This is a genomic window from Rhodococcus sp. T2V, assembly GCF_029269925.1.
Lineage (GTDB): Bacteria > Actinomycetota > Actinomycetes > Mycobacteriales > Mycobacteriaceae > Rhodococcus_F > Rhodococcus_F koreensis.
In genome coordinates this window covers 1-57,671 of record NZ_JARJBD010000048.1, presented here as the reverse complement: position 1 = coordinate 57,671, position 57,671 = coordinate 1, and the positions used below count along the sequence as shown (strand labels likewise).

The 57,671-nt window shown below is 66.2% G+C and carries 50 protein-coding genes and 2 pseudogenes; 24 read left to right on the top strand and 28 right to left on the bottom strand.

Annotated features, from left to right (window positions below; translation table 11 throughout):
- The first annotated feature begins 25 nt into the window (after positions 1-25).
- Positions 26-1,234: a dipeptidase gene (locus P3H15_RS32050; protein ID WP_276140899.1), complete on the top strand. Its 1,209-nt coding sequence runs from the start codon at positions 26-28 to the stop codon at positions 1,232-1,234.
- Positions 1,235-1,480: 246 nt separating this feature from the next.
- Here P3H15_RS32050 and P3H15_RS32045 read toward each other — a convergent pair whose 3' ends face one another.
- The 5 genes from P3H15_RS32045 to P3H15_RS32025 all read right to left on the bottom strand — a co-directional run bounded on the left by P3H15_RS32045 (position 1,481) and on the right by P3H15_RS32025 (position 8,887).
- Complete coding sequence (locus P3H15_RS32045) at positions 1,481-1,852, bottom strand: hypothetical protein (RefSeq protein ID WP_276140898.1); 372 nt, start codon at positions 1,850-1,852, stop codon at positions 1,481-1,483.
- Entirely contained in the window at positions 1,849-2,019 is a 171-nt protein-coding gene (locus P3H15_RS32040) for a hypothetical protein (RefSeq protein WP_276140897.1), read from the bottom strand. The genes P3H15_RS32045 and P3H15_RS32040 overlap by 4 nt, the downstream gene beginning before the upstream one ends.
- 1,874 nt (positions 2,020-3,893) lie before the next feature.
- A complete protein-coding gene (locus tag P3H15_RS32035; RefSeq protein WP_276140896.1) occupies positions 3,894-5,273 on the bottom strand; it encodes an MFS transporter in 1,380 nt (459 codons plus the stop codon).
- A 1,045-nt stretch (positions 5,274-6,318) separates the two neighbouring features.
- Complete coding sequence (locus tag P3H15_RS32030; RefSeq protein WP_276140895.1) at positions 6,319-8,223, bottom strand: acetolactate synthase large subunit; 1,905 nt, start codon at positions 8,221-8,223, stop codon at positions 6,319-6,321.
- A 181-nt stretch (positions 8,224-8,404) separates the two neighbouring features.
- A complete protein-coding gene (locus P3H15_RS32025; protein ID WP_276140894.1) occupies positions 8,405-8,887 on the bottom strand; it encodes an Lrp/AsnC family transcriptional regulator in 483 nt (160 codons plus the stop codon).
- A 268-nt stretch (positions 8,888-9,155) separates the two neighbouring features.
- Between P3H15_RS32025 and P3H15_RS32020 the strand changes: the two genes are divergently transcribed.
- The 3 genes from P3H15_RS32020 to P3H15_RS32010 all read left to right on the top strand — a co-directional run bounded on the left by P3H15_RS32020 (position 9,156) and on the right by P3H15_RS32010 (position 13,753).
- Positions 9,156-11,492 (top strand): pyruvate dehydrogenase, encoded by a 2,337-nt coding sequence (locus tag P3H15_RS32020; protein WP_276140893.1) that lies wholly within the window; start codon positions 9,156-9,158, stop codon positions 11,490-11,492.
- An 18-nt stretch (positions 11,493-11,510) separates the two neighbouring features.
- A complete protein-coding gene (locus P3H15_RS32015; RefSeq protein WP_276140892.1) occupies positions 11,511-12,551 on the top strand; it encodes a 2-oxo acid dehydrogenase subunit E2 in 1,041 nt (346 codons plus the stop codon).
- A 422-nt stretch (positions 12,552-12,973) separates the two neighbouring features.
- A complete protein-coding gene (locus P3H15_RS32010; protein ID WP_276140891.1) occupies positions 12,974-13,753 on the top strand; it encodes a siderophore-interacting protein in 780 nt (259 codons plus the stop codon).
- 348 nt (positions 13,754-14,101) lie between these two features.
- Here P3H15_RS32010 and P3H15_RS32005 read toward each other — a convergent pair whose 3' ends face one another.
- The 8 genes from P3H15_RS32005 to P3H15_RS31965 form a co-directional block, all read right to left on the bottom strand.
- Entirely contained in the window at positions 14,102-15,130 is a 1,029-nt protein-coding gene (locus tag P3H15_RS32005; RefSeq protein WP_276140890.1) for a histone-like nucleoid-structuring protein Lsr2, read from the bottom strand.
- A gap of 451 nt (positions 15,131-15,581) precedes the next feature.
- Positions 15,582-16,976, bottom strand: coding sequence for an IS1380 family transposase (locus P3H15_RS32000; protein WP_276140889.1), 1,395 nt, complete (start codon positions 16,974-16,976; stop codon positions 15,582-15,584).
- A 292-nt stretch (positions 16,977-17,268) separates the two neighbouring features.
- The gene (locus P3H15_RS31995; RefSeq protein ID WP_276140888.1) at positions 17,269-17,934 is read right to left on the bottom strand and encodes an RES family NAD+ phosphorylase; all 666 of its coding nucleotides are present in this window, start codon (positions 17,932-17,934) and stop codon (positions 17,269-17,271) included.
- Positions 17,935-17,939: 5 nt separating this feature from the next.
- Positions 17,940-18,977, bottom strand: coding sequence for a hypothetical protein (locus P3H15_RS31990; RefSeq protein WP_276140887.1), 1,038 nt, complete (start codon positions 18,975-18,977; stop codon positions 17,940-17,942).
- 583 nt (positions 18,978-19,560) lie between these two features.
- On the bottom strand, positions 19,561-20,085 hold the full coding sequence (locus P3H15_RS31985) for a DUF2441 domain-containing protein (protein WP_276140886.1): 525 nt from the start codon (positions 20,083-20,085) through the stop codon (positions 19,561-19,563).
- Between the two features lie 108 nt (positions 20,086-20,193).
- Positions 20,194-20,334: a hypothetical protein gene (locus P3H15_RS31980; RefSeq protein WP_276140914.1), complete on the bottom strand. Its 141-nt coding sequence runs from the start codon at positions 20,332-20,334 to the stop codon at positions 20,194-20,196.
- Between the two features lie 1,454 nt (positions 20,335-21,788).
- Positions 21,789-22,157: a hypothetical protein gene (locus P3H15_RS31970; protein WP_276140885.1), complete on the bottom strand. Its 369-nt coding sequence runs from the start codon at positions 22,155-22,157 to the stop codon at positions 21,789-21,791.
- A 708-nt stretch (positions 22,158-22,865) separates the two neighbouring features.
- The gene (locus tag P3H15_RS31965) at positions 22,866-23,090 is read right to left on the bottom strand and encodes a hypothetical protein (protein WP_276140884.1); all 225 of its coding nucleotides are present in this window, start codon (positions 23,088-23,090) and stop codon (positions 22,866-22,868) included.
- A 626-nt stretch (positions 23,091-23,716) separates the two neighbouring features.
- On the opposite strand from P3H15_RS31965, the gene P3H15_RS31960 reads away from it, so the two are divergent.
- Both P3H15_RS31960 and P3H15_RS31955 read left to right on the top strand, forming a co-directional pair.
- Complete coding sequence (locus P3H15_RS31960) at positions 23,717-24,028, top strand: WhiB family transcriptional regulator (protein ID WP_276140883.1); 312 nt, start codon at positions 23,717-23,719, stop codon at positions 24,026-24,028.
- A gap of 42 nt (positions 24,029-24,070) precedes the next feature.
- The gene (locus P3H15_RS31955; RefSeq protein ID WP_276140882.1) at positions 24,071-24,364 is read left to right on the top strand and encodes a DUF4193 domain-containing protein; all 294 of its coding nucleotides are present in this window, start codon (positions 24,071-24,073) and stop codon (positions 24,362-24,364) included.
- A gap of 121 nt (positions 24,365-24,485) precedes the next feature.
- On the opposite strand, the gene P3H15_RS31950 is transcribed toward P3H15_RS31955, so the two are convergent.
- Positions 24,486-24,815 (bottom strand): hypothetical protein, encoded by a 330-nt coding sequence (locus P3H15_RS31950; RefSeq protein ID WP_276140881.1) that lies wholly within the window; start codon positions 24,813-24,815, stop codon positions 24,486-24,488.
- 488 nt (positions 24,816-25,303) lie between these two features.
- Here P3H15_RS31950 and P3H15_RS31945 point away from each other — a divergent pair, with 488 nt between their 5' ends.
- Together P3H15_RS31945 and P3H15_RS31940 are read left to right on the top strand one after the other, a co-directional pair.
- Positions 25,304-26,368: a helix-turn-helix domain-containing protein gene (locus P3H15_RS31945; RefSeq protein WP_276140880.1), complete on the top strand. Its 1,065-nt coding sequence runs from the start codon at positions 25,304-25,306 to the stop codon at positions 26,366-26,368.
- 10 nt (positions 26,369-26,378) lie between these two features.
- Positions 26,379-27,113, top strand: a complete 735-nt coding sequence (locus P3H15_RS31940; RefSeq protein ID WP_276140879.1) for a nucleotidyl transferase AbiEii/AbiGii toxin family protein — start codon at positions 26,379-26,381, stop codon at positions 27,111-27,113.
- 268 nt (positions 27,114-27,381) lie between these two features.
- Here the strand turns inward: P3H15_RS31940 and P3H15_RS31935 are convergent.
- The 4 genes and pseudogenes from P3H15_RS31935 to P3H15_RS31920 form a co-directional block, all read right to left on the bottom strand.
- A pseudogene (locus P3H15_RS31935) lies at positions 27,382-28,049 on the bottom strand (NADPH-dependent F420 reductase).
- A 546-nt stretch (positions 28,050-28,595) separates the two neighbouring features.
- Positions 28,596-29,060: a helix-turn-helix domain-containing protein gene (locus P3H15_RS31930; RefSeq protein ID WP_276140878.1), complete on the bottom strand. Its 465-nt coding sequence runs from the start codon at positions 29,058-29,060 to the stop codon at positions 28,596-28,598.
- 877 nt (positions 29,061-29,937) lie between these two features.
- A complete protein-coding gene (locus P3H15_RS31925; RefSeq protein ID WP_276140877.1) occupies positions 29,938-30,438 on the bottom strand; it encodes a MarR family winged helix-turn-helix transcriptional regulator in 501 nt (166 codons plus the stop codon).
- A gap of 5 nt (positions 30,439-30,443) precedes the next feature.
- Positions 30,444-31,619 carry a CaiB/BaiF CoA-transferase family protein gene (locus P3H15_RS31920; protein WP_276140876.1) on the bottom strand — a complete coding sequence of 392 codons (1,176 nt, stop codon included), beginning with the start codon at positions 31,617-31,619 and terminating at the stop codon, positions 30,444-30,446.
- A gap of 88 nt (positions 31,620-31,707) precedes the next feature.
- Between P3H15_RS31920 and P3H15_RS31915 the strand changes: the two genes are divergently transcribed.
- The 7 genes from P3H15_RS31915 (at position 31,708) to P3H15_RS31885 (ending at position 40,614) form a co-directional block, all read left to right on the top strand.
- The gene (locus P3H15_RS31915) at positions 31,708-32,451 is read left to right on the top strand and encodes an IclR family transcriptional regulator (RefSeq protein WP_276140875.1); all 744 of its coding nucleotides are present in this window, start codon (positions 31,708-31,710) and stop codon (positions 32,449-32,451) included.
- Positions 32,452-33,386: 935 nt separating this feature from the next.
- Positions 33,387-34,490, top strand: a complete 1,104-nt coding sequence (locus P3H15_RS31910) for an LLM class flavin-dependent oxidoreductase (protein WP_276140874.1) — start codon at positions 33,387-33,389, stop codon at positions 34,488-34,490.
- On the top strand, positions 34,490-35,167 hold the full coding sequence (locus tag P3H15_RS31905; RefSeq protein WP_276140873.1) for a cysteine hydrolase family protein: 678 nt from the start codon (positions 34,490-34,492) through the stop codon (positions 35,165-35,167). Before P3H15_RS31910 ends, P3H15_RS31905 begins: the two co-directional genes overlap by 1 nt.
- A 102-nt stretch (positions 35,168-35,269) precedes the next feature.
- On the top strand, positions 35,270-35,560 hold the full coding sequence (locus P3H15_RS31900) for a Dabb family protein (RefSeq protein WP_276140872.1): 291 nt from the start codon (positions 35,270-35,272) through the stop codon (positions 35,558-35,560).
- A 104-nt stretch (positions 35,561-35,664) separates the two neighbouring features.
- Complete coding sequence (locus P3H15_RS31895) at positions 35,665-36,048, top strand: cupin domain-containing protein (RefSeq protein WP_276140871.1); 384 nt, start codon at positions 35,665-35,667, stop codon at positions 36,046-36,048.
- 190 nt (positions 36,049-36,238) lie between these two features.
- Complete coding sequence (locus tag P3H15_RS31890) at positions 36,239-37,726, top strand: aldehyde dehydrogenase family protein (protein ID WP_276140870.1); 1,488 nt, start codon at positions 36,239-36,241, stop codon at positions 37,724-37,726.
- A gap of 143 nt (positions 37,727-37,869) precedes the next feature.
- Entirely contained in the window at positions 37,870-40,614 is a 2,745-nt protein-coding gene (locus tag P3H15_RS31885) for a LuxR C-terminal-related transcriptional regulator (RefSeq protein ID WP_276140869.1), read from the top strand.
- A 421-nt stretch (positions 40,615-41,035) separates the two neighbouring features.
- Here P3H15_RS31885 and P3H15_RS31880 read toward each other — a convergent pair whose 3' ends face one another.
- From P3H15_RS31880 to P3H15_RS31855, 6 genes are all read right to left on the bottom strand, one after another.
- Entirely contained in the window at positions 41,036-41,221 is a 186-nt protein-coding gene (locus P3H15_RS31880) for a WhiB family transcriptional regulator (RefSeq protein WP_276140912.1), read from the bottom strand.
- A 176-nt stretch (positions 41,222-41,397) separates the two neighbouring features.
- On the bottom strand, positions 41,398-42,591 hold the full coding sequence (locus P3H15_RS31875; protein ID WP_276140868.1) for an NADP-dependent malic enzyme: 1,194 nt from the start codon (positions 42,589-42,591) through the stop codon (positions 41,398-41,400).
- 66 nt (positions 42,592-42,657) lie between these two features.
- Complete coding sequence (locus tag P3H15_RS31870; RefSeq protein WP_276140867.1) at positions 42,658-43,938, bottom strand: bifunctional 3,4-dihydroxy-2-butanone-4-phosphate synthase/GTP cyclohydrolase II; 1,281 nt, start codon at positions 43,936-43,938, stop codon at positions 42,658-42,660.
- A 66-nt stretch (positions 43,939-44,004) separates the two neighbouring features.
- On the bottom strand, positions 44,005-44,448 hold the full coding sequence (locus P3H15_RS31865; protein ID WP_276140866.1) for a hypothetical protein: 444 nt from the start codon (positions 44,446-44,448) through the stop codon (positions 44,005-44,007).
- A gap of 253 nt (positions 44,449-44,701) precedes the next feature.
- On the bottom strand, positions 44,702-45,268 hold the full coding sequence (locus tag P3H15_RS31860; protein ID WP_276140865.1) for a flavin reductase family protein: 567 nt from the start codon (positions 45,266-45,268) through the stop codon (positions 44,702-44,704).
- Entirely contained in the window at positions 45,265-45,843 is a 579-nt protein-coding gene (locus tag P3H15_RS31855) for an NADPH-dependent FMN reductase (RefSeq protein ID WP_276140864.1), read from the bottom strand. The genes P3H15_RS31860 and P3H15_RS31855 overlap by 4 nt, the downstream gene beginning before the upstream one ends.
- A 564-nt stretch (positions 45,844-46,407) precedes the next feature.
- On the opposite strand from P3H15_RS31855, the pseudogene P3H15_RS55820 reads away from it, so the two are divergent.
- A pseudogene (locus P3H15_RS55820) lies at positions 46,408-46,899 on the top strand (Clp protease N-terminal domain-containing protein); the annotation flags it as partial.
- Between the two features lie 45 nt (positions 46,900-46,944).
- On the opposite strand, the gene P3H15_RS31845 reads toward P3H15_RS55820, so the two are convergent.
- Positions 46,945-47,424 (bottom strand): hypothetical protein, encoded by a 480-nt coding sequence (locus P3H15_RS31845; protein ID WP_276140913.1) that lies wholly within the window; start codon positions 47,422-47,424, stop codon positions 46,945-46,947.
- 233 nt (positions 47,425-47,657) lie between these two features.
- Between P3H15_RS31845 and P3H15_RS31840 the strand changes: the two genes are divergently transcribed.
- Entirely contained in the window at positions 47,658-48,164 is a 507-nt protein-coding gene (locus tag P3H15_RS31840; protein WP_276140863.1) for a hypothetical protein, read from the top strand.
- Between the two features lie 392 nt (positions 48,165-48,556).
- A complete protein-coding gene (locus tag P3H15_RS31835; RefSeq protein WP_276140862.1) occupies positions 48,557-48,736 on the top strand; it encodes a YegP family protein in 180 nt (59 codons plus the stop codon).
- 271 nt (positions 48,737-49,007) lie between these two features.
- Here P3H15_RS31835 and P3H15_RS31830 read toward each other — a convergent pair whose 3' ends face one another.
- The 3 genes from P3H15_RS31830 to P3H15_RS31820 form a co-directional block, all read right to left on the bottom strand.
- Positions 49,008-49,289, bottom strand: coding sequence for a hypothetical protein (locus P3H15_RS31830; RefSeq protein ID WP_276140861.1), 282 nt, complete (start codon positions 49,287-49,289; stop codon positions 49,008-49,010).
- A gap of 621 nt (positions 49,290-49,910) precedes the next feature.
- Positions 49,911-50,303, bottom strand: a complete 393-nt coding sequence (locus tag P3H15_RS31825; protein ID WP_276140860.1) for a DUF3099 domain-containing protein — start codon at positions 50,301-50,303, stop codon at positions 49,911-49,913.
- Positions 50,304-50,767: 464 nt separating this feature from the next.
- On the bottom strand, positions 50,768-51,751 hold the full coding sequence (locus P3H15_RS31820) for a DUF3024 domain-containing protein (protein WP_276140859.1): 984 nt from the start codon (positions 51,749-51,751) through the stop codon (positions 50,768-50,770).
- Between the two features lie 150 nt (positions 51,752-51,901).
- Here P3H15_RS31820 and P3H15_RS31815 point away from each other — a divergent pair, with 150 nt between their 5' ends.
- The 6 genes from P3H15_RS31815 (at position 51,902) to P3H15_RS31790 (ending at position 57,171) form a co-directional block, all read left to right on the top strand.
- Positions 51,902-52,891, top strand: coding sequence for a rod shape-determining protein (locus P3H15_RS31815; protein ID WP_276140911.1), 990 nt, complete (start codon positions 51,902-51,904; stop codon positions 52,889-52,891).
- Positions 52,892-53,016: 125 nt separating this feature from the next.
- Complete coding sequence (locus P3H15_RS31810; protein ID WP_276140858.1) at positions 53,017-53,178, top strand: hypothetical protein; 162 nt, start codon at positions 53,017-53,019, stop codon at positions 53,176-53,178.
- A 387-nt stretch (positions 53,179-53,565) separates the two neighbouring features.
- Positions 53,566-54,243: a hypothetical protein gene (locus P3H15_RS31805; RefSeq protein ID WP_276140857.1), complete on the top strand. Its 678-nt coding sequence runs from the start codon at positions 53,566-53,568 to the stop codon at positions 54,241-54,243.
- Between the two features lie 131 nt (positions 54,244-54,374).
- Positions 54,375-55,367, top strand: a complete 993-nt coding sequence (locus tag P3H15_RS31800; RefSeq protein ID WP_276140856.1) for a plasmid pRiA4b ORF-3 family protein — start codon at positions 54,375-54,377, stop codon at positions 55,365-55,367.
- Positions 55,368-55,660: 293 nt separating this feature from the next.
- Positions 55,661-56,011, top strand: a complete 351-nt coding sequence (locus P3H15_RS31795) for a hypothetical protein (protein ID WP_276140855.1) — start codon at positions 55,661-55,663, stop codon at positions 56,009-56,011.
- A complete protein-coding gene (locus P3H15_RS31790) occupies positions 56,008-57,171 on the top strand; it encodes a hypothetical protein (RefSeq protein WP_276140854.1) in 1,164 nt (387 codons plus the stop codon). The genes P3H15_RS31795 and P3H15_RS31790 overlap by 4 nt, the downstream gene beginning before the upstream one ends.
- The last annotated feature ends 500 nt before the right edge of the window (positions 57,172-57,671 follow it).

Genomic DNA, 57,671 nt, shown 5'->3' with positions numbered 1-57,671 from the left:
AGACACAGAGAGAAGGTGGCCTCCGTTGACCAGCCCCGCCGCCCAACCGTCCGACTATGAATCTTTTCGCTACCTGAACCGTGGAGTTGACTTTCCCGCCATCGATTTGGCGGACCCCAACCATCGGCGCAGCACCTTCGATGCCGGACTCAGCGAGGAGGAGCGCGCCCGGGTTGAACGAATTTTCGCCGACAACGTGATCATCAGCCTGCATGATCACCCACAGATGCTGCCATCCAACCCGTCGGAACTGTTTCCCTATCTCCACGGCCGGCACGAGTACACGGCCTATACCGCGCTTGCGGACTCGGGCCTGAACGCAATCTTCGACAACCTGTTCGGCATCATCGGTACCAGCACCTCCGCAGGGTGGAAGTGGGACGACATCGTCACCACGCTCGGGATGCGCCTTGCCGACCTCGCTCACCGCGATGGTGTGACGGTCGCGCACACCGTCGGCGACATCCTCGATGCCAAGCGCGATGGCAACCTCGCGTTCGTATTGGGCACCGAATCCGCCGGATTCATCGAAAACGAGCTGGACCGAATCGATATTCTCTACGGATTCGGTATTCGGCAGATGGGACTGGTCTACTCCGATTCCAACTCCCTCGGCAGTGGGCAGAAGGAGGACCGAGACGCTGGGCTCACAACCTTCGGGCGCCGCGCAGTTGAGCGCATGAATGCACTTGGCATCCTCGTGGACGTCTCGCATGCCAGCGATCAGACCTCGCTCGACGCCATCGAGGCCTCAACCAAGCCCATCGCCATCACCCATGCCGGTGCACGGTCGGTCTGGCCGATCCCACGTATGAAGCCCGACGATGTCCTCAAGGCCTGTGCCGAACGCGGCGGCGTCCTGGGCCTCGAGGCAGCACCGCATACCACTGTCTCCTATGACCACCGCACCCACACCATCGAATCGGTCATGGACCACTTCGAATACGCCGTAGACCTGATGGGTATCGAGCACGTCACCTTCGGGCCCGACGGATTCTATGGCGATCACATCGGGTTCCATCATGCGGCGGGCGGTGGCCTCGGCGTGGCAAAGATGTTTGACACCAACGGAGTCGACTACAATCCCGTCGAGTACGTTGACGGCCTGGAAAATCCCAGCGAGAATTTTCGCAATATCGCGGGATGGCTGGTCCGCCACGGATACAGCGACAGCGACATCCGCGCCGTGTTGGGCGGCAACGTGTTGCGCGTGCTACGAGAGGTATGGCGGTGACAGACGTCCTGAGCGCTGTTTACGCCGGAAGTTCGAGTGCAATCTGACATTGAACCAGAACGGTCGAGGGGGCAAGGCGAGGCGCGTCCAGGGCGGTGGCGAGGGCGCCGGTTTCGACGCGTGGTTACTCTGATACGCGCGGGTTGGCCACCGCAGGAGCGCCATTCGGCTGGCGTGGGTCGCTCGTCTAATGTCGAGCGTGATCGCAACCTGCAGTGAGGATTGCTCAGTAGGCCGCTCGCGCAGTCACTCCCAGGCGCTGCCGTCGCCACCGCGCGATTCGTCTGCAAGGTAGCTGGCCCTTTTCACCTGGTCGCTTGGCGACAGCGAGGCAAGGTAGACTCCTCGTAGCGAAGAACCGATCTTGCCACCCGCCGAGTTGACGACCGCACTCGCAACCGGATGCATAACGAGGAACGGGATCTCGGGTATCGGTACGGCCAGCGACCAACACCAGCTGGCGAGTTCGCCGGCGATCGCGGTACTCGTCGGCGCTGGGCATTTACGGCGGGCGTCAGTCCGATCCAGCGGGTGGCGCTGCAAATCCGCTCCGAGACGATACCGGAGTTTGTAGTGCCAGCCTGGCTCGAGAAGATGTGTGGGGTTGCCGAACTTCATGATCGATCCCAGCGAGCGGCCGCGCCGACGGAGCGTTCGGTGGGCACCAGCCCGAGATAGGCGCCGATCTCGCGTCCGATCACGCGCCGCCAGCCGTCGATCTCCACGGCCAATCCGAACCCGGTTAGCGTCGATACCTCGCGCAGGCTGCCGAGCCGAATCACCACCAGGGTTAGCCACCGTCGGTGGCCATCTCGGTAATCGCCACATCCAGCCGATCCAGCCGGTGAATCGGCTTCTCAGAGACCGGGTTCACCGTCGATACCGAGGTCGCCGGACTGCCGACCGCATTCGTAGCAGTGTCGGCCGGGTCGAGAGATTACGCGTTCGGAATCTGCACTTCGACGCGCTTCGGGCATTGGCCCGCTTGCGTGCACAACGTCATCGCCGCCCGGCCGTAAGCCGCGCTCGCCACCCGGCGCCGACGAACTTTCGGCCTGACGGTCCGGACGCGTAGGTAAACCTCTCGGCGAGCAAACATCGCATTGTCGATCACGGCGAATCCGAGGGGACCCATGCAGCCGACGTGGTACGCCCCTCCTGAAAGACATCGTCGAGCGTGAGCGTCGCGCCGCACGCCAATGGCGAACCGCCTACCACGGGCACGGTAGCCATGTCTCACGGCCGTAGAGCGCGCTCCATGCAGCCGACGCCACGGTCATCGCACAGACAGCGACCGGGTTCCTGCGCTAGTTGCACGATGCGATCCAAGTGCACCATTGGGAAAGAATCAGGATCCGAGGTAACTGTCATCGCCGATTGTCCGTCGTCGACTGCATGGTCCGCAGTGGCACTCTCGGCGCGGACCATAATGGAGAGGGTCCAACGTATCTCCAAGGCTGTCATGATCGCATCCGACACCAGGGCAGCGTTTGGACACAGCGTCGATATGCCCGCATTTTCCTGCAGGAGCCGCTCCTAGCGCCGATCTTTCAGTCTCTTCGTGCACTACCGCAACTCTGGAGAATTCAGTAAGTCGGTGCGCCATTGATGCTTGCACCGGTACCGATCCCGGTCCACTACGCCGTCGGCAGTGCCGACGACAGAGCAGTCCACACTCTCTCTTCGACACGGCAGACACCGCCACCTCGGCTCACACCATCAACAAGTCGCCGGCACTACCGGCGTGCCGCCCGCGGTCACCGTCGTGGCAGTGACTCGTGACACACGATGGGTCCCCCTTCCCACATGGTCAGTTGGGCGATGCTCGCCCAGGGCGAGAACATCACCTCCTGCATACCTGTTTGACGAGTCTTCACGAGATGGGCTACATCGACTCCGCCGACCGCGATGCACCACACGTGCGGATAGACGCACTGGGTGACCGCCGGCCTTGAGTTGGGGTTGCGGGAGGGCGCCTCTCACCCGTGTTCGTGGGTTACCGAGCGGGAATCCATGCCCGGTCTTTCCGACAGTGGTGGGATGCCCCGGTGATTACAGAGCGTACGAGTGTCGGCCTCGGTGTGCACGCACGATCGGGAGCTGCCGCAGCGATCGACGGTGTCACCGGTGAAGTATTTCAGACGCGGTTGACGTCCTATGAGCACGTCCAGTCCTGGATCGCGGATCTACCCGATCCGGCCGCTGTCGTATATCACCGGTCCTGGCGGGCTGGTGCTGGGTCGCTGGCGGTCATTCACCGCTGATCGTCCACCTCACCTGCCTGCTCGTCGAGTCGGTGGTGGAAGCGCGTGGATGACTCGCGGCACCGCTACTACGAGTACACCTCCGGGGCGACGCTCGATTCTACACGCGCGAATGCGATCCAGCCGAAACATTCTCCTGCGGTGGTCAACCCGCGTCTATCAGTCTGACCGCGCGTCGCTATATCAACACGCTCACCACACGGACTCGCCGAGAAAGCAACGAGGCGCCGGCGGGGTAGCTCCCCGCCGGCGCATCGATCTTCCTCAACACGGGTTCGATGTCGGGAATGGCGGCGCACAGATGGCCACGTTCACCATGGCGAACGTGGCGATCTGCATCCACTGCTGCCCTCGGGTTCGAGCCTTCGCAGCTGTCGGAGCGCTTCGACGACGCCTCAGTCGAGAGGCTTACCTCTCGTCTCAGGCATGGTCAGGTAGACCACAAGTCCGAACACTGCCGCAGCAGTGCAATACACCCATAGCCAGTCGCTGATCCCCTTCTCATACATCCACGTCATGAGATACGGTGCGGTTCCGCCGAACAAGGCAACGCAAATCGAGTACGGCATCCCAATCCCGGTCGCACGCACTTCGGGAGGGAACTGCTCTGCCATAATCGCCGCCAGGTTGGCCGAGTACCCGAGCATTAGTATGAGTGCCACGATTTGGATCACGAGGTACGACCAGAATCCTCCGTCGAGAAGTTTCAGCGCTGGCCAGGAGAAGACCACGAAGCCACCTGCGAAAAGAGCCATGGTGGCTCGGCGACCGAACCGATCCGAAGCCAGGCCGGCAAAAGGCAGCAACACGATGAACAAGAGCATGCCGATGGTGTTGGCGGTCAGCGCGCTACTCAATGACATACCCGTGGTGACATGCGCGTACGTAGGCAGGTAGGTCACGAAGATGTTGTACAGAACCATACCCGCGATATTGATGCTGAAGACACGCAGGATGGATCCCGGATGGTCACGCACCATCTGCACGAACGCGCTACGGCGCTCACCGGAATTCCCACGCCGTTCCTCGCCACGGTGGAATGAATCGTTCTCATCCACCGATCTGCGCACCCAGAGCGCCACGACGCCAAACCCGGAGGCAACGACGAAGCCGAGCCTCCATCCCCAACTGTCGAGGGCATCTTTGGAGAGGGCAGAGGTGAGAACCGCACCCAGCGCCGAAGCGATGAGCAAGCCGGCACCGACTGAGACCTGCTGAAACGAGCCGGCGAATGCGCGGCGTCTCGGCGACGCAGATTCGACGAGAAATGCTGAGGCTATACCAAATTCACCACCAGCGGCGAATCCCTGCACGAGTCGTGCGACAACCAGGATGACAGGCGCCAGGAAGCCGATTTTGCTGTAGGAAGGGGCCAACCCGATGACCAGCGTCGCACCGGACATGAGGGCTACCGTGAGTACAAGACTCTTCTTTCGGCCGTGTTTGTCGGCGTAGGAACCGAGTACAGCTGCACCGACCGGCCGGATTGTAAATCCGACCGCAAAGATGGCCAGGGTGGACAACAGCGCCGCCGCATCGTTACCAGCCGGGAAAAACTGATGTGCGAATATGGACGAGAAGGTGGCGAAGATGCACCAGTCGAGGAACTCGACCATATTTCCCACACTGCCGGCGATGATCTTTCGTCGCCGGTCTACCCCGATTGCGGTGGCAGATCCTTCGGGGGACGATTCACTGCGGTCGGCCATAGCTACGCGCACATCATCATCGTGTGGAATCCTCTGGTGTACATCAGGATTGTTGCGGTTCATCATTGTGGTATCACCACTCCAAGTATGTTCGTCGGGGTCGGAAGAATGTCAGATTGTTGTGCCGTGGTGCGCGTGAATTCAGAAGCAACAGGCGGGGTACGCGTCTTGGATCGACCAGCTTGAGCCGCCCGCGGGAGCCGAGCAGGTAAGTCTCGGGTAGACGAATGGCGTCGTTCGGATAGTCGCCTGCGTATTGTCCGGCGACTCCCTCGAAAACCACACGGTTGCAGCCCCTTCCGCAAGTTGAAATAGATCGGGAGAGCCAGAACTGCCGACCTCACACCGGATGATCGCGCTGGGGCGACCGCCGGACCTCGGGGTCAGTTAGCCTTCATCTCCTGCAGATATCAGCCCCATGCCACGATAAGGTACGGCGTTCCACTTAGGTCATGACGTTAATCACGTAGTGGCAGCGTGTCAACGCCGGGCTGGCGAGCTTGTGGATTTGGCACAGAAAATTTACATATCCGACTTGCAGAGCCCGAGGAGCAACGGGGATCGAGACCTTCGGATCCGGCGACGCGACCTCGCATGATGATTTCAGCAACTCGTCGGGACCTTAGTTCCGAATGAACCGCTTTCCTTTGCACCCGAAATGGCCCGCGCTGACGAGAAGGCATGCCCACAGCGGTAACAGGGCCGACCCTTGGGTGACGCGCCCCACGCCAACAACCTGCGCTAGATGTAATTCCTGGGGACGTTGTGAACGCCGACGCGGCGATGGGTGACAGTCCGCCGATCCTGGTGTGGGGTCGGTGGCCATCGCAATGATGCAACCAGCAGGCGACTGATCTCGAGCACCGCATGGCCGATCCGGAGATGGTCGCGAGAACCTTGAGAAGCGCCGCGCAACCGCTGGCGTGTTTGGGCAGAACCTTGCACCTGGCGCAGTGGCACGGATGGGCCTCGATGCTCAGTCGCTTCGCCCGCGCCGATCCCACTGATTCCAGTCCCTCTATGCCCGCAGACAGCGGCGTGTCACCATTGCGTGCGGGCGGACAGTACCCGCGCGGTACGTTCTCGTTCCGCCGCACTGGGCACTCGGGGGCTACACCTTGTCTAGGTCGTCTTCGTCGAACAGCGGTCGAATGCCCTTCGCAGCCATGATGTGGTCGTTGCTCGTCCCTGCGGCGATCATCGGCCAGACGAGGGCGTCGTCGCTGACGACGAAGTCGATGACCACCGGCCGGTCGGTGATCGCCCGCGCCTGCTCGATGACCGATTCCACGTCTTCCTCACGCTCACAGCGCAGGGCGACGCAGCCGAGCGCGTCGGCCAGTTTGACGAAGTCGGGGATCCGGCGCGAGTGGGTGGCGAGGTCGATGCTGCAGTAGCGTCCGTCGTAGTGGACGGCCTGGAGTTGCTTGACCATGCCGAGGTTGCCGTTGTTGATCAGGGCCACCTTGATCGGCACACCCTCGATCGCGGCCGTCGCCAGTTCCTGATTGGTCATCTGGAAGCAACCGTCACCGTCGATGGCCCACACCTCCTTCTCGGGCGCAGCGAGTTTCGCGCCGAGCGCGGCGGGCACGGCGTATCCCATCGTGCCGAGGCCGCCGGAGTTCAGCCAGGTCCGCGGCTTCTCGAAGCCGACGAAGTGCGCCGCCCACATCTGGTGCTGGCCGACACCGGAGACGTAGATCGCGTCGGGGCCGGCCGCCTTTCCGACCGCCTCGATCACCAGTTGCGGCGACAGCATGCCGTCGGCCGGGCGGTCGTAGCTCACCGGGTAGGTTTCTCGCACCTCGTCCAGCGATGCGCGCCAGCCCTGCAGGTCCGGGGCGCCGCCGGCGGCACGTTCGAGGCGGAGCGCGGCGATCAGGGCCCGGAGCGTTTCCCGGCAGTCGCCGACGATGGGGACGTCCACCTCGCGGTTCTTGCCGATCTCGGCCGGGTCGATGTCGGCGTGGATCACCTGCGCATGCGGGGCGAACGAGGCCGCATGCCCGGTGACGCGGTCGTCGAATCGCGCGCCGAGGGTGATCAGCAGGTCGCTGCGCTGCAACGCGGCCACGGCGGCGACGGTCCCGTGCATGCCCGGCATGCCGTAGTGCAGCGGGTGGCTGTCGGGGAACGCGCCGAGCGCCATCAGGGTGGTGACGACCGGGATGCCGGTCAGTTCGGCGAGTTCACGCAGCTCAGCCGCGGCGTCGGCCTTGATCACGCCGCCGCCGACGTAGAGCACCGGGGCGGCGGCGGAGTTGATCAGTGCGGCGCCCGCGCGGACCTGCTTGCTGTGCGGCTTCGTCACCGGACGGTACCCGGGCAGCTGCCGCTCCGGCGGCCACGAGAACGTGGTGATCGCCTGCAGGACGTCCTTCGGGATGTCGACGAGCACCGCGCCGGGCCGGCCGCTGGAGGCGATGTGGAAGGCCTCGGCGATGATGCGAGGAATGTCCGCGGGGTCGGTGACCAGGAAGTTGTGTTTGGTGATCGGCATCGTGATACCGCAGATGTCGGCTTCCTGGAAGGCATCGGTGCCGATCAGCCCGCGGCCGACCTGGCCGGTGATCGCCACGACCGGGACGGAGTCCATCTGCGCGTCCGCGAGCGGGGTCACGAGGTTGGTCGCTCCGGGGCCGGAGGTGGCCACGCAGACCCCGACCTTGCCGGTCGCCTGGGCATAGCCGGTGGCGGCGTGCCCGGCACCCTGCTCGTGACGGACCAGCACGTGCCGCACCCGGGTCGATTCGAGCAGCGGGTCGTAGACGGGCAGGATCGCACCACCGGGGATGCCGAACACGCACTCGACGCCCAGCTCCTCCAACGCGCGCACGACGGCCTGCGCCCCGGTCACCCGCTGCGGAAGGTGACGGATGTCAGCGCAGGTACGGCGAGCTGGGCGGTCGAGTTGGGTCGGTGCACTCACGGGAATCCTCGGATCGAAATCGGGTGTCGGATCGGCACGGTCGACGACGACTCGGATGCGACGCCTTCGCGACCTGCCGGACATCCTCGGGATCGGAGGATGGTGCGCAAGGAGAGACAACTGCTCGGGGGTGGGCGAGCTCGAGCGACCAGTCAAGCACCACCGCAGCCAACCCACAATCGCCGCCGCCGCCGCTGCGCAGACTGCACACGAACTGCCGACCCGGCGGAAGTACGGTGGGCACAATGCTCACGAGTGTGCCCGATCAGTCCTTGTCGGCGAGTTGTTTCAGCAGCGGGGTGAGGCGGTAGTCGACGAATTTGCGCATCACGAGTGCGGTGGTCGTCTTCTCCACCCCGTCGACGTCGAGGATCTGGCCGGCGATGCGGTAGAGGTCGTCGGCGTCGCGGGCGACGACGTGCACGAGGAGGTCGGTGACGCCGCTGAGCCCATGAACCTCCACCACTTCGGGTATTTTGTTGAGCGCCTGCGCAATTCGTGACAATTTCCGTTGCATGACGCTCGTGAGGACGAAGGCGGTCAGTGGGTACCCAAGCGCTCCCGGGTCGATCCGCCGCTCGAAGGATTGCAGGACGCCCTGTTTCTCGAGCTTGCCGAGGCGGGCCTGCACCGTGTTTCGGGACAGTCCCGTCTTGTCGGCCAGCGCGATCACGGTTGCCCGCGGATCCTCGTTGAGGGCGTCGAGGATTCGGGCGTCGATGGAATCGCCGGTGGTCGTGCTGGGCATATTGCCAACCTCCAGCTGGGATGCGATCGCACTGGTGTGCAGAATGCTGAAATTCTGCGAGGGGTGTTGCTCGAAGTGTATGCCGATGCTGAACTATAAGCCGAGTTCTGCACACGGGACTTCTTCTTCAATAGGCGGCTTCACCGCCAGCGGCAGCGCCGGGCTCTCACCAGAGCCGCCTGCTGACAACATCGACCGCTCGCTCACGACCTGAGTCTGGCCACGGGTTCGGTCGGTGCCGAGAACTCACAGGCAAGGACGCACTTTCATGCAGGGCACACACACAGTCGACACCAGCATCCACACCGCTTCCTCCCCGACCCCCGAGGCGCTCATGGAGATCGAGAGGCGCGTGCTCTGGTTGGCGACGTCGATGATCCACCACGCCAACCGGGTCCGTCCGAACCCCACCGGGCTCAAGGTGGGTGGGCATCAGGCATCCTGTGCGTCGATCGCGACCATCATGACCTCGCTGTGGTTCGAGCAACTCCGGCCCGGCGACCGGGTGTCGGTCAAACCCCACGCCTCCCCCGTCCTGCACGGTATCAACTACCTGCTCGGCGAACTGGACGAAAAGTACCTGACCACACTGCGCGAATTCGGCGGACTGCAGTCCTACCCCAGCCGGGCGAAAGACCCCGACCCGGTCGACTATTCGACCGGCTCGGTCGGGATCGGTGCGACCGCCCCGATCTGGGGTGCGATCGCCCGACGCTACGTCGACACCGCCATCGGCGGTGCCGGGACGGGCCGGCAGTACTCCCTGGTCGGTGACGCCGAGCTGGACGAGGGCGCGGTCTGGGAGGCGATCCTCGACCACTCGGTCGCCGAACTCGGCGAGATCGTGTGGATCGTCGACCTGAACCGGCAGTCCCTGGACCGGGTCGTGCCGAACATCGCCGCCGGCCGACTCGAGTCGATGTTCGCCGCCGCCGGATGGCAGGTGATCACCGTCAAGTTCGGGACCCTGCTCGAATCGCTGTTCACCCGCCCCGGCGGAACAGAGCTGCGGACCCGGATCCTGGACATGCCCAACCCCGAATACCAACGGCTACTGCGGTGCAACGCCGAACAGGTGCGGGACCGGTTGCCGGGAGCGGGGGCGGATGCAATGGCCATTGCCGCCCTGATCGCCGGCCTCGACGACGACACCCTCCTCGCGGCGATCCGCAACCTCGGCGGCCACGATCTCGACGCTCTCCGCGCGGCCTACGGGAAGATCGACGACACCCGCCCGACGGTGATCATCGCCTACACCGTCAAGGGCCGCGGGCTGCCCACCCAGGGGCATCCGCAGAATCATTCGTCGTTGCTGACGGTGGAGCAGTACCAACAGCTTGCGGCCGAACTGGGGATGGACCCGGTCAACCCGTGGGCACGATTCGACACCGACAGCACCGCGGGCCGTGTCTGCGCCGCCGTCGCCCAGTGGCTGCAGCGTGACCCTGTCGCACTGGCAACGCCGCCCTCGGTGCCCGCCGACATCGGCCGCACCCCATCGGGCACCTCCACCACCCAGGCCGCGCTGGGCCGGGCGCTACTCGATCTGAGCCGCCAGGCCCCCGACGCCGCGAAACGGGTCATCACGGTCAGCCCCGACGTCTCCTCCACCACGAACCTGGCCGGGTGGCTGAACAAGGTCGGCGTCTGGTCACCCAACGACCGCCGCAACTGGTTCGACGACGACGCCGAAACGATCATGCACTGGCGGGAAAAGCCCACCGGGCAGCACATGGAACTGGGCATCGCCGAAACCAACCTGGTCGGGCTGATGGGGGAACTCGGCGCCACCTGGAGCCGCTGGGGACAGCCCCTCTTTCCGATCGGAGTGATGTACGACCCCTTCGTCGAACGCGCCCTCGAACCCTGGTCCTACGGCATCTACGCCGGCGGACAATCGATCCTGGTCGGCACCCCCTCCGGAGTCACCCTCGCCGCCGAAGGCGGGGCGCACCAGTCGATCAAAACCCCGTCGATCGGCCTCGAACAACCCGGCTGCGTCAGCTACGAACCCGCCTTCGCGATCGAGGTCGAGTGGACCCTGCTCGACAGCATCTCCCGCCTCGGCCGGCCGGACGGCTCCTCATCGTACCTGCGACTGTCGACCCGCCCGGTCGATCAAACGCTCGCCGACGTACCGTCGGATCCGGCGGCCCGGGAACGTCGCCGGCGTCAGGTCGTCGCCGGCGCCTACACCCTCCGGCACGCCGGCAAGGCCGCGGTCACCCTGGTCGGCATGGGGGCGGTGATCACCGAAACCCTCACCGCCGCAGACCGGTTGGCCGAGCAGGGCATCGCCGCGGATGTCGTGTGTGTGACCAGTCCCGGCATGCTGTTCGAGGCGGTGCAGGCCCGCCGCGGCCTCACCGACGGCCCGTCGTGGATCCTCGACCAGGTGTTCCCCGCCGACCGGGCGGCCCCGATGGTGACCGTGCTGGACGGGCACCCGCACACCCTCGCATTCCTGACCGGCATCAACAACGTGGCCGGAGCCGCACTCGGGGTCAGCAAGTTCGGGCAGGTCGGATCCCTCGACGACGTCTACCGCTACCACGGCATCGACACCGAGGCCGTCGTCCGCGCCGCCCTCGACCTCACCGACTGACCCAGAGAGACACCACCAATGACCACCACTGAAATCGGCACCACCGTCGAGTTACCGTCGCTCGGCGAGAACGTCACCGAGGCGACCATCACCCGCTGGCTCAAATCCGTCGGGGACCACGTCGAGGCGGGCGAACCGCTGCTAGAGGTCGCCACCGACAAGGTCGACACCGAGATCCCCTCCCCCGCCGCCGGAATCCTTCTCGAGATCGTCGCGCAGGAAGACGCGGTAGTCGAGGTGGGTGCGGCGATCGCGGTGCTCGGCGAGGAGAACGGCGCCGCCCCGGACACGCCGGTGCCGGTCCCCGTGCCCGCCGCCGTCGCACCCGCCCCGGCACCCCTCCGTGACCGGGTGGAGAAACTGCCGCGGATCCGCCGCACCATCGCCCGACGCATGGTCGAATCCCTGCAGACATCAGCGCAATTGACCACCGTCGTCGAGGTCGACATCACCGCCATTGCTCGCCTGCGGGACAGAGAGAAGGACGAGTTCCACCGGCGCACCGGAGCAAAGCTGTCGTTCCTGCCGTTCTTCGTCGCCGCCGCCGTCGAGGCGCTGGGCGAGCACCCGGTGATCAACTCCTCGCTCGACGCCGACTGCACCGAGGTGACCTACCACGCGGCCGTGCACCTCGGGATGGCCGTCGACAGCGACAAGGGTCTGATGGTTCCCGTCATCCGGGACGCCGGCGAACTGCGCATTCCGCAGCTCGCCGGGGCGATCGCCGCCTCCGCCGACAGTGTGCGGTCGGGGACGATCCGCCCCGACGACCTGGCCGGTGGCACCTTCACCATCACCAACACCGGCAGCCGCGGCGCGCTGTTCGACACCCCGATCATCAACCAGCCCCAGTCGGCGATCCTCGGCATCGGCACTGTCGTCGAACGCGTGGTCCCTACCCGCGGTGATCACGGTGAACTCCACTTCGGTGTCCGGTCGATGGCGTATCTGTCACTGTCCTATGACCACCGCATCGTCGACGGCGCTGACGCGGCGCGCTACCTCACCACTGTCCGCAGACGCCTCGAAGGCGGATTCCTTCCCTCGGAAGTGCAGTGAGCGCGCCCACACGCATCCATCGGTCCGCGTTATCGCCCGGATCGCGCGAGGACCACCGACTCGTCGAGTTCGCCGTACGGTGGGCACCCGTTGCGACTGTCGACGAGTACATCCTCCCGGACTTCGACGAGTACATACTGCCGGAATTCGGTCTGCAACCGCCTCAGTACTACCGCCGACTCCTCAGAATCCTTCAGACTCCACCGTGCCCCAGATTGGAACCGCCGGAACGACAACGCATCATCGCACTCTGCCAGCACAAACTGGACGCGTCCCGATCGGCCGTCCCAAGTTGATATACCAAGTCTCCGAGCTCTACCCGTATCGATCGCCAGGAATCTGAAGCCGCTCGGCAAATCGCCAACTGGCTTCGTGACACCCCACACGAACCATATTGCGACATACCGAAAACGAGGTGACATGTGTCCCGTCCCACCGCAACATTGACCGTGCGGCGAACCGAATGGCTGACACCGCACATGGTCCGGGTCTTCCTGGGTGACCCCGACTTCGATAGCTTCACGCCCAACGACTTCACCGACGCGTACGCCAAGCTCGAATTCGGCACGCCCAAAGAACCGGTGCTGCGCACGTACACCATCCGGTCGGTCGACGCCGCGGCGCGGGAGATCGCCATCGACTTCGTCGTGCACGGTGACGTCGGGTTCGCGGGTCCATGGGCGGCGACCGCGACCGCCGGCGACACCTTGCGATTGCGCGGGCCCGGTGGGGCATTCGCGCCGAATCCCGCCGCTGATTGGTACCTGTTCGCAGGCGACGAGACCGCGATACCGGCGATCTCGGCGTCGGTGGAGGCACTCCCGGAAAACGCCGTCGGGCACGTGTTCGTGGAGGTGGCCGGCCCCGACTACGAGACGATTCTCACGGCCCCCAACGGCGTGACGGTCACCTGGATTCACCGCGGGGACACCGCCGACCGCATCGGGGACGACACGTCCGGCGACAATGCTCCCCTCATCGCCGCGGTGCGCAGTGCCGAATGGCTGCCCGGCGACGCGCACGTCTTCATCCACGGGGAAGCGCAGGCGGTGATGCACAACCTCCGCTCGTACGTCCGCAAGGAACGTGGTGTGCCGGCGGCCGCGGCCTCGATCTCGGGGTACTGGCGTCGGGGCCGCACGGAGGAAAGCTTCCGCGTCTGGAAGTCGGAACTCGCGGCTGCCGAGAGCGCGGCGCACTGATCTCGGTCCCCGAGTGTCAGGAACGAGTCAACGCGACCGCGCCGGACACCGAACGTCGGGAATCGCCATGTGCCAGATCTGGATCCACCGATGTTCTGACAGTCCCGCGTAGGGTCAGGGCCGACAGTGTGCGGTGCCGACACCTCTGACCAGGGCTGTCAGTAGCAATGCGCCGCGGCGGGAACGGGCCGCCGGCGACCACGGACCACCGGAGCACCCCGGCCACGTCCTCGTCGCCCTCGCCCTTCTGGCTGTGCGTCCCCGAGATCCGCACAGGGCACCGCTGGCTCACTGATGCTGTGCCGCGGATACCGGGGCCGCCGAATGCATCAGGCCAGCGTCACACTGTCACGCGACCGGCAGTGCTGCCTGTGCAGCATGGAAGGCCCGCTCGACCTCGGCGGGAATTCGGCCGCGTGAGGACACCAGGTGCCCCTCCCTGATCGCCCACTCACGAATCTCCCTGGACGTCCTGTTCGCCGAAACCCTATTCGTCGCCTTCTTCGCGGCCGCCGGTTTCGCGGCCGCCGGTTTCGCGGCCGCCCTTCTCGCCGGAGCCTTGCTCGCCGCCGACCTCGTCACCGGAGCGGCCGGCGAGGCGGACTTCTTCCCGGCAGCCCTCTTCGCGGAAGGCTTTCTGGCCGAGGCCGTTCTCGTCCGGGCCTTCGCTGCCTGGGCGTCATGGAAGGCGCGCTCGAGTTCGGCGGGAATCCGGCCGCGGGAGGACACCACGTGCCCCTCCCCGATCGCCCACTCGCGAATCTCCCTGGTCGTCTTCTTCGCTGGCGCCGTACTCACCGACGCACTCGCCACCGCAGCCGCCGCCGCTTTCTTCTGTATCGCCGCCTTCTCCACCGGACCGGTGCTCGCCGTCGACCTCTTCACCGGAGCGGTCGCGGATGTCTTCTTCGCAGCTGCCTTCTTCCCTGCCGTCTTCTTCACCGGTTTCGGATTAGCCTGAACCGTCGTCGCCTGCGCGTCATAAAAGGCTTCCTCGATCTCAGCCGAAATCCGGCCACGGGAGGACACCACGTGCCCCTCCCCGATCGCCCACTCACGAATCTCCCTGGTCGTCTTCTTGGTTGGAGCCTTGCTCGCCGCTGCCCTGTTCGTCGAGGCCTTTTCCCCGACTACCTTCTTTACTACCCTTTTCTTCGCAGTCGTAGTCTCCGCGATCGCCTTCTTCGCGGCCGTCTTCTTCACCTTCTTCGGTTCAGTCGGAGCCGTCTTCGCCTGCGCGTCATGGAAGGCTTGCTCGATCTCGGCCGAAATTCTCCCCCGGGACGACACCTCCAAACCCGCCCCGATCGCCCACTGACGAATCTCTTTGGTCGTCGTCTTCGCCGAACCTGCAGAACCCCTCGGTGATACCGCCACGTTGTCTCCCCATGTCGCCAGGCAATCGTCAAACACACAGTAGCGGCATTTCGGCGCTTCCACCGCCGGCCGACGAAACCGCGACCAATCACACGCGGGCCGCACTGATCTACGAAGACCCGTGGCCCTCACCCATTTCGCCCAGCAGGACCACCTCTGCCAACCAGGCCAGGCATTCTTTTCCGTCGTGCGAATAACGAATACGAATGTGGTTGTGCCGCGGTCTGACCATTAACAGTCAACGCGGCGGAATCTTTGCGCGTGCACCGACGTCCCGAGACTGCGATGACGCGAAACGCCTCAACAACGGACATTAGCCTCAAACTTTCGTCTGGCTAGGCTGACCTGCGGATAACCCGTAGGTGGCTGCGTTGTCGGATGAAGGCATGCGGGATCGCCGGCGCTGCATTCGCCGGCTCTCCGTGATTGCTCGTCGATCCGAAGTGAATGCTCAGGCGGTGTGCAATGTGGTCCAGGCGGCGTCAATGAGGTGGTTGTAGGGCCAACCCCTCGGCAGTCGCAGCAATCGTCTCCTGCCGGTGTTGATGATCCGGCCGGCGACAGTCCGCAGGCGCAGCCGTTTTGGTTCCCACCGGCGGACCGGTTCCCGCTCACCCCAGGCAAGAGTCTGGGTCCAGGCCAGTAGTTCGGCTGCGAGGGAAACGATTTCGAGCCAGATCTGATTCTGGGCGAACCCGTGAAACGGCAGGTTCCGCATGCCGGTGTCCTTCAACCCGCGGATACGGTCCTCGGCTCGGGCCCGTTGCCGGTGCCGGACCTCGAGGACGGGCAGGGTCCAGCCGGGACCGTGGGTGTTGGTCGCGAAACACGTGATCCGCCAGCCGTCGGCATCGGTCAACCGCAACTGCGCGCCGGGATGTGGGCGTTCACGTCGGACGATCACCCGCATCCCGGCGGGCCAGTCCTTCGGTCCGGGCCTGGTGGCCCGGGTCGGTTCCGGCATCCACGCGGTCAGCTCCGCCACCTGGGCGCCGTCACGAGGTTCACCGTCACCGTCGACCGCCGCCCGCCACGCCTGAACAGGGATTGCCTCGATCGCCGCCTTCACCGTCTCGTGCGCGGGGAACCCGATCGAATACTCAAGACCGAGGTCGGTGATGTGATGCAGGAACGCCTTGGAGCACCCACCGGAATCGGTACGTACCAGCACCTGCCCACGCTCCGATGCAGGCAGCTGATCGAGAGCGTGGTCGAGGGCGGTGATGTGGTCCTCCTTGTCGAACGGGGAAGCCTTGCCCGGCCGCAGATCCAGGACCAGCGGTTCGCCGGTGCCATGTTCGCCGTGGTCGACGAACACGCACATCGGCGAGAACCCGAACGTGCGCTTGTAGGTCGGCTCGGCGAGTTCCTTGTCCGAGTGCGCGGTCACCAATGTCGAGTCCAGATCGACGATCACCTGACCACCGTCACGGTTGCCCGCGGTGCCGGCCAGTGGTCGGCGGCGATCCCACGCCGCCGCCCGAGCCGATGCACGAGCAGCCCGGATCGCGGGCAGCACCGTCTCGAATTCTGCGGCAAGACCGGTGACCAGTCGGGACACCGTCGGATCGGAGGCAACCGACCCGAACAGTTCCGGTTGGGCGCGCACCACCGCGAGGTCGGCGGCGCAGTCACCACCGAGCGCGACTGCCATGGCCAGGTCGATCAGCACCTTGCCCGGGTCATGACGTGATCGCGGTGGCCGCCACGGCGTCAACGCCGTCGACAGTGCCCGATCGACGCCAGAGACCCGGACCGTCTCGCGCAACAGCAGTGCCCCGGACGAGGAGATCAACGACTCACGCCGAGGATCGAGAACCAGAGCTGGGTACGGGTTAGGCTTCACCTGCGGAGTGCCTCTCTCGATGACGGATACTTGACCTTCGACAAGCCAAGAATCCACCACCGGACAGGCACTTCCGTGCTTTACACGCCGGGTTCAGCCCGCATGAGAAGAAATCTCCAGGTTAGCGGGCAGGTGTTCGAGCCCACCTTCACAACCGCGAGGAGCCCGAGAGCGTCCCCACACCAGGGACCTCACTCTCCCAACGGATCTCTGATCCCATTACCAGGCATGGATACTGCGCCATGGCACGGGCCGCGAGTCCAACGGTGCGGGTCCGCCTTTGGGGCCCGGGCTACGGAAGCCGGGCGCTGCCCGCCCCCACGTATTTCAGGTGGTGGACCTCGTCGAGGACCTTGACCACGTCGTCGAAGGTGCCCGGGTCGGTCAGCACGTCGTGGGACTCGGCGATGGTGAGTGCGGCCGAGTCGAGGGTTCCGCGGTCCAGCAGCATCAGGGCGAGTTCGGCGGGGTTGTTGCGGCAGCGGTAGATCACCCCATCGGTGTACGGGTCGGCGCCCAGGATCTGATGGCAGGTGGTGCGGGACCAGGTGTAGGCGCCACGGTCACAGCCGACCAGGGTCCCGGACAGGTTCAGCGATCGCAGGTCACCGTCCAGCAGTGAAGCCACGGTGACGTCGCGGCCGAGGACCATCCGGGTGTACGTCTTGCCCGCGAGCCGTGTGCGGCGCACGATCCCCGACCGGGGAATGGGGATATCGCGCAGGATGCCTTCCGCGACGGCACCGGAGAGGGACAAAGCGACGTACAGGTATCCGCCGTGGGAGTCGTCGATCGGCTCGAACCGCCCCTGCAACGGGTCACCGAGCGTCCGGATACCTGTGGCATTGAACGAGTTCGGCGGGTACGAAGAGCCAGTACCGGAGATCCGGTGCAATGTGGTGCCCGCCGGGATCAGCCTGGTCCGCGGGGGCCGGCCGTTGTAACGTTCACTGCTCACCGGTGTCAGTCCATGCCCATCTGCTCGGCCGCCACCATCAGCTCCACCTCGGCCTCCGTCAGCGCGTGCGCGGTCAGGCGGTCCACCGGCCGCTGGTCCCCGATCAGGGGGTTCTCGGTGAACCACCAGTCCAGGGTCCCCCACGGGTCCAGGTCACATTCCATCAGCCGATTCGCGTGCTCGGCGACCGGGCGGATCTGTTTGCGCTCGCGGTCGAACTGGAACAGCGGATACCGGTACTGGTTGCCGACCCTCAGCCCGAGGAGTTGATGACTCTTCCGCTTGGCGTTGGCCAGGGCCCGATTCACATTCCCCGACGGGGAGAGGATCTCCGAGACCTCCGTCGAGGAGATCGTGTCGCCCGACAGCGACAGTGGGGACGCGTAGGTGAGGTTGCCGGTCGCGGTCTCCAATTCCACCGGGTCACGTCCATGGGAATCGGTGCCCGCTGTGACGGTCGGGGCCGGATCGGCGACACCGCGTGCGGACCGCGATGCCCGATCACCACCTCCGCCCTCCGTGAGGGCGGCGCGGGTGGTACGGGGCAGCCGCTGCAACTGGATGGTGACCACGTCGGTGTCGCTGGTGTCGAACAACGCCCGCATCACCACCCCGCCGGTATCGGCGAGATCGGCCGCGTCCAATGCGGTGCGGAACGCATCGGTGAGCCACGACAGCGCCAGCCCCGTCGCACGGAGATCGAACCGAAGCTCGAAGTCGACCTCGATGCCGCCGGCCGGCCGCCGCGACACACCCTCGAACGACGACACCACACGCGTGATCTCCCGCTGCCACTCCTGCGCACTCCTCGGGTGCTTCCGAACCTGCATCCCGCCCGCCCGGCCACCGGCGATCCGCGGGGCAACCATGACGGGGGTGCCACCACGAACACCCGCGGACGAAACATGCACGGAACGACCAGCGGCGACACCGGCGCGGCCGGGCCACCCGCCCGCGGCCTTGGACACCACCCGACCGGTCGACGCGCCCCGATTCACGATCCGATCACGCTTGCGAACTGCATCGACGCCTTCGTCCGTCATGACCCGCTCCAACCCGACAACTACGTTTCTTACGATATAGACAAGTGTAAGTATCGTAAGGCGATGTGTCCAGATGTGCGCCCCGCGAGGGCCCGACCGGGCCATACGCAACCACGCCCTTAGTTCCCCAGCTGATCACAGCGGAGTTCCGGAGGCGAAGTCACTGCTCGATGAGGAAGGTCGTGACGACCGTGCACCGCGCATCACCGTGCAACCCGGCGCCTGCCCAGAACTGCATTCCCGCAGAACCGGGTGACCGATCAACGATCGTCCGATAGGACCCGCCCGTGAACCACGAACCTCCCGACCGGCATCCCGTACCGACCACCGCGGTCAAGCAACCGAACATCGCCGTCGCATCGAGATCGATGTGGTCACAACAGTCACTCGCCGGGATAGATTGCTTCGACGTCGAAAACTCAAGCGCCGCAGAGGGAAATCCCGCCACAGTCGGAGACACGCTCACGCCCGCCCGGCGCGCACAGCCGCCACATGGACGTGCCGCTCCGTCGAATCTGCAGCAACGGCCATGCCTTTCACCGCCGCCGGGAACGAGCAGACCCTTCTGACGTGGGGTGTCGGCCTACTCAGCAAGTCCGAGGACCCGAACCGGTGGGGTCAACAGCACCTCCCATGTCACGGGAACCTCGTAGTCCGGGCTCTTCTGTGACCAGTAACAATGTGCTAGGTGCGAGGTCATGAGCGCAGAGACATGCGTGCGCAGGAGTTCCATATTCACTCGGAATCCGTCATGTTCCGTCTCCAGTCGCCATATCTTGGCGGTTCCCGTCGGATCGAAAGCCGTGCGGAAAGCCCGGGCCTCGTCCAGGCTGTCCACTGCGAAGACCGATTGAAATCGAGAGGGTGCAGTCGGAAAATGCGCGCGCCGCACATTCTCCCAGGCCAACTCGATCACATGATCAGTGACCTGAAAACGAGCGTCTGCACTGACGAAGTTGTTCGCACCGTGGGCGGCAACTCCGTCGGGGAACAGTACGTCCAGGTGCCTTTGAAGCACGGCCGGGGTGACGTCGTCGTACCGGGTCAGACCGAGTGTTTGCCCCTCGTGGAGGGTTCCTCTTCGATCGACTGTGTAGAAGCGCGGCATCCCAGCAGCCTCTCGTGTCGAGAGGAGTTCTCGCAATCCGCGTCACACCGCCTGTACATCTGTGCTCGGGCGCCGGAATGACCCAGTTCGACCAGCACTCGCTCGGCATCACGTCGGATCGCACGGCGGCCGTTCACGACCGTTCAGCTGACCGAGCACCTGATCGACCGCGGTGGTCGGGATACCGAAGGTGTCGCCCTCCGACACCTTCGATGCGTTCGCGGACGTCGGCGAGCACAGCGAGTTCACGCTCGAGGTCTGCCACGGTTCGGTCGCTCACCGTCTCATCCTGCCGTCAAGCGAGTGCTCATCCCCCATCGTGCGCTCGGTAGCGTCGAGGACGACACTGACGGTGCCGCCACCGTGCCCCACGCACCCTCCAAGGGACATGCCATCCCCGCAGTTCGAGACGCCGCTGTCGGACCGGTCGACGGTCGGGGAATCGCCGCCACCCAGCAACTGGGCCGGCCCGACCCGCACGCCAGGGCACCTCACCGGATTCCGGGCGCACAAGATTCCGGGCGCACAATCGAAAGAGAAGGACGTGAAATCCAACTGGGGGGGTGAGCCATGCGACCGCAACCGCGCGCACCGGTACCCACACCGATCCGGTGGTGGCGACTGCGCCCGTGCAACCGCAACCACCTGATGCGGTCCAGCGACCGCGTCGAGGCCCTCCTCGTGTTGGTCGCCGCGACCCTGGTGCTGCTGGCGATCCCCTTCGCCGCCGCATACGGAACCGCGACCCACACCCGACTCGAACACCAAACCCAAGCCCTGCGGGCGAGCACACAGCAGGTGCCGGCCGTGCTGCTCGAGGACACCCACCCCACACCCGACACCAGCGCAGGCACCCTCCGCACCGCCGGCGCCCAGAACACCGCCCGAGCCCGCTGGTCCACACCCCAAGGGCAGCACACCGCCGCCGTGCCCACCGACACCCCACGAAAGCCGGGCAGCCGGTCACCATCAGCATCGACGCCGACGGCAACCCCAGCGGCCCGATTTCGAACAGCGGGGAGAACACGATCGTCGCCGCGGCCGCCGCACTCGGAATCTGGGCCCTCGCCGCCGGCACCGTCCTACTCCCCACCGCCCTCACCCGCACACTGCTGCACCGAAACCGGATGCGGCGCTGGGCACACGAATGGAAACAACTCGACACCCCACCCCTATAACCCGCGGCCTCCGTGCCGGGAGATCGCGTGCCGTGCCCACGAGCGCACCGGCCGGAACGACCCCGCTCCTCGTCATCGCGTCACAGCGGAGCCGAAAAGCAGAGGCGGGAGCCGTACCGCACGAACTCCCCCTCACAGCCCTGCAGCGAGGGGGGCGGGTGCGATGTCACCAACGGCGGCGAACACCACACACCCGTCGCCGGCCGCCACCGCCCACCGCCGCCCGGAGCGCGGGCTTACACCGAAAACGGTGCACTCCTCCGACGCCCCCTTCCGACCCGAGGACCACCCTCGCCGATCCGCCGGCACGACGGCCCGACCAGGGCCCTCCACGAGCGTGTCGAGGGCTCGGCGATGAACGCGGTGGGGCGGACGGGGCTCGACCCCTCGACCAACCAAGGATGAGTCCACAGCTCTCACCGACCGAGCTACCGACCCATCACCACACAACCCCGCTATAACGCGCGTAAACGATGTTGCCGGCCACCTCACTGGCCCGATCCCCGGCCGTGCCGCGGACCGACGTCATTCCCGGCCGACAAGCTGCCGCACCCCACCGTCCTCATCGACCGCATACAGCGCCATCCCCAACAGATCCAGAATCCGCTGCGGTGCCCGCACCGCCGCCTCCACCGACCCCGGCTCGTCCCGAACGACCAACGCGAAAGACACCGCCTGATCCGCCTCGCTCGGCATCCGCCGAACGAGCTGCCCGATCGCGGTATCGACGTCCAACCCCGGCGCGGTGGACGCCGCCTTGACCTCGACGTAGAGCCGGTGACCGTCCCTCTCTGCCACGATGTCGACGACATCCACCTCGGCATGGACCGTCCACCCCTGAGACGACAACCACCCCACAAAAGCCCGGGCCACGCGAGCCTCGTCACCTCTCATACCGACACCGTAAGCCAGAACGTCGATACGGACGGTATCGCGGAAAACCTGGACCGCCTGTGCACGCTCGTCCGGCACCGGCCGCGTCCTTACGCGAGCACGCCCGCACAGCAACCATGCCGTGAGTGGGATGCTCAGAAGCCACGACCCCTCCCAATCCGATCTCGCTCAGGTAATCCACGAGCTGCCAACGACGTTCGCGCACACCGAAACGTCCGCGCCGCCCACAACCGCGGCCGAGGAAACCAGCTGTGACCCTCCCGTGCCAGGACGGGCCGGCACCACCAGGGCTGAGGCCGGCCGGGTCTGCTGACACCGCATCGGCGCGGCCCCACCCCACAACCGTCCCGCGACGAACTCGTACGCATCCGGAAAACCCACCACCGGCATCCCTTCCACCGCCCCGTGGACCGGCTGGCCGCCTGCACCTGCTCCTCACGGCGTTCGCCCTCCTGATGATCGTCCTCACCGCCGGTGCCGCGATAAGTGTCTACAACACCGAAAGTGCACGCGCGGCCGACAAGCAGGCCCGCACCCACCCGGTGACCGCCACCATCACCCTCGACACCGACACCGGCACCGGCACCGGCGCCCCCGCACGACCGGCCGGCCGCCTCGACTCGCGCACCAACCCCTGGCCCCGAAGCCGCGACCTGGCAATGGGCCGGCGACGACACCCGGACCGACACCATCGACATACCGGCGGGCCTACACCCACACCCAGACCGAGATCCTCCTCGACTCCTCCGGCAACTGGGCCGGCCCGAAGATCACCGGCACCGACATCGCCGCCACACTTCCGGCGCCCTCACCCTGGCCACCGCCCTGGCCACCGCCCTGGCCACCGCCCTGCACACCTGGTGCGCCCGCATACTCGACCGGCACCGCCAACGCTACTGGGACGAAGCCCTGCACCGCCTGTTCGCCACCCACGGGAAGTAGACCGTCCCCATCCCGAACCCCGGACCCGGACCCGGACCCGGACCCGGACCCGGACCCGGACCCGGACCGATCATGGAGACCGGCGAACCGACAACGGGAACACGGCACGGCACCGAAATGTGATCGCAGTTACTTTCCAGCGATTCCCGTTCACCGCCGCGGCCGGTGTCGTTACCGTAGACAGCACACCCTGCACCCGCCCGTTCCAGGCGACATAGGGGTGGAGCATTCGGGGTTACTCCCGGTCACCGATGTCGAGCCCAGGCATCAACGCACCCATCCGACCACTGCTGTGGACGCGGCGGCGCACCGAATTACAGTCCCGGATCCGGACTGTCGTTCTCGCCGGCGACCACGTCCGCAGGCCGCGCGAGTGTGCACGCGATGTGTCGAGGGGTCATGCCGCACAGCACTTTCGCAGCCTACAGCATGCGGGGTGCGTAACCCGTTCATTCCCTGCGCTTTCCAGGAGGACCCACCAACCCAGGCCGCCCATGTCATCGATGTGCCCCGCTGCCACCGGCGACCACCCCACCCGCCAGCCGCCCCGACCAGTGGGCCCGCACCTGACGGGCAGAGCGCCCCCGTTCGACTGCCGAAAGCGACCCCACCCCTCCATGCTCGACCACTCACATCACCGGACCGACCAGGACTGGCAGCACCGCGCCTCCTGCCGCGGCACCGACACCGACCTGTTCTTCTCCCCCGACGGAGAACGCCGCAGCGTCCGCGCCCGACGCGAGCACGCCGCCAAACAGATCTGCCACTACTGCCCCGTCCTCACCGACTGCCGCACCCACGCCCTCACCACCACCGAGACCTACGGCATCTGGGGCGGTCTTTCCGAAACCGAACGCGCCCGCCACACCCGACGAACCCGGCACACGACGGCCCGGCCCGCACGCGGGTGGGAGCGGCGGACCCCTTAACATGGCGGGTCCGAACACCCAGAACACAAGGACGACATAGCCATGGCCACCGACTACGACACCCCCAGAGTCACCGAAACCGACGAGACCTCCGATACGTCTTTCGAACAGCTCACCGCCAGCCGGAAAGACACCCAGTCCCCGGCCGTGGACGTCGAGGACACGGACACCGCCGAATCCTTCGAACTACCCGGCGCCGACCTGTCCGGCGAAGAACTCACCGTCCGAGTCCTCCCCAAGCAGGCGGACGAATTCACCTGCACCAGTTGCTTCCTGGTCCATCACCGCAGCCGGCTCGCCGACCCCGCGCAGCTGATCTGCCGCGACTGCAGCTGACCGAACACCCGGGCCCCGCCAAGTATCCCGGGTACCTCGGACGCCTCCGGCTCCGCACGGGGACGCCCGCCATCCCGACATCCCGGGGGTGGACCCGTTCGCGGGCTGCGCGATCCGCCGGTTACTCTCCCCGGTGCCGGCCCGGTGTCCGCGCGGCCGAATCCTGGTTCGGATTCGGATTCGGGTTCGGGTTCGGGTTCGGGTGGGGGAAGCTCGGATCGATGGTCAGGTCTTCCGTGTCGGCGAAGACCAGCCGCCCGTCGTCGAGCGCGACCGCCCACCGATGCACCGGCGCCCACTCGTGCCCACCACCGCCCGGGTCGGTCACCGCCGCATAATCCTCGACCACCTCACCGGTGAGATCGGCCCCGGAGCTCCTGCGGACCAGCACCCGGACACCGACCGTCAACTCCGGGCCATCGACCGGCCGGTTGCCGCTGTTTCGGGCCATGTTGATGCACCTCTTCGCTCGGCGACACTCCCGAGATCGAGCATAAGCACCGACCGGCCCGATACGCGACCCGACCTGCACGAACACCATCCGCGATCGGACCGCACCGACGCAGTCAGCTGCCATGGTGCCGTCGGCGCCCGCCCAGATGCAGGAACCCGACCTCAGTAGCGCGACAGAAGCGTGCAAACTCCCCTTCCCCGTGCTTGCCATTGTCGTGAACGGTCTTCTCCTAGATGAATTTTCGTCACTCGCGGCCAACCGGACTATGGATTTCCTTCGAATCCTCTACGCTGACGGCTTCTTGCTTTGCGGCTTCTTCTCGGGCGCTGCGCACAATCACTTCACCCCGACGGCTGCCGGGCATCGCGACCGCGACACCAGCGGTGACCGCCCCTGTGCGCCTCGACACCGTTCCGTGGACTTCGGTGCTTGGTGTTCGGTGTTCGGTATTGACCGAACACCGAACACCTGTAAGGATCGGAACAGTGAACGGACGGCGGACCCACCACAGGCGCGCGGGCGCGGGCATCGAGGCCTTCGTGGTCGATGCCCTCGCACAGTTGGACATCGAGGCCCGCCGGCCCGTGACCGCGTCCGGGAGCCACGCCGACCTGGTCGTGGACCCGGACGGCGTGGCCGTGCCGATCCTCTTGGAGTTCCGCACGTTGGTCACCGACAGTGTTGCCGAGCGGCTGCTCACCGACATCGCGCCCTCGACCACCTCGGCCGCGTCCACACCGTTGCTCGTCGTCGCCGACCGGGTGACCGACGCGGCGCGCACCATGCTCATCCGCCACCACGGGGGCTACCTGGACCTGCGTGGCCGACTCACGCTGCGCACCGATCGCCTGGTGATCGACGCCGACATACAGCCGGTCACAGAACGCGCCGCACGGTCCGAGGCGCTCGGCGGCAAGGCCGGACTCGAGGTCGCCACCGCCATCCTGCGCCACCCCGAACGCGCCGGCACGGTGCGCGGGCTCGCGCGCGAGGTCGGCCGCTCCCCCAGCACGGTCTCGGAGATCCTCGCCGCCCTGCGACGAGACGGCCTCCTCGACAAGAACAACACCCTGATCGGCACCGACCTGTTCTGGCAGGTCGCCGACCGCTGGACGAGCCCGCGGGTTCATCTGGCGCAGCCCCCGACACCGGGCGATACCAGCCTGCAACGCACGCTCCGGCTCGGTCTCGACGCCCTCGACGGGCCCGGGTGGGCACTGACCGACTCCGCGGCCGCCGCCGCATACGGTGCACCCCTCGCATACCGTGAAGGTCAGACCCTCGACTTCTTCGTCCCCGACCCCTCGATCCTCCGGCGCGCGAGCACCCTGCTCGGGACCGTAGAGTCGGCCCGGCACGCGCACGCCACCGTCCGGGTCGCCCCGGTTCCCGCGGTCGTCCAGTCCCGGATCGAGCTGGACACCAGCCCGCTCGAATGGCCGCTCACGCATCCGGTGTTCGTTGCGCTCGATCTCGCCCAAGACCTCGGGCGGGGCCGGGAAATCCTCGATGCCTGGATACCCGGTGATCGGTGGACCCGTGTCTGGTAGCCGCCATGTCGTGTTCGTCGGCGATGCGATGGCCGCCGTCGCCGCGGGTGTCATCGAGGTTCGGGCACTCATCGGCCAGGCACCCGTCATCGTCGGCGGCCTCGCCGTGCTGTCCCGGTTGTCGAACCCCTACCGCGCCACCGTCGACCTCGACCTCGTCGACCGACTTCTCGGCGACCTCCCCCAACTCGAGGTCCTCCGCGGCGCCGATGGCGCCGAACCGGTCGAGCCGGCCGCCGTCCTACTGCCCACCCGGTACGGATCAGTCAAGGTCGACGTCCTCGAAGTCCGGCAGATCGAACTCGACCACCCCAGCGACGACCCCGGAGACCGCCTGCACGCCTCCGCGCACGCCTGGGCCAACGACACCGCAACCGACATCACCATCGAGGTCATCCGCACCAACGGTGACCGCGTCACGGTCACCACACCGGTCGCCGAGCCCGGGCCGCTGATCGCAATGAAACTCCAAGCGGTGATGAACCGCTCGGCCAACAAGCAAGGCACCGACCTGCTCGACATCGTGCACCTGATGCTCGACGAGACCACCCGCCCAGCAGCGCTGGCCCAGATCCGCTCCGCCGACGTCGCAACCGCGCAGGACATCGCCCTCCACGTCGATCTATGGTTCACCCGCAAACGCCCACAATCGCTCCAACGGATCCATGCAGTCGGCGGCCACGACATCACCACCGACGACCTCGACCTGATCGCCGAACTGTTAACCGACGCGACACAACGCTAGCGCCGCCACATCAAGGTGAGAGACGACGTCAGCGCTGGTCGCGATGTGATGTGGTGCAGACCGGCCACCCGGAGCCAGGGATCGAATCGTCGACCAGGTCCCGATCCGGGTCCACCACCCGCACGCTGCCCAGCAGCTTGCCGTCCATCGGATCGGGCGCCCGCGCCCGGTCTCGGTACCGATGCCATCCTGGACGCACGTCGCACCCAGGACCAACCCACCGGCCGCGCGGCGTCTTCCTGTTCGGCAACCGCCCGGCCCCGATCGCTCACTCCGCCACAGCACGCCACTCGGCTGTGCGCTCAGGCGTTGCCTGCGCCAACGCCTGCAACGTCGCTTCCCGATCAAAATCCTGACCGTAGACCGGGGTTCCCGGCTGTTGACGCCAGGAATCTTCCACCGCGCCCGCATCGACAGGGTCGAAACCGAGCTGATTGATCAGGTCGAACACCACCTGCTTCTTCACTGCGTCGTCACCGGCGACCGGGATCGCGATCCGGCCACTTGCCCCTTCCGGTAGGCCCTTCTCCAGAAGGTGCTTCCACCAGATTCCGTTGAACGCCTTGAACACCGGCACCCCGAGCCGTTCTTGCACCCATTCACTTTCCACCTGACCGTCTTCAATGGCGGCGATCAATCCGCTCGCTGGTGCGGGTAGTAGTTGTTGGTCTCGATCACCGGAGCACCATCGGCAGCGCCTTCGAGGATGCCGGCTGGAAGGTCCACGACGTTCTTCTGCGGGATGCTCAAGATCACCAGGTCAGCCCCCTCGGCGGCCTCGGTGTTCAATACCGCCTTCGCGCTGGTCTCCGCCTCGAGGTCCGCGAGGGTGTCGGGTGTCCGAGAGTTCGACACGCGCACATCGTGACCGAGCGCAGTCAGCCTGCGCGTCAGAGTGCCACCGATCTGACCAGCTCCGATGATTCCGATGCGCATATCTCTTGTGCTCCTTCGCCGTAGTGCCGCGATACTCGGCGACTGCTGCAAGCATCAACAACGGATACCGTCCGATAGTTCCGCGTGCTCGCATTCAGCTCAAACTGATTCAAATACTTGACAGTTCGGCTCAGACGGCCAGGTACGCCGCGCAACGCATGGACAGACCCGCGGCGAATCTGCCCAGTCGGCAGATGTCACAGTGGCCGAACCGAATCTTGTCGAGTCACCGTCGAGCAGGTGAAAGTGTCAACGCAAGTAGGTTTCACTTCATCCACCCGCACCAAGTTCGATCTCACGGAGTTCGACAGAAATTCCGGCCGAATTCCGACGGTTCTGTTAGCCAGCCTCGCCAGCACCTTCCCTCAGTGGGGTTTCCCGTGCCAGATACCGGTCGATGACGGTGCGGCGGAACCGCAGCCGGGCAGGTGATGCCGCGAAGCGGATCGTCGTGCTGGTGTCGGATTTGGTGTGCAGCGGGCCACCAGGGGATGGACATGGCGGTGAGCTGCGCGGCGACCGTGCCGCGCAGCGGATCCGGGAAGTTCACGCAGACCGCGCCGCCTGCTCGAGGGCGTCCTTGTTGCGTTCCATCAGCCGGCCGATCTCGTCGTCGGTCAGCAGGCCGCGGTAGTAGGCGCGTTCGATCTCGTTCCAGCTACCGGGCTCGTACGCATCCGCCGAGACCCCGCCGCTGACCGGGACCCGGCCGAACGTGAAGGTCCAGTCCAGCAGCACCTGCATCATCTCGGTATCGCCGATCTGGCCGGCGGTGCGGCGGTCGACGACCTCGGTCGGGGTCCGATCGAGCAGGGCCGGGTTCTCCAGCACAGTGCGCAGCATGCGGTGAATCGTCGGCTGCGAGATTCCGATGTGCTCATGGATGACCCGTTGGGTGATGTGGGCGGCGTTCGCCTCGGCCACCGCCCGCAGGACGTCGAGGTCGGCGACCCGGCGGCGGGCGGCCGCAGCGTCGAGTGCGGCGACAGCCTGGTGGTCGATGCTGTCCACGACAAGCACCTCCTCGCGCGATTCAAAATGAATCATTCCACTTCAGGGTATCCACACCCGCCCGACACCGTCCACCACAGCCCCGACCGATCCACCCCCCGCGGGGTGGCCGATCACACTAACGGCCCTACCGAAAGGGCCCGACCGAGCTCCCGGGCAGATCCCGGGGCCGTGAGCACCCCGTAACCGCAGCCGGCCGCGACAGACGACGTGCCCGCGCGAGCGTGCGCATTACCGACTGTGCGGTACCGGCGGATACCTGCGAACCGACGTGCCAGCGCTGATCCCGTCCCCGCCGGCCAATCGCGAGTCGCACTGTGTACCGGCCAGCGGGGTCGAGGCCGCCCGAGTCTGGGAGCGAGCGGCGACACCACCCGCGGAACTGACCGCAAAACCCCACGAAGAGTCACACGACGACTTCGTACACCACGCCCCGGGACTTGACCATTCTGCCGTCCATCGTCTAGGTGGGAGGTCACCGCGAAAGCTACCACCGCCCTGTTGCGCCAGTAGTCGTCGTGCCACAAATGGGTGATCGAGCCGATCGTCCTCCGGTGCCGGGTAACCTGCCGGCCGGACAACCACACGTTCGGTCGCCTCACCCCCTCCCCGAAACTGATCTCACGCAACCAAGCATTCGCCACAACCCCCACGCCGAACGCGTCGGCAAGGATCTGCGCCGACTCCCCAGCACACCAGGACGTGTCATCCGACCAGGTCAGAGCGCTGCGCGAGGCTCCGGTTCCTAACCGTCCATCCACGCAATCACATCGAAGAAGCGCCGTGCCGAGATCCCCACCGGCACTGCCCGACGACTCGAAACACGTTGCGATGGCCAGGCTCCATCACAGAACAACCAGGGCCTCGGAATACCGCCCTATCGATACCCGTGCTGACCAACGGGACGCGAATCGTCCATCGCAGCACGTAGCCGTCGTTCCAGCGAGCCCAGGTTCAGAAGTAGATTGCCTGCCGTAGGGTCTTCGGGGATGCACGCCGCGGCTTCCGTAGCGAGTGCCTTGTCCACCCGCTGAAACGCGGTGAATCCGAAATCAGTTAGTTCGACAAGGTTTTCACGCCGGTTTGACGGGTTCAGGTACCTGGTCACGTGCCCTGCCCGTTCGAGTCCGGTGATCGCTTTCGAGACGCTCGTCCAATGTCGTTCGAGCGTGTGCGCGAGGGTCAGCACCGAGACCGGCTCCCTGTCGGCCCGCACCAAGGATTGCATGATCTCGTATCTAGTCCACCCCACGCCGTACGGTGCGAGCATCTTCGTGAGCCGGTTCGATAAGAATCGCTGCGTACGCATCAGCGAGTAGACGACCTCGGTTTCCGGTAACTCCGGACTGACATCATCGACCTCATTTTCGGGCAGCACCGGTGTCAGGCCGGCACGTCGACGGGCTCGGCCGAGGATTCGGTCAGTCCGAGTTCGGTGAGGAGTTCGGTGGTGTGCTGCCCGAGATCCGGCGGGGGCATGCGCACGGTCGCGGTGTCGCCGTCGATGCGCCATGCTGCGCCGGGCGCACGCACCGAGCCCAGCCGGGGATGGTCGGCTTCGAGAACCATTCCACGCTCGAGAGTGGCGGGATCGGTGAACACCTCGGCGAGATCGCGAATCGCGCCGGCCGGAACACCGGCACGGTCGGCCGATGCCAGCACGGTGGTCGTCGTCTCCAATTTCAGTGCGGCACCGAGAACGGCGTGCAATTCCTGTCGATGCTCGACCCTGGCCCGGTTGTCGGCGAAGCGGGGATCGTCCGCCAGGCCAGGCAGGTTCAATGCGGCACACAACCGGTGCCACTGGCCGTCGTTGCCCACGGCGATGTTGACCTGTCCGTCTGCGGTGGCGAAGGTCCCGTAGGGGGCGAGGGTGGCGTGGTGGTTGCCGTTGCGCGTGGCGGGCCTGCCGGTCGCGAAGTAGGACCCGGCGTGGTAGGTCAGCATCGCGATGAGTGCGTCCTGCATGGCGAGGTCGATGTAGGCCCCCTCGTCGGTGCGGTCACGTCGAACCAGTGCGGCGAGAATCGCTTGGGCGGCGAACATTCCGGAGGCGACGTCGGCGATCGGCACACCGGTCTTGAACGGCTCACCGTCGGCGCTACCGGTCAGGCTCATCCACCCGGCGGTCCCCTGCACGACCTGGTCGTATCCGGCTCGTGGGGAATCCGCGCCGAAACCGGAAATCGAACAATAGATCAGGTGCGGGTACAACTCGCGCAACTGCTGGTGTCCGAGCCCGAGCCGGTCGGCCGTCCCCGGCCGCCAGTTCTCGATCACGACGTCGGCCGTGCCGACCAGTGCGATCGCGGCCTCCCGCCCGAAGTCGCTCTTGAGGTCCAGCTCCACGCTGCGCTTGTTCCTATTCACCGACAGGAAGTAGGCGGCCGTATCACCGACGAACGGCGGCCCCCAGCGGCGGGTGTCGTCGCCGGCGCCGGCGCGTTCGACCTTCACCACGTCGGCGCCGAGGTCCGCGAGCTGCAGTGTGCAGTACGGACCCGACAACGCCTGCGTGAAGTCGACAATGCGGATACCGGCGAGGGGAAGATCGCCCACGTCTTTGCTCCTGTTTCACTATTTGGCACAGAATGTGATAGTGTTCCAATTACAGAAGCAAGAGTAGGTAGAGATCGGGGACCAGTCAATGCAGCAGACAGCGGTGACCGCACTTCGCGTGCTCGATGAGGTCGCCAGACGCCAGCCGATCGGCGTCACCCAACTGGCACTGCAGATGGGAATGAACAAGAGCACGATGCACCGCACCCTGCGCGCACTCGAGGAAACCGGGTGGATCCGCCAGGCCGGCGGCGGTGACACCGGCTGGGTGCTCACGACCAAACCGATCGACATGGCGCGGCACGTCGCAGCGGACACCGGGCTGCGCGATCATGCCCGCGGGTCGATGGCCGCCCTGCGCGATCAGACCGGGGAATCCGTCCACCTCGCGGTCCGCGAAGGCACGGAGGTGGTGATCATCGACGTCGAGGAATCCGCCAGTCCGATCCGCATTCACTGGCCGGTCGGCACCCGATCCGCCTGCCATGCCACCGCAACCGGAAAGGCCATCCTCGCCTTCCTGTCACCCGGCGAGCTCGACGACGTCCTCGGTGACGGCCTCACCGGCTTCACCGACGCGACCATCACCGAGAAGGATTCCCTCCTGGCCGACCTCGATGCCGTTCGCCGACGCGGATACTCCATCGCCGAAGGTGAACTGCGGGAGGACATCGCCTCGATCGCCGCGCCGATCCTCGGACGCACCGGGACCCCGCTCGCGTCGATGTCGGTCTTTCTCCCCATCCATCGCATGCCCGCCGACGGCGGGAAGACCCTCGGTGAACAGGTCCGCGAAGCGGCCGCGGTGATCAGCGGAAAATTCCGCATCTGAAGTCAACCCGACGAACTGGGTCTCCGGCCACCGGCCCGGGAATGCGTGCGGCCGTCGGCCTCCAGTGGATCGCGTTCGTTGCCGGTGTTTCCCGCGGAGGTCCTGATCGCGATCCTCCGGTCACGCGACGATCGGGGGGCGGCGCTGCGGTCATATTGGGCCATCAGACGAACCCGCCCGCGATGGAGAGCGCGTCGCGATCCCGGCGAGGTTTCACGGGGACATCATCAATGCGAGGTTCCCCTGCCGCTCTCGGAGCGATCACACTCGTCACCAGGCTCAGCCTGATGATGTTCACCTCGGTGAAGAGTCCGCACCGTACCCGGTCTGTTTCTGGCGCATCCTGTTCGCCACCGGGTTCGTTCTCTCCGACTACGTGTTCCTGCTGTGACACTTCCCTGCACTGACGTTTCCATCCTCGTCGAGGACTTCACCCACGCCCTGACCAAGGCCTGCGTCGGCTCGAGCCACTTACCACCCCTACGGGGCCGTATCGGCAACCGTTCCTACAGCGGCAAACCACCCGGTTGGGGTGGCGCGGTATGACGTGCCACACAGCAAGCTAGTCAACTAGTACGAGGTGGTGGGAAACAGCCGGACGGCGGGGAGAAATTTCTCCGTCACGACGGTTCGAGCACCCTGTCCTGGAGTGGGAACACCGGCCAGGTCATCGACCTGACCAACCATGGCGACGAGTTCACTGTCCGAATAGTTGAAAAGCTTCCTGCTTCCTGGCTCGGGGCCACCGGGCTCCGCAAGATGCGAAGCAACCCACCTGACCACCTTTTGCGCTCGATCTGTCTCAGCAGTAAACCAATTCGGCAGTGCAGCGCCGCAAGGATGCTCGATTTCGAACAGTCTGAGGAAACCCTGCTGTCCAGGCACGTCCTCCGGCCCAATGAGGAGCCATCACGGCTCAGAAAAGGATGCAAACCATGGCCCACCATGTCCAACTCGGCGTCTTCATGCCCGTCTTCAACAATGGCTGGATCATCTCCAAGAACGCTCCCCAATTCATGCCGACCTGGGAGATGAACCAGCGCATCGGAAAGTACGCAGAGTCGATCGGCTTCGACTTTCTGTTTTCCGCCGTGAAGTGGCGCGGTTTCGACGGCGAGACGCAGCACTGGAACCACACGCTCGAGCCGGTGACCGAGATGAGCGCCATCGCGGCCGTCACCAGCCGGATCAAGATCATCGCCTCGATGGTGCCGCTCTATCTGCATCCGGTGGTCGCGGCCAAGATGGCGGCGACGATCGACGACATCAGCGGCGGTCGATTCGGCGTCAACCTCGTCAGCGGAACGTATTTCGGTGAGTTCGCGCAGATGGGAATTCTGCCGGACGACTATGCAACCACCCGGTACGACCGGCTGCAGGAGTGGCTCGACATCGTCAACCTCGTGTGGACCGAGGAGCGTGTCACCTACAAGGGTAAGTACTGGCAACTCGAGGACTGCCAGTGCAGCCCGAAGCCGATCCAGAAGCCGAGGCCCCTCCTGGTCTGCGCCGGGATGTCGGAGCGAGGTATGGATTTCACCGCGAAGAACGCCGACATGAACTTCCTCGCAGGGAAAAACTACGAAGACCTGACAGCTGTGGCGTTGCAGTCCAAGGAGGTCTCGGCTCGTCTGGGCAAGCCCAACGACACCGCAACGGTTCTGGTCGTCATCATCGGGGACACCGACGAAGCGGCCGAGGCTGAGGTGGAGCACTACCGCGCCGGCGTCGATGTCGCGGGATGGCAGAACCTTACCCAGGTCTACGCCGAGGACTCGGATGGGAAAATGGCCCAGGCGCTCCTCGAGCAGGCGAAGAACGACGTTTTCTACGCGGCTCAACCCGTATACGGCAGCCCCACGACGGTCGCCGAGAAGCTTGCCAAGATCGCACTGGACGGTCAGATCGACGCGCTGCTGCTGACTTTCCCCGACTACATGGAGGGGCTGCGGCGGATGGACCAGGAGGTCAAGCCCGAGATGGAGCGTCTCGGGATCCAGTTCTCTACGACTTCCTCGATGGTTGGGGTGGCACAGTGATGGCTGGCCCCAAGACGGCGCCGCTGGCCCTGGATCCGGCTCGGACGGTTGTCCTGGCGATCGACATCCAGAACAGTTTCACCCACCCCGACGGTCTGGTTGCGCGCACGGGTGGCGACAGAGAGGCGATGATCTCGACCATTCCCCACATCCGCAATCTGGTCGAGGCCGGTCGCGAGCGGGGGATGCAGGACATCTGGACCCAGCATGTTCACTACCCGGACGACGCCAAGTGGACCCGCCATCAGGTGGTCCCCCACTCCTACCGCTGGGATCACGGGCCCAGTGCACTGAAGGGAACCTGGGAGGCAGACTTCGCCGACGAGGTGAAGGACCTGACCGACACGTCGACCGAGATCATCGAGAAGCACCGGTTCAGTGCCTTCTTCGACACTCGGCTCGACACGCTGCTGCGCATGTTGGACGCCCGGACCGTGATCATCACCGGGCTCGTCACGACGCACTGTGTCGAGGGTACGGCCAGAGACGCGTACCAGAAGGACTACGACGTGATCGTTCCCGCAGAGTCCGTGGCGGCCTTCAACACTCCGTCACACGAGGCGAGCCTGTCGCTGATCGACAACACCTTCGGCAAGGTCCTCCCCGTCGAGAGTGTGCAGCGGCTGATCGCCGGCGACACGGTGGAGATCGACTATCGATCGCCTTTCACCGTCTGACCACTCAGCGCATACCCCCGCTTCCTCGGTGACGCACGCGAATCGGGGTGGCTCCCGGTCGCGGCTCATCCTGCAGAACACAACCACGAGAAGAGGTCACTCATGATCGAACACACCGTCAGCTTCACGCTCAAACACCCTGCGGGCTCTGCCGAGGAGAAAGACTTCATCGAATCTCTCCGCGACATCACAAACATGCCAGGCGTTCAGAACTTCAGGATCAATCGACAGGTGAGCAGCAAGGGGCCCTTCGCCTTTCAGATCTCGATGTGGTTCGACACCCAGGCGGAGCTCGATGCGTACGACGCGAGCAAGGCGCATGTCGACTATGTCCACGAGCGGTGGATTCCGGAGGTCACCGAATGGCAGACGCTCGACTTCGTCGAGATCTGAAGCAAGGTACGGAAATAAGCCGTTTTCGGACACCCGTGAGTACCGCCCGAGACAACTGATCGGCCGAGAAGCCCGATCACCATCTTCTACGTAGGAGACGCGACATGACCGAAAGAAGTCAGACGGCCGAACGTGCCGATCTGCCATCGCTCGTCCTGGTTCCCGCCACGGACGTTCAGGGCGAGCTCGAGCCGAAGGGGCAGCGCGCGGGCGCCGACAGCGGAGACCCGCAGATGGCGCTGCGCCTGCTGGACACCCTGGGAAACGGCAACGTCGGCATCTGGGAATGCGAGCCTGGAGGGTGGCCCATCCCGAGCCGGGTCGACACCGAGGCCAGCTACCTCCTCTCGGGGGCCGCGGACGTCACAGACGACTCGACGGGCATCACTCATCGGATCTCCGCCGGCGATTTCCTGGTCATGCCCACGGGGTGGAGCGGCCGCTGGGACGTGGTGGAGAAGGTCCGCAAGGTCTACTCGATCTTCTGAGCGACGGGGGTCCCCGACCGCAGATGTCTGCGGTCGGGGACCCCGCACCACCATGACGGTGAGCGCCGCGGATCCGCGGCGCTCGCCCGAGCCCGATGGGCCGTCCGGACAGCACTGTGTTGGCCCCCTCGGCGGCACCGTCCCACCCACCACAACCCACCCACTGATCTGACCCCACATTGGAGGACCCGTGACCCTCGTTCAGCCGACATGGACCGAAGCGCCGCCGGCGCGAGACTGGCCGATGCAGGTGGCCGGGATTCCGGTCGAGGCTGCCGACGGGCGGTGGCTCGACGTCCACCCGCCCTCTCGGCCCGAGACGTTGCTCGCCCGAGTTCCCCGCGGAGGTGCAGTTGATGTGGACCGTGCGGTCAACGCCGCGCGGGAGGCGTTCCCCGGCTGGCGCGCCATGCACTTCACCGAGCGGCAGCGCAGGCTGTTGGCGATCGCGGATGCCGTGGAGGCACATGCCGACGAACTGGCGCGGCTGACCGCGGTGGACACGGGCAACGCCGTGCGCACGCAGGCACGCCCGGAGTGCCGGGTTCTCGTCGACCTGTTCCGGTACTTCGGCGGTGTAGCGGGTGAGGTCAAGGGCGTCGTGCTTCCCGCGGGTGACGGCCAGCTCCAGTACTCGGTGCGCGAACCCCTCGGTGTGGTCGGGGCGATCCTGCCCTGGAACTCACCGCTGATGATCGCCGGCATGAAGATCCCGGCTGCGCTCGCCGCCGGCAACACGATGGTCGTCAAAGCGGCTGAGGATGCCCCGCTCACGGTGCTGCGGCTGGCCGAGTTGTGCGCTCCGTTCCTGCCCGACGGTGTCCTCAACGTGATCACCGGGCTCGGGATCGAGTGCGGAGCTCACCTGGTCCGCCACCCGGGCGTCGACAAGGTCTCGTTCACGGGATCGACCGCGGTGGGACTGGATGTGGGGAAGGCCGCCGCCGAGCGGCTGATCCCCGCCTCTCTGGAGCTGGGCGGCAAGAACCCCAACATCGTCTGGCCCGACGCCGTGTCGGAGGAGACGATCGACGGCATCCTCACCGCCATGCGCTTCACCCGGCAGGGCCAGAGCTGCACGGCGGGGTCGCGACTGTTCCTGCATCGCTCGATCTTCGACGAGGTCCTCGACGGGCTGGTCCGCAAAGTCGCGCAGCTGCGGATCGGTGATCCCCTCGACGAGGCCACCGACATGGGCTGCCTCATCAACGCGAAGCAGCACCGGCGCGTCGCGTCCTACATCGAGGAGGGACTCTCCACCCCGGGGGTCTCGCTCGTCTACGACGGTGCCGACATGTTGCCCGCCGGACTCGAGGGGTACTACCACGCACCGACGATCTTCAGCGGCGACAACGAGTGGCGTCTGGCCCGCGAGGAGATCTTCGGACCGGTGATGGTCGTGGTGCCGTGGGAGGACGACGACGAGGTCCTGGCGATGGCCAACGACAGCAACTACGGGCTGGCGGCCTACCTGTGGTGCAAGGACGTCGACCGCGCCCTGGGGGCCGCCCGTAGAATCGAGGCCGGCTGGGTTCAGGTCAACCAAGGTGGTGGACAGATGGTGGGTCAGTCTTACGGTGGCTTCAAACAGAGCGGGATCGGCCGGGAAGTGTCCCTCGAAGGGATGCTCGAGGGATTCACGCAGATCAAGCAGATCAATGTGAGACTCTCCCGATGACGCGCCTGCGAAGGCGTGGCCGAGAGGTGGCGATTCCGACCGACCGGCCCTGATTCGAGCTGACCGACTCGGATGCCGCAATCGCAGTCGCGCTTGACAATTGATTCTGTTGGGAGTGATCCGGTCGAGAGGAGGCTGCTGGCGTGGAACGGAACGAGCGGTCATCAGTGGTCGGCGCCGAAGCCCTGACGTGGATCGCGGGCCGGACTACAGTGCCCGACCTCCCCGACGGTGTTGTCGACCGAGCGCGCCTGTTTCGTGTGCTCGACGACGCCCTCGCCTATCCGCTGGTGACCGTCACCGGCCCCGCGGGGTGGGGCAAGACGCAGCTTCTCGCCTCGTGGATTCGTTCGCGGCAGTGTCCGCTGGAAGCGGCATGGTTGAGCGTCGACCGGTCGGACGCCGACCCGCGGGTCTTCTGGCCTGCGGTGATGGCGGCAATTTCGCGTGCTCGGCAGCAGACCACAGATGACCAGCGACCGGTCGACTCCGTCGGCCCGGTCCGCGAGGCACTCGGGCGCGTCGACGATCCTCTGGTGCTCGTCCTCGACGATGTCCATCTCCTCGGGGAGACAGTGGTCGAACCGCAGCTCGCCGCACTGGTGCACATGCTGCCGCCGGGAGTTCACGTGGTCCTGAGCGGTCAGTATCTCCCCGCCCTACCCCTGGCGAAGCTGCGCGTGGAACAGAAGGTCTTTGCCATCTCGGGCAACGAACTCGCCTTCACCACATCCGAGTCGGCCGCGATGCTGGCGCGCTCGGGTGTCGAGGTGTCCGAGCAAGTAGTGGCGGCGCTTCGGGATCGAACGGAGGGGTGGTCCGCTGGCCTGCGTCTCGCCGCGCTCTCCCTCAACGACGGACTCCCGCCCGAGGACCTGCTCAAGCAGTTCGGTGGTGACCACATCGATGTCGCGGACTACCTCATGTCCGAAGTTCTCGCGCACCTCCCCACAGACGTCGAGGATTTCCTGCTCCGGACGTCCGTGTGCGACCGGCTGACCGGTGGACTGGCGGCCGAGCTCAGCGGCCGCGGGGACAGCGCGGAATTGCTCAGATGGATGGCGCGACACAATATCTTCACCACGGCGGACGGGCCTCGTCAGATCTGGTTCCGCTACCACCCGATGCTCGGCGAACTTCTCCGGAGCCGGTCCGAGAACCTGGGCCGCACGACGGTCCGCCGATTGCACGCCACCGCGATGTCATGGTTCATTGCCCACCACATGCCGGTCGAAGCCGCCGAGCACGCACTACGCGCGGAGCAATGGGCGCCGGCGACCGACATCCTCACGGGCGCCTGGCTCGGTATGTACATCGACGGGAAGCTCGTCCAGCTGCGTGAGCTCATCGACCGCCTACCGCCCGACATCGTCGCGGAGTCGACCTTGGGCCAGGTGCGGACCGCGATAGCGCTGGCGTTGGGTGACGCCTCCGGCGCGCCCGGCTTCGTCGGGACCGGGATCGATGTCTACACCAGTGAGCAGACGCCCTCGTCGCCACAGGTGAGAGCACCCGTCCCCGAAGAGGGCGAACCGATCGGTGTCGTCGACGCGGAGACCTCGTCGCCGGACCACCCACGGCCCGTCTTGTCCGAACTCGTCGTCGACCTCGAACGCGCCCGTCTGGTGGGAGACCTGGTGGGCGCGGCCACCGCGGCGCAGCAACTGGTCAGCTTGTCCAGATCGAGTGACGTGCACGATGCCGGGGTGGCGTCGGACCTGCGGGCCCTGGCACTGCAACAGCTCGGCATGACCGAATACTGGGCGGGACGCCGAAGCGACGCCGAGGCACATCTGCGCGAAGCCCTGTCGGAAGCCACGGGAAACGGTCGTGCCTATGTCCAGCTGGGCTGCCTCGGGCACCTTGTCCTGGTGTTGACCGCCCAGAACCGCCTGACCGAAGCGTTGCGCGAGTCCGAGACGGCAGTGGCGCTCGCCCGCCGGCACAACTGGGAGTTCACCGCCGCGACCGCACCCCTGTGGCACGCGTTGAGCTGGGCAGCCTACATGCGCGGGGATCTCGATCTCGCCGTAAACCACCTCGACGTCGCCGCCGTCGAGGTCCGCAGGCAGGACGCCGCTGTGCGCGCAACGATTCTGTTGGTGCGTGGCATGATCACCGGGCTCCGGGGCCGGTGGCGGGACGCCCTGGAGCTGCTCGACGAGGCGTCCCTCATGGTGGCGCGCATGCGCACCCCCTACGTCTTCGACGACTACATCGTCGGCGGACAGATCCGACTGATGGCCGCCATAGGTGATATCGGCGGTGCTCGCGCGGTGTTGGCCCGATACCCCGACGACCCGGACGGACCCGTCTATTTCAGCGTGGTGCGCGCCGAGGTGCTCGTCGGCGCCGGCGAACTCGACTCGGCAATTGAGCTTCTCACGCACGCGACCAGGACCGGGAAGGGATTCATCGACCAGCACGTGCAGGCATTGGTTCTCCTCGCCCTCCTGCGCGAGCGGGCCGCGGACCAGAACGCCGCCCTCGGTGCGATCTGTGCTGCGGTGTCCCTCGCCGCCCCTGAGGGTTTCGTCCAGCCGTTCCTGCAATTCGGCAGGCCGGCCGAACGTCTGCTCCAGTCCGCTGCCCGTCATTCCCACCTCGACCGGGCCTTCGTCGATCAGGTCTTCCGTGCGTTCGACGCACTGCAACCCGAGGTGTCGAGGTTGACTGCAGTGACAGACTCGCTCGACGAGCCACTCACCGACCGAGAGCTCGAGGTGCTGCGCTCACTCGACAGCCTGGACTCGCTGCCGGAACTGAGCGCCTCGCTCTTCATCTCGGTCAACACCCTCAAGGGTCATTTGCGCAACATCTACCGCAAGCTCGGCGTGGGGAGCCGCCGCGAAGCGGTCGTCAAGGCCCGATCGCTCGGCCTGATGTAGCACCCGGCCGGCCCGCGGTAACGGGGCCGGGCGGGCGTGCAGCCGCTCCCATCAGTCTCACAGACCGTCCCCGATCAGCTGGACGTCTCTGGGGCGGTCAGGAGCAGCGCGCTGTCCGAGAAACTCACCTACGCCGATCACGATCTACCGCACCGTCCGACGCGGTCGGTCGAGCACGGGCGGCGCCGACAGGTGTTGAGAGCGGTGATGAAACAGGAGCGATTGGTCGCTGACCTCGCTGATGTACATCCAAGGAGGGCGGCGTCAGCGCTGGAGATCTGCCGTGCGTGAGCGATGCTGTCGGCGTCGCAGGAGATGTCCATCAGCGTCGCGTCTGGAACGGTGCCGTCGACATCGATCCGGGTGACGACGGAATCCGCGGAAGCGGCCGCCTCCCCTGCGATGCCGATGTCGGCCCGGATCAGAATGCGGACACCGATGGTGCCCGTATGTCCGCAGCCGTGGTGGTGCAGCAGCACTTCTCAGCGCACTCAGCTCGCTCAGGTTCGGTCAGTCCACCCCAAATCCCATGGAGCTGAGCCGTATCCAGGGCATACCGGCGGCACTCGTCCAGAACAGCGCAGTTCGCACCGATACCGCGTGCCATGAGCTCGCGCTGCACGCGTTCAGTGGCTGATTCGTCCTCCGGAGCACAGAAGTAGTAGTCGCCAGACCTATGCAGTTGGCGAATGTGCGCCATCGGGTGGACATCGCCACCAGATGATGACGGGTCGTCGAACGGACTGGTCGTGCCGTGCCGCCACCTCATCTCGAGCGGGGTACTCAGTCGGTGACGCCTTCTGCGCGAGCAGCGGCGGCGACTGCCTCCGCGACAGCGGGGGCGACGCGAGGATCGAGCGGGCTGGGAACGATCCTGTCCACAGCCAGCTCGTCACCGACGACCGAGAGGATCGCCTCGGCGGCGGCGAGCTTCATGCCCTCGGTGATCCGGCGGGCACCGGCATCCAGGGCGCCCTTGAACACACCGGGGAAGGCGAGCACATTGTTGATCTGGTTCGGGAAATCGCTGCGCCCGGTGGCGACGATCGCCGCATGCTTGCGGGCGACGTCGGGGTGGATCTCCGGATCCGGGTTCGACAGCGCGAACACGATGGAGTTCTCCGCCATGGTCGCGATGAGCTCCTCCGGGACGGTGCCCGCGGACACACCGAGGAACACGTCCGCGCCGTCGAGGGCCCGGGCGACGCCGCCGCGGAGGGCGGCCGGGTTGGTGCGGGCGGCCAGGTCGACCTTGATCTCGTTGAGGTCGGTGCGGTCGGCCGAGACGATGCCCTTCGAGTCCAGGACCGTCACGTCCGCGATGCCGGCGGCGAGCAGGATGTTCGCGCAGGCCACACCGGCGGCGCCGGCACCGGAGATCACCACCCGCAGCGCGGACAACTCCCGGTCCTGGACCTTCACCGCGCCCTTCAACGCGGCGAGGACGACGATCGCGGTGCCGTGCTGGTCGTCGTGCATCACCGGGCAGTCCAGCGCCTCGATGACCCGCTTCTCGATCTCGAAGCAGCGGGGTGCGGAGATGTCCTCGAGGTTCACGGCACCGAAGCTCGGGCGCAGCCGGATCAGGGTCTCGACGATCTCGTCCGGGTCCTTGGTGCCCAGGACCAGCGGGATCGAGTTCAACCCGGCGAAGTTCTTGAACAGGGCCGACTTACCCTCCATCACCGGAAGGGAGGCACGCGGCCCGATGTCACCCAGGCCGAGCACCGCGGAGCCGTCGGAGACGACGACCACCAGGCGGTTGGTCCAGGTGTAACGGTCGGCGAGGGTCTCATCGGCGTGGATGGCGCGGGAAACCTGCGCGACACCGGGCGTGTAAGCGATCGACAAGTCGCGCTGGCTGTCCAGCGGGGTCGTCAACTCCACGGACAGCTTTCCCCCGACATGGCCGGCGAAAATCTCCTCGTCGGTCAACTCGACCTTCCGCGGTGTGGTGGGTTCGGACACGATGGACACGGGGTCTCATTTCTTCATAGGTGTGCACGGGAAGTGACCGAGAGAGCTCTGATCTGAGCCCGGTAATCAAATCGCGGCGGGCAGGGCATGTCCCATCCGGTCACGCTTGGTCCGCAAGTACCGTCGGTTGTGGGGATTCTCGGCCACGGGCAGCGCGATCCGCTCGACGATCGTCAGCCCACGGTCGGCGAGGGTCCGACTCTTGGCCGCGTTGTTGGTGATCAGACGCACGCGCCGCACGCCCAGCTCCGCCAGAATCTGGGCGGCCACGTCGAAGGTGCGTGCGTCGACGGGCAGACCCTGCGCGGTGTTGGCATCGACGGTGTCGAGGCCGTCGTCTTGCAGTGCGTAGGCCCGGATCTTGTGGCCGAGGCCGATTCCGCGTCCTTCGTGGCCTCGCAGGTAGACGACCGTGCCGCAGCCCTCGGCTGCGACCGCACGCAATGCCTGCTCGAGTTGCTCCCCGCAGTCGCACCGTAGTGACGCCACGATGTCGCCGGTCAGGCACTCGCTGTGCACCCGAACCAGGGCACCGGCGTCGGAGGTCCCCGACGCGGCCACATCGCCCATGGTCAAAGCCAGGTGTTCGGTGCCGTCGAGGGTTGAGCGAAAAGCAACGGCGCGAAACTTCCCGAACGCGGTGGGCATGGTCGAGGTGGCGACCTGCTCGATCAGTTTCTCGGTGCCGAGACGGTATTGGATCAGGTCCGCGACCGTAATCATCGGCAGTTCGTGCTCGGCGGCGAAGCAGCGCAGCGCTGCCCCTTGCATCATCGCGCCGTCCTCCCCCACGAGCTCGCCGATGACCCCGACCGGCTCACGGCCGGCGAACGTGAGCAGGTCGACGGCGGCCTCGGTGTGGCCCGGCCGCACCAACACACCGCCCGGACGAGCTCGCAGCGGGAACACATGTCCTGGTCGTCTGAGATCACCGGGTCGGGTGCCCGGATCGGCGAGCGCACGAAAGGTGAGCGCGCGGCTGGCCGCCGAGACACCGGTTCCGCTCGCGACATGGTCGACCGTGACGGTGAACGCCGTTCCGTGTGCATCGGTGTTCTCCGAGACCATCTGCGGTAGGCGAAGCCGTTCGACCCGATCGGCCGTCATCGGGGCGCACAGAATGCCGGTACTGTGCCGCACGACGAACGCCACCTGCTCCGGCGTCGCCGACTCGGCCGCAAGGACAAGGTCTCCCTCGTTCTCGCGGCCGGCGTCATCGACGACGATCACCATCTCGCCCGCGGACAGGGCATCGATCGCCCGCCGGACGGCGCCCACAGGCGCCGGCGTCTCAACCGGGCAATCGGAGGGAATCGCCCCACCCACAAGCCGGCTCGTCATGGTCATCGGTACTCCTTTGGTTGCTCGGCGGGGTGGCGTCGCTGTCATGCTTGCGCGCTCGCGTCGACTAGGTCATTTGCACGGCTGTTGGTGCTGAAGCCGGTGCGCGAGTGCAGCGAGAATAGATGGGGCATAGAATCTCTCAAGGGCTATACGAGTCGGGTCGACCGTTCGCCGCTGGTGGAGCCGAACGGCGGTTTCGAGCCGTCGTCGATAGTCGGCGACGTCGATCCCGAATTCGGACCGGATTCTCTCGGGTGTCGGCAATCCGATCGGTGTCCAGAAAATTGCGAGATCGAGGATGTCGTCGAGATGCTCACTGGACGTCGTCATGGCTTCTTCTCGCCTGGGTGCCGGAGACGTCGGCGGCCCAGTCGCATGTCGTGATACGCGCTTCGTTGAGCGCCCGTGCTGCGTCATGTGCCTTCGGAGCCGTTTCTTTTGGCCGACGATCCGGTCCAGGATGGGGAGCGCCTCGGACATCGTGCGCTCACCGAGCGCGCTGAGGAGCGTCAAGACGTTGACGATCTGGGCCGGAGTTGCACCGTGCGCGAGTGTATTTCGCATGTGGATCCTGAGCCCTGGGCCGTAGAGGTGTGTGGCTGTCGCGTCGAATTCGATGTAGACCAGTTCTTTGAGTCGGGGCGGTAGTGGTCCTGTCTGCCATGGAGGTCGTGGCCCGGCCGCACAGTGATCAGTAGTTCGCGTAGCTTCCGCCGGGCCCTCCTCCACGTCCCGGTGACCGCAGAGGGCCACGACAGCGCAGAGGTCAGGAGGAAGTGCTCTCCCCCACGCCGTAGAACTTCCCATCCAGGTAGATCAGTGGGGCACCGTCACGGTCATGGCCGACTTCGACCAACTCCAAGACGATGATGACGTGATCGCCGCAGTCGACCTCGTTGGTCACCGTGCACAGCAGCCAGGTCATGGCGTCCTTCAAGAACACCGCACCCTCAGCGGTCTCGTGCAGACCGAACCCGGTGAACCGCTCGGCCGCGGGACCGGAGATCTGCCGGCAGATCGCGCCTTGGTTCTCTGCGAGCACCGAGACGCCGATGTGAGAAGCCTTGCGCAGCTTCGGCCACGTGGTGGACGCCTTGCGGATCGAGAATGTAATCATCGGCGGGTCGAAGGAGATCCCGACGGCGAGGGATGTCGCGACGATGCCCACCGGCTCGCCGTCCACCATCGCGCACAGAGCACCGACCGAGGCGGCATACCGCCGGAACACATCGCGCACCTCGGCCGAGCCGGCCGACGCCGGCGCCAGCGCCAGCGCATGGACACCGCAGCCGAACTCGGACTCGGACTCGATCGTCTGAGGAGTGGTGGTCATCGTGCCGTCACCACGTCGATGTCCGCGCCGGCGTCGATCGGAAGCAACGGTGTGTTCAGCCGGATCCAGTCGGACAGCAACTCGTCGAGCGAGTCGATCTTCGGGGTTTCGATGTAGAGGCTCTCGGTCGGCGCACTGGCGCCGAGCTCCGCCAGGAGCGGCCTGAGATTGACGTCGGGGGCCATCGCGTGGCCGCGGTCCGCACCGGTCATCACCGGAATCGCGTACACGCCCCGCAAACCAGAGGCGGAGTACCGGTCCAAGAAGCTTTTCAACAGCCCGGTGTAGCTCGCCTTGTACGTCGGAGAAGCAACAATCAGGATCTCGCTGCCGGCCACCTGGGCGGTCAGGGAATCCATCTTCTCCGACGGCCACGTGAAAATCTCACCCACGTGCTCCGCCAGGTCGATGACATCGATGGTGTCGGAAGGGACGGTCAGCCGCGCCGCAAGCGCTTCGGCGGCGGCTAGAGTCCGAGAGCCAGCCTTCGGGTTCCCAACCAATACACAAATTCGCATTCGGTACTCCCACGTTAGTAGTTCGGTGTGCACTGCGCTCACGCCGTGCACCGGCACGCCGTCGCAGCACTCTGCGCGCCGCTGTCGTGCACGACCTGAGCCGCAAGTGGCCACTTGTCACGGACCGTGTGTGACGCTTCATCACCCGTGTTCCAACACACAGAGTGCCGCACACAGTGACCGTTGCCACCGCCCTACCCGGGCGGTTACCAATCACGAGCCGGACAAGAAAATCGCCCCATCGGGGTGATGCACGACCCAGCGCTGCCGTGGTGACCGACAATGAACCCCAGCTCACCGACACCGGCACCGGCACCGGCACCGGCACGCAGATCGTCCACGGCAACAAACCGATACGTGCGTTCACCGCTCCGACACCACAGACCCCCAGGACGAGCCGTACGGCCACGTACAGGTGAGCCGCCACAACAGGCCCAGCCACCGCACGTCAACGATGTGCGCAGCAGTACAGATAGGCGACTATCCGTGAAATACCCTCCACAACAACGCAATACGACATTGCACACCACATCACTCAAACCGGATCAGAAATAAGCAAACCGGCACCCGGCACCCCCGCCAGCACCCCAGCACTCACACCAGGAGATAACTACCGCCGGCGTGTCATCACACAGGTCACCACGCCATTACACCCGCGGGTTGCCGATATCGCATCGATCCCACCCACAATCACCTCCCCACCGCCCAGAAATTAACAGCACGAAGTCAGCAGCGGTTCGCGTCGCTCACGGCGACGCCCGGGGAGGGACTACGTCATCGTGTTCGAGAAATTCTCAGACCAAGCCCGCCAAGTGGTTACCCTCGCCGCCGGCGCCGCCCGCACCCACCATCAGAACTGAAGTCGGCACCCAGCACCTTCTTCTCGGGATCCTCGACGCCGGCGGCCCCGGAGCAGCAGCACTGACCTCCTGGGGTATCACCACGCCGGCACGCGAGAGCAAGCTCGACGCGCTCAGCACCCCGTGGGCTCCGCCCAAGCCGCCGGACACATCCCCATCACCGAAGAAGACGAAGAAGGTCCTCGAAACCAACCTCCACCACACCGCCCTGCTCGGACACGAGCAGATCGGCACCGCCCACCTCCTCCAGGCCCTGCTCGACGACCCCACCTCCACCTCCGCGAGATGCGGTCCAACCTCACACGGTCCGACGCACCTCGTCGAGGTGCGCCCGGACGACCGCCAGCGCCATCACCTCGCTGTTGAGCTTGCTCACCGCACCCGACAGCGTCTTACCGCTCTGGCCGTAGGCGTAATCGGCGGCGGCAAGCAGGTCGTCACCGAGCGGCTCATTCGGATCCGCCTTCGCCTCGTTCAGATCGAACCGCACCGCCTCGACCTCCGATTCGAGGACCCTCATCGCCTTCTCGAGCCGGGCGAGTTGCCGCTGATACATCTGCACCAGCAGCGCCTCGACCTCCGACCAACTCGGCACGTGATCACGGTGCAGGTAGGCGTGCCCGGCCCTGGTCCGCGCCACACCCGCGACCAGATGTCGATCCTGGATCAACTCCCGGAGCACCCGCACGCTCACCCCGCACTCCTTCCCGGCCGCCGACAGCGTCAGATACTCCGGGTCGGCCTTCGGATCGACCACGCGCTTGTTCGCCTCGTCCATGCGGACTAGCAGACCACACCCGGACGGCAACGCCCCTCACCCGTCGGCGCGGCGACATGCCATCACCCCAATTCACATGGCGGATCTCCACGACCGATACTGATCGCATGACGCAGCACCCGCAGGGTCCGCCCCCTCAGTGACAACGGTCCCAGCGGCCGCACGGGCAGTACCCGTGGCCGCAGCCACAGCCTCCTCGAGAACCCGGTCCCCTCACGGCGCTGTGGATCGCCTTGCGGGTCCTGGGCGGCGCGGTCGGCGTGCTCTTCCTGATCATGGCCATCAGCTTCCTTGTCTCGGAGCCGATCTGGCTGCCTGCGGCCCTGCTGTTCGCCATCTCGTGGATGCTGCTCTACTTCTCCGCGGTCGCGCCGTTGCTCACGCGCCGCAAGGCGGCCCTCACGTCACCGCAACCCGGCGATCGGGTCGGCGGCGTGCTGATGAAGATCGCGATCGGGGTTGCGGCCCCGTTCGCGTTCGTCGTCGCCACCGGGGCTGTTGACACCACCGTCCACTTCGACGAGCTCGCAGCGTACGGATCGGAGACCCGCACGTCGATGTCCGCAGTTCCCGCGCCAGCCAGTCCCGCGTCCCAGCCGGAGGCTGCCGCCGCGCCGACGGCACCCCCTGACCTTCTCGGAGTCGATGGTCCGAGCACACGGAGAATCGAAGGACGACCTGGGCGGCCAGTCCAACGTCCGGTTCGTCGCCGGCACCAACGACCCGGCCCAGATCAGTGATCTCCAGCAGCAGTGCGTGACCCACTACCTCCGCGACACCAAGGCCGCCTACTGCTACGGCTACGCCAACGAGGCGGACTACGCCCTCACCACGGTCGAATGGACGCCCGAGTCCGACGAGAGCCCGTATGGCGGCGGACGGCCCTGCTGGATCACCTACGGCGGCCAGCCACTCGAAGGCTCACCTGCCCCCGACAACGCGAAGACGGCCGTCGAGTACACGACACTCGGGTGCCCCGGTGGAGTGGGCTTCCTCGACACCGCACCGCCCGCGGAAGTTGCATGCATCAGACAGATCCGCCCGAATCGTGCGTTCCGGTGCCGGTGGCCGATCGGTCGGCTTACGGTGAGCGTTGTCGGCGACCGCCGTGGATTCATCCCGAGGAGGGGCGATGACTGCGAAGTTCGAGCTGTTCAAGGACGCCGCCGGCCAGTTCCGGTTTCACCTGAAGGCAGCGAACGGAGAGATCATCGCGGCCAGTCAGGGGTACACGTCGAAGGCGTCCACCCAGAACGGGATTGCGTCGATCAAGGCCAATGCCGCGTCCGCCCCGACCGAGGACCTGACCTGACCCCACGCTCATGCGGCCGGAGATCGAGGTCGGACGGCCGAGCTGCTTGCGCGCCTGGGGATGGGGTACTCGCCTCCTACGTTGCGGACCGGTTCCTACTCCCGGCACCGCAGCCAGACCTCGTGCCGACCGCCATCACCCGTCGGTCGGGGTAGGGGCCGCCTCTGCCGCGCGCGGGCCGAGACACGTCGCCCCTCTCCCGCGCGAGGCCCAGGGTGCTACAGCTGGAGACTGTCGGTACCCCGCACACTCTCGCCGGCACTCCCGACTGCTACTCGACCGCCTCGTCCTGTCCCTCCCGCGGGTCGTCCGGTGACGGATCGACGGTGAGGTCGTCGGTGTCGGCGAACACCAGCCGTCCGTCATCGAGGGCCACCGCCCACCGATGCACCGGCGCCCACTCATGGCCGCGGTCCTGCTCATGAATCAGGTCGGTGTAGTCCTCCACCACCGCTCCCGTCGCGGCCGCCTCCGCGAGCCTGCGGACCAGGACCCGGGCCCCGACCCGGAACGCATCACCGAGTTGCGGTGCCTGCTCTCCTATCTCGGCCATGTGCTCCCCTTTCTCCTTCGCTGGCACTCCGGAGCATGAACCCCCCGCCCGTCACCGGTAGGCGGCGGCCGTCCCGAGTCGCGCAGTGCCGATCCCGACGGCACGACCGGTGCCTGTCCCCGCATCTTCCTCCGGTCGCTGCCGGCCTCGCCGAGGCGTACCCGACGGAGCTGTGCGCGACGGAGCTGTGACAGCGTCCTCCCACGACCGGAGGTTCGGGTGCGTTGCCGAAACATTACTGAGACAGCAGTTCCCACACATAATCGCACCGCCAGACCACAAACCTGACCACGGACGACGGTCGCGCAACTTGCCGGTTACCGATTTGCTAGACCTAACCTGCCTCCATGCCGTCGGACCGATCGTTCATCGGTCGCGGCACTGGCCCCGGCACCGGCTGTGGGAAACGGAAAGCGCGAGCGCGCTGTGCCGCGGTGGTCGTTCACCAATTCGGTACCGACGGTGTCGCGTCGGCAGGCCGTCCAGCCGCTGCTACCTCGGCGGCAATAACGCGGTGCACTGCGATGTATTGCCTCTGCTGTTCGACGTGGTGGCGTTCCTGTCCGGCCACCCGGGTATCCGATCTCGTCGCCGGCGTTGTTCCGCAAAGCTCGGCGAGGGTCATCGGAAGGCGGTGGCGACCTTCGCCCACGACAACCACATCCAGCCTCGCTCACTAGGACTCGTCCTGCTCCCACGGCGGCAGGTCGTCGACGATCCACGGCAGCGGAACCGCGAGAACGCCATGGCCACCCACAAGTTACCAACGACACCGTAGACCACCGCCGACAGCACGAACGCGAGGGTCCTCAACGACATCCCGATCACGTACCGGCGCACACGTACCCGATGCCGCTCCTCGAGTGACACCGATGCCGTGGTGATACTGACCGGGTCGCGGGCGGTACCACTCGCCGTGATGGCCCACCAAGAGCTCGGACCCGTGATGGCGGACCGCAGCGCGTGCGCAAAGCTCACCGCCCGGGAATACCCGGTAACAGTGAACCGAACCATCCGAGGGCCGCCGTTACCCCAGGTTCATTCGCAATACCTCAGATCAAGTGGCAGAGGTCCATTGCCATTCGATCCGAGGCACGAACGGGTTATTGACCAGGGGTGCCTCAGCAATATGGCAGTGCAAGGTCGCCTTCCTGCCACATTGTTGAGGCAAGTCGACGTCGAGCGGTGAGAGGCCTGTTTCGAAACGCGCCGGTAGACAGCCGGTCTGCCTCAACTTGATGGCAGAAAGCCGCGGTTACCTCAGGTTCATTCGCAATACCTCAGATCAAATGGCAGAGGACACCTACAACGACCGCAGGTTCCACCGGGCGATGTCAGTTATGTCGTCCCTGACCTGAGGTTTTCCGGATATCTGTCGGTGACGGACTCCGGCGATCTTGTCGGTTTCAGGTCCCCGAAGTGTCGCTTCGTGAGGGGATTCGATGCGGCACCCCCTCATCAAACGCACAGTGGGATCGTCAGCCCCAGAAAATGCAGGTCGGGTCCCGGTCGAGTTCGGTCAGCAGGGTCTTGAGGTGCGGCGACGGCGCCAGCCGGTCGTAGGCATGAAAGCGGAGATTGCGGTCCCGCCAGTACAGACTCCAGGTCCTCGTGGCCTTGGTATAGCGCAGCCGGGCGATCGGCAGGCTGGTCCACTCCGGCCCGACGTCGTCGCACCAGGGGGCGCGCCGCTCGACGATGGTCAGGTGCCGCGCCGCGACCTCACATTCGAGGCGAACCTCATGCCGGGCGTGCTCGGGAACCCGGGCACCGCACCACCGCTGCACCCGCGCAATATCCAACTCCGGCAGACCGGGAACCGCCCCTCCCGGCCGCGACGGCACATCGCCGGTTCTGTCGCCCGCGGCCACCAGTGCCGGGGGTGAGCTGTGCGGGTTCTCGACGGCCTCACTGAGTACGGTGAACGCGGCGTCGAGGCGCTGCTGGCGGCGCCGGTTCGGTTCGTGGTTGGCGTCGGCGGCCACGTACCCGATCAGCTCCTCGAGGTCGTCGCCGCCGACCGGCAGGATGATGTCGTCGCCGTCGACACACGCGCGGAAGACGACGCGTTCGCAGTCGGTGTCCAGCAGCATGATGCCGCGCAGTGTCGCGGCCACCTCGTCGGGGATGCGAAGGCGGTGCACCGAGCTGATCCCGACCGGTCGAGCGCGTCGGAGGTCGAACGGTGAGCCCTCCCAGTCGCTGATGCGTCCCCCGTCACCACAGGTGCTGCACTCCCAGGCGATGGGGCCCTCGGTATCGGCGCGGAGAACGAACATCCGGCCGGCGCAGCGGCGGTTACCCGGACGTCGCCGGCACGGCAGCGCGCTCAGCCAGCGGACACCGGTGTCACCGGCGGTGGCGGCGCGAACCAGGTCATACAGCTGCTCGGCGAGACGGCGTGCAGGCCCGGGGACCTCATCCGGCAGATCGAGGAAATGACGCAGATCGGTGACGAACACGCTGCAGAAGGTACTCGCCTCCGAGCCCGCGTTCTCCGCCCGGATCGTCAACCCGGGCACATCCGAGTCGTGACGTGGGCGTCACCCGAATGTCGCTGCCACCTGCGTACCATCGAAATGGTCTCGGTGGAATCCCTTTCGGAGGCCGACGTGGGTGGACTCGGTATCGATCTCGGCACTGCCAACACTGTCGTCGGGACCCCCGACGACGGCATCGTCCTGAACGAGCCGTCCTTCATGCTGGTTCGGACCAAGGATCCCCACCGTGCCCTCGCCATCGGCGCGGATGCGCGTTGTCTCGTCGGCCGTACTCCGATCGGAATCACGCCGGTGCGGCCGCTGCGCGACGGGGTGATCGTCGACCTCGACTCCGCCCGGGCCTTCGTCACGGCCGTCGTCAAGCGGGTGTCCCCGGCCCGGCGATACGGTCTGCACCCGAAGGGGGTCATCTCGGTGCCCGCGGGCGCCACCCCGCTCGAACGTCGCGCCCTGCTCGAGGTCGGACACAAGGCCGGCCTGCGGAAGGTCTGTCTGATACCGGAGCCGGTCGCGGGGGCCCTCGGCTGCGGGATCAATCCGCTCGAACCGCGCGCCCACCTCGTCGTCGACATCGGCGGCGGCACTTCCGAAATCACCGCCATCTGCTTCGGCGGCATTCTGTCCCACCGCAGTTGCCGGCTCGCCGGGGACGAACTGACCAACGCCCTGTATCAGTACCTGCGGTCCGAGCACAAGATCGTCGTCGGCGAGCTCACCGCCGAGCGCGCCAAGCTCGGCGCACCCGACACCGAGGAGGGGCAGTCGCTCGTCGTGGAGGGCCGCGATGCCGTCACCGGCCGGGCACGACTGGTCACCCTCGAAACAGAGGAGATCGTGGATGCGTTGCGGCCGACCACAACCGGAATCGTGCAGACCCTGACCGAGGTTCTCGAGGACCTTCCTCCCCAGGCGATCGGTGACGTGATGTCGGAAGGGCTACTCGTCATCGGTGGCGGGGCGCTGCTGCGTGGTCTGTCGCAGCTGCTCGAAGAGTCCTTCGGGTTCCCCGTGAAGACGGCCGAACGCCCGCTCACCTGCGTCGCCGAAGGCGCGACGGCGTGTCTGGTGCACCCTGAGGTGGTTTCCGCCTACGGCGCATGATCACCGATTCGGCGCCGGGACGGGTGGCCGCGGAAAGTAGTGTTCGAGAAGTTTCGGCTGGACCTCTTGTGATATTTCTCGGACTTTCCGATTGAGCCGGCTCGCTCTGCGGCGCGATGCCACACGTGGATCCGCGACTGGGGACCGCGCCGCGGCCCGGTCCGAGCTCGCCGCCGCCGAACGGGAACCCGATCCGGTGCTGCGGGCCCGCCCCCCTGGTCGAGGCGCTGGTCTGGCTCGACGCCGTGCTCAACGCCGACATGTCCCTCGTCGCCGCCGCGGTCTAGTCTGATTTCCCGGACCGCCTATCAGTCGTCGCGGCGATCGAGCAGCGGTATTGGGCTCTGTTCGCCGCGCTGGCCATCCTTGTAGTCGCGTTGATCGTCGGCGGCTATTTGCTGGTCGTAAGAGATGGCGGCGACGGTCAGGGCGAGGTGTTGCTCGAGGCGGCGTCATCGGAAGGGGATTTTCCGTGGACGCCGTCGGTAGCGGCTCCGGCCGCTCCGACAACCGTGCCCTCGGCTCCGCCTGTGGTGCCGAGCACCTCGGATCCGGACCGGCCCGGGTTGATCGCGCCCCGCTCCCGTCGGGTTGCGGCCGGGCCGCCGAGGGGGGCACCGCGCCCGTGACGTTGGTCCCTTGCGGGGCGGTGCCGGGCCTCCGATGCTTGTCGTATGTCAGTCGGACGCACGATCGTCGGGGCCGCCGGGGCGGCGGTCGTCTACGGGGCCTGGGTACGTCCACGGCTCGTGCGGTGGGGTGCGACGGATGAAGAAGTTGCGGGGCCGTATCCCGGCGGTGACCTGGTTCCCGGCGGTGAAAGGGGCGGGGCGATGGCCGTCACGATCGACGCCCCGCCGGATCAGGTCTGGCCGTGGCTGGTCCAGCTGGGCGGGGATCGTGGGGGATGGTACTCCTGGGACCACCTGGACAACGCCGGTCGCCCGAGTGCTCACAGAGTCCACCCCGAGTGGCAGGACCTCGCCCTCGGCGACCACGTGAAGTACTGGACACGCCGCCACGGCCCCGTGGACGCGTGGGAGGTTGCAGCGCTGGAACCGAATCGGTTCCTGGGACTGCGCGGGTTGAGCGATCTTCGAGGCCGCGGTCTCGATCCCCGGCAGCCACGGCCGTCGGCCTACACGGAAGGACTCTGGGGCTTCCTGTTGAAGGAGTCGCCTGGCGGGCGCACCCGTCTGGTGATCGGCGGCTATCAGGTCTTCCGCCCGCGCTGGCTCGGGCGTTTCGTCTTCTACTGGCTCTTTCCCCCGGTTGTCTGGATCATGCAGGCACGGATGTTGGCCGTACTCAAGCGAAACGTCGAACGAGCGGCCAAATGCGATGCTAGCTAGATCACCTCGGTAAACAAGGACCGCCCTGTGTACCGCGGCCGCCGACCACTCGAGCCGAAGGTTGTTCCGGCGCGACGGAAGGCGAACACCGCACCGCCCGCCGCAGTCGGCGCCGACTAGCCTTGACCGGCATGGCCAGATCCACTCGTTCGCACGCTCGGCGGTCCCAGCCGGCCACCTTCCAGGTCAGGGTCGATCTGGACGACGCGAAGCCACCGATCTGGCGGCGACTGCTGCTGTCCTCGGAGTTGATGCTCGACGAACTGCACGCCGTCCTGCAGCAGGCCATGGGGTGGACCGACAGCCATCTGCACCAATTCATGGCCGGGGACAACAACGTGGACCGATTCGCCGAGCAATTCCACATACAGTTCATGCTCGACGAAGGCGCCGACGGGGTGCTGGAGAACCGGGTGCGCCTCGATGAACTCCTCGCCGAACCGAAGGACCGGCTGTTCTACCGGTACGACTTCGGCGACGGCTGGGAACACACCCTCGTCGTGGAGAAGGTGCTGCCCCGGGCCGACGACGAACCGCCCGCGCTCTGCATCGGTGGCGCCCGCGCCTGCCCGCCGGAGGACTGCGGCGGGATCTGGGGATACCACCACCTCCTGCAGGATCCGACCATCGCCCACAAGCTGGTGTCCGACGATTTCGATCCCACCTATTTCTCGGTCGAGGAGACCAACGCCGGCCTGCGCGATCTCGCCGCACCGCCGGTGCCGATTCCCGAGGGCCGTGACCGGCACTTCCAGCCCGCGGCAACGGCGGTGCGATGGCTACTCACCCGGGTCGGCGGGCAGGGCATCCGACTGACCGCCGCCGGGTATCTCCCGCCCGCGGTGGTGACCGCGGCGATGGATGAACTGCGGTGGCGTGAGCTGTGGATCGGCACCTGCACCCGGGAGGACACCACCGCCCCGGTCTTCGCTCTCCGCGAAACCGCCGCGCAACTCCGGCTGCTGCGCAGATACCGCGGGCAGCTCTTGCTCACCAGGAAGGGGGCCGCCCTCCGCGACGACCCGGAGGCGCTACGCCGCTATCTGGCCGCGTCCCTGCCCACACCACCGTGGTGGGCGTCCGGGCGATACGCGACCGACGCCGGTTCCGCCGCGCCGTCGTAGCCGCACTGCCCTACCCCCATCACTCCCAGGATCATCACCGAAAGCCCACGGAAACAGGACATCCCGGTCGCGCATCGCGAAGGGACCGGTGCGTGCGGGCCGCGTTCACAGAGGGTACCTTCGGTGCGCACGTGGGTCCGCGGCTTTCGGTGCACACCAACGGCGCGGAAGCGTGCCCGCGCGGAGCGGGCCAGCAAGTAAGGGCCACCGGTCGGCGCAGCCCCGACGCGTGGCACCGGTCCCTGCGGTGGCTACCCTGACACCGCACGTGCCGACAAGTAGTGGGAGGACCCGTGAGACGCCCAACCGGTCGATGGCGAATCGTGGAGATGGACCTGTGGGATCGCGACGCGATCGACCTCGTCGAACCTGGTTTCATCGAGTTCGCCGACGACGGGACGGGCCAGTTCGGCTTCATCGCCGTCCGGGGCTGGATGGACTGCCGGACCACCGAACGCGACGACCGCACCGTCGTGGAGTTCAGCTGGGACGGTGACGACGAAGGCGACCAGGTCAGCGGGCGCGGCTGGGCCGCTCTGGTGGGTGACGCAACGCTCGAGGGACACCTGTTCGTCCATCTCGGAGACGACTCGGGCTTCCGGGCGGAGCCCTTTGTCCGTGCCGATCGGCAGGATCGGCGATGAGTGAGTACCAGTATTACGAGTTCCTCGCCGTCGACCGACCATTGGACGATCGCCAACTGGCCGAGGTCCGTTCACTGTCCACTCGCGCGCGGATCACGGCCACCAGTTTCGTCAACGAGTACCACTGGGGCAACTTTCGAGGCGATCCGAACCGGATGATGGAGCGCTTCTACGACGCGCACCTGTATCTGGCGAACTGGGGCACACAGCGGATCATGCTGCGCCTACCGCGCGGCCTGCTCGACATCGACGTCGCCCGCAACTATTGCGTCGGCGACCAGGTAATAGCCTGGACCACAGGCGAATACCTTGTGCTCGATCTGACCAGCGAGGACGAGGCCGGCGACTTCGATCCCGACGCCGTCGCACCGATGTCCGCGATCGTCGGGGTCCGCGCCGAACTCGCCGCGGGCGATCTCCGGCCGCTCTATCTCGCCTGGCTGGCCGGCTACAGCGCCGGGGAGGCCGGCGAGTACGCCGTCGACCACGACGCTGAGGAACTCGAGCCACCCGTGCCACCCGGATTGGCCACGCTCACCGCGGCGCAGCGCGCCCTGGCCGACTTCCTCCGCGTCGACGACGACCTGCTCGCCATCACGACCCAGACCAGCGCACCACTCGCCGAGACCACCGACGTCCCCGGCGAACTCGCCGCCTGGGTGCAGGCCATGCCCGTCGCCGAGAAGGACCGGCTCCTGCTGCGGATCGCCGAAGACCACGCCGCCGCCGTGACCGTACGGGCGGAGATGCTGCGCCGCTTCCACGACGAACACACCACAAGCACACCCGCTCCACCCCGACGGACCGTGGCCGATCTTCTCGACGCCGCAGCGCGCCTCCGGGCCGACCGTGAACGCCAGGAGGCCGCCCGGCGGGCCGAGCAGCAAGCCCGCCGGCGCAAGGCGCGCGCCCTCGCCCGCGAGAAACGAATAGACGAGTTGGCCCGCGACGAGGAGGCCACGTGGTCGCGGATCGACGCGATGATCGCCACCCGGAAGCCCGACCAGTACGACGCCGCCGCCGCGCTGCTCACCGATCTGCAGGCGCTCGCCGACCGCGACGGCCGACGTGACACCTTCACCCAGCGCAGCCAGGCGTTACGTCACACACACGCGCGCAAACCACGCCTCATCGAACGCCTCGACCGGGCAGGCGTGTGAACCGGCAGAAGCAGTGATGGGTGCCGCAAGGGAGTGCCCGGTCACCAGCGAACTGCGGTAGTGCCACCGAAAGCCGGAGCTGCACATGCCGCCGCGGGATCGTGACTCGCGCTCGACGCCGCTGATTTTCGCCGGGGTCCGGGTCGATCCTTGCGGTCAGGACGAGGACCGATCAGCATCCGCGCGGTGGCAGATCGTGGTGACCTCCACCGTGCGATGCGCGTCGTCAATCGGATTCAGCACCGGCCAACGGGGTCGAGGCCGCCCGAGACCGGGCGCGAGCCGACCAAACTAGCGGCGTCAGGCCATCACCGTCCCCGGCTCGCGTCGACGCGCGGAGCACAGCGAACACCCTCGGGGTAGCCGGCAATCGTGAACGTGCTTGCATTACTCGGCCTGCGGAAACGGCACGTCCCCTTCAGGTCAGATCCAGTCGATGTGGACGGAGTCGATGTGGTCGAAGTGGAACCCGAACTGGTCGCTGTACCTGTCGAAGCCCT

What these genes read in the sequence shown, in the direction of transcription:
- P3H15_RS32045 (WP_276140898.1), bottom strand. Translation starts at nt 1,852, where the DNA reads ATGAAGTTCGGCAACCCCACACATCTTCTCGAGCCAGGCTGGCACTAC.
- P3H15_RS32035 (WP_276140896.1), bottom strand. Translation starts at nt 5,273, where the DNA reads ATGATGAACCGCAACAATCCTGATGTACACCAGAGGATTCCACACGAT.
- P3H15_RS32030 (WP_276140895.1), bottom strand. Translation starts at nt 8,223, where the DNA reads ATGTCCGGCAGGTCGCGAAGGCGTCGCATCCGAGTCGTCGTCGACCGT.
- P3H15_RS32025 (WP_276140894.1), bottom strand. Translation starts at nt 8,887, where the DNA reads ATGCCCAGCACGACCACCGGCGATTCCATCGACGCCCGAATCCTCGAC.
- P3H15_RS32020 (WP_276140893.1), top strand. Translation starts at nt 9,156, where the DNA reads ATGCAGGGCACACACACAGTCGACACCAGCATCCACACCGCTTCCTCC.
- P3H15_RS32015 (WP_276140892.1), top strand. Translation starts at nt 11,511, where the DNA reads ATGACCACCACTGAAATCGGCACCACCGTCGAGTTACCGTCGCTCGGC.
- P3H15_RS31990 (WP_276140887.1), bottom strand. Translation starts at nt 18,977, where the DNA reads ATGACGGACGAAGGCGTCGATGCAGTTCGCAAGCGTGATCGGATCGTG.
- P3H15_RS31985 (WP_276140886.1), bottom strand. Translation starts at nt 20,085, where the DNA reads ATGCCGCGCTTCTACACAGTCGATCGAAGAGGAACCCTCCACGAGGGG.
- P3H15_RS31970 (WP_276140885.1), bottom strand. Translation starts at nt 22,157, where the DNA reads ATGAGAGGTGACGAGGCTCGCGTGGCCCGGGCTTTTGTGGGGTGGTTG.
- P3H15_RS31960 (WP_276140883.1), top strand. Translation starts at nt 23,717, where the DNA reads ATGCTCGACCACTCACATCACCGGACCGACCAGGACTGGCAGCACCGC.
- P3H15_RS31955 (WP_276140882.1), top strand. Translation starts at nt 24,071, where the DNA reads ATGGCCACCGACTACGACACCCCCAGAGTCACCGAAACCGACGAGACC.
- P3H15_RS31950 (WP_276140881.1), bottom strand. Translation starts at nt 24,815, where the DNA reads ATGGCCCGAAACAGCGGCAACCGGCCGGTCGATGGCCCGGAGTTGACG.
- P3H15_RS31915 (WP_276140875.1), top strand. Translation starts at nt 31,708, where the DNA reads ATGCAGCAGACAGCGGTGACCGCACTTCGCGTGCTCGATGAGGTCGCC.
- P3H15_RS31910 (WP_276140874.1), top strand. Translation starts at nt 33,387, where the DNA reads ATGGCCCACCATGTCCAACTCGGCGTCTTCATGCCCGTCTTCAACAAT.
- P3H15_RS31905 (WP_276140873.1), top strand. Translation starts at nt 34,490, where the DNA reads ATGGCTGGCCCCAAGACGGCGCCGCTGGCCCTGGATCCGGCTCGGACG.
- P3H15_RS31900 (WP_276140872.1), top strand. Translation starts at nt 35,270, where the DNA reads ATGATCGAACACACCGTCAGCTTCACGCTCAAACACCCTGCGGGCTCT.
- P3H15_RS31895 (WP_276140871.1), top strand. Translation starts at nt 35,665, where the DNA reads ATGACCGAAAGAAGTCAGACGGCCGAACGTGCCGATCTGCCATCGCTC.
- P3H15_RS31880 (WP_276140912.1), bottom strand. Translation starts at nt 41,221, where the DNA reads ATGGCACGCGGTATCGGTGCGAACTGCGCTGTTCTGGACGAGTGCCGC.
- P3H15_RS31870 (WP_276140867.1), bottom strand. Translation starts at nt 43,938, where the DNA reads ATGACCATGACGAGCCGGCTTGTGGGTGGGGCGATTCCCTCCGATTGC.
- P3H15_RS31860 (WP_276140865.1), bottom strand. Translation starts at nt 45,268, where the DNA reads ATGACCACCACTCCTCAGACGATCGAGTCCGAGTCCGAGTTCGGCTGC.
- P3H15_RS31845 (WP_276140913.1), bottom strand. Translation starts at nt 47,424, where the DNA reads ATGGACGAGGCGAACAAGCGCGTGGTCGATCCGAAGGCCGACCCGGAG.
- P3H15_RS31835 (WP_276140862.1), top strand. Translation starts at nt 48,557, where the DNA reads ATGACTGCGAAGTTCGAGCTGTTCAAGGACGCCGCCGGCCAGTTCCGG.
- P3H15_RS31830 (WP_276140861.1), bottom strand. Translation starts at nt 49,289, where the DNA reads ATGGCCGAGATAGGAGAGCAGGCACCGCAACTCGGTGATGCGTTCCGG.
- P3H15_RS31825 (WP_276140860.1), bottom strand. Translation starts at nt 50,303, where the DNA reads ATGGTTCGGTTCACTGTTACCGGGTATTCCCGGGCGGTGAGCTTTGCG.
- P3H15_RS31805 (WP_276140857.1), top strand. Translation starts at nt 53,566, where the DNA reads ATGTCAGTCGGACGCACGATCGTCGGGGCCGCCGGGGCGGCGGTCGTC.
- P3H15_RS31800 (WP_276140856.1), top strand. Translation starts at nt 54,375, where the DNA reads ATGGCCAGATCCACTCGTTCGCACGCTCGGCGGTCCCAGCCGGCCACC.
- P3H15_RS31790 (WP_276140854.1), top strand. Translation starts at nt 56,008, where the DNA reads ATGAGTGAGTACCAGTATTACGAGTTCCTCGCCGTCGACCGACCATTG.